The 56288-nt window shown below is 72.0% G+C and carries 52 protein-coding genes, 3 tRNA genes and 1 pseudogene (2 of these 56 running past the window's edge); 36 read left to right on the top strand and 20 right to left on the bottom strand.

Annotated elements, in window-relative coordinates; all coding sequences use genetic code 11:
* A protein-coding gene (locus ACIG87_RS19045) for a stress response protein (protein WP_396851950.1) crosses the window boundary here: on the bottom strand, nt 1–1258 show its 5' portion. The gene continues 140 nt to the left of window position 1, outside the view; only the first 1258 of its 1398 coding nucleotides appear in the window; its start codon is at nt 1256–1258; its stop codon lies off the left edge, out of view.
* Between the two features lie 305 nt (nt 1259–1563).
* Between ACIG87_RS19045 and ACIG87_RS19050 the strand changes: the two genes are divergently transcribed.
* Nucleotides 1564–1695, top strand: a complete 132-nt coding sequence (locus tag ACIG87_RS19050; protein ID WP_396851952.1) for a hypothetical protein — start codon at nt 1564–1566, stop codon at nt 1693–1695.
* 107 nt (nt 1696–1802) lie between these two features.
* Here the strand turns inward: ACIG87_RS19050 and ilvD are convergent, their stop codons facing one another.
* Nucleotides 1803–3650 carry a dihydroxy-acid dehydratase gene (ilvD, locus tag ACIG87_RS19055; RefSeq protein ID WP_396851953.1) on the bottom strand — a complete coding sequence of 616 codons (1848 nt, stop codon included), beginning with the start codon at nt 3648–3650 and terminating at the stop codon, nt 1803–1805.
* Nucleotides 3651–3777: 127 nt separating this feature from the next.
* Here ilvD and ACIG87_RS19060 point away from each other — a divergent pair, with 127 nt between their 5' ends.
* The 5 genes from ACIG87_RS19060 (at nt 3778) to serA (ending at nt 12099) form a co-directional block, all read left to right on the top strand.
* Nucleotides 3778–6171: a putative bifunctional diguanylate cyclase/phosphodiesterase gene (locus ACIG87_RS19060; RefSeq protein WP_396852118.1), complete on the top strand. Its 2394-nt coding sequence runs from the start codon at nt 3778–3780 to the stop codon at nt 6169–6171.
* 239 nt (nt 6172–6410) lie between these two features.
* Nucleotides 6411–8297, top strand: coding sequence for an acetolactate synthase large subunit (locus ACIG87_RS19065; protein ID WP_396851955.1), 1887 nt, complete (start codon nt 6411–6413; stop codon nt 8295–8297).
* A gap of 64 nt (nt 8298–8361) precedes the next feature.
* The gene (ilvN, locus tag ACIG87_RS19070; protein ID WP_396851957.1) at nt 8362–8877 is read left to right on the top strand and encodes an acetolactate synthase small subunit; all 516 of its coding nucleotides are present in this window, start codon (nt 8362–8364) and stop codon (nt 8875–8877) included.
* Between the two features lie 73 nt (nt 8878–8950).
* A complete protein-coding gene (gene ilvC / locus ACIG87_RS19075) occupies nt 8951–9964 on the top strand; it encodes a ketol-acid reductoisomerase (RefSeq protein ID WP_208567277.1) in 1014 nt (337 codons plus the stop codon).
* Between the two features lie 536 nt (nt 9965–10500).
* Nucleotides 10501–12099, top strand: coding sequence for a phosphoglycerate dehydrogenase (serA, locus tag ACIG87_RS19080; protein ID WP_396851959.1), 1599 nt, complete (start codon nt 10501–10503; stop codon nt 12097–12099).
* A 147-nt stretch (nt 12100–12246) separates the two neighbouring features.
* Here the strand turns inward: serA and ACIG87_RS19085 are convergent, their stop codons facing one another.
* Both ACIG87_RS19085 and ACIG87_RS19090 read right to left on the bottom strand, forming a co-directional pair.
* Complete coding sequence (locus ACIG87_RS19085) at nt 12247–12603, bottom strand: hypothetical protein (RefSeq protein ID WP_396851961.1); 357 nt, start codon at nt 12601–12603, stop codon at nt 12247–12249.
* Between the two features lie 355 nt (nt 12604–12958).
* Nucleotides 12959–13834: an FAD:protein FMN transferase gene (locus ACIG87_RS19090; protein WP_396851963.1), complete on the bottom strand. Its 876-nt coding sequence runs from the start codon at nt 13832–13834 to the stop codon at nt 12959–12961.
* 220 nt (nt 13835–14054) lie between these two features.
* On the opposite strand from ACIG87_RS19090, the gene ACIG87_RS19095 reads away from it, so the two are divergent.
* Together ACIG87_RS19095 and ACIG87_RS19100 are read left to right on the top strand one after the other, a co-directional pair.
* The gene (locus ACIG87_RS19095) at nt 14055–15086 is read left to right on the top strand and encodes a 3-isopropylmalate dehydrogenase (RefSeq protein ID WP_396851964.1); all 1032 of its coding nucleotides are present in this window, start codon (nt 14055–14057) and stop codon (nt 15084–15086) included.
* 111 nt (nt 15087–15197) lie between these two features.
* Nucleotides 15198–16295, top strand: a complete 1098-nt coding sequence (locus tag ACIG87_RS19100) for a branched-chain amino acid aminotransferase (protein ID WP_396851965.1) — start codon at nt 15198–15200, stop codon at nt 16293–16295.
* A gap of 575 nt (nt 16296–16870) precedes the next feature.
* On the opposite strand, the gene ACIG87_RS19105 is transcribed toward ACIG87_RS19100, so the two are convergent.
* Both ACIG87_RS19105 and ACIG87_RS19110 read right to left on the bottom strand, forming a co-directional pair.
* Nucleotides 16871–17653, bottom strand: a complete 783-nt coding sequence (locus ACIG87_RS19105; RefSeq protein ID WP_396851967.1) for a tyrosine-protein phosphatase — start codon at nt 17651–17653, stop codon at nt 16871–16873.
* A 20-nt stretch (nt 17654–17673) separates the two neighbouring features.
* Nucleotides 17674–18132 carry a PRC-barrel domain-containing protein gene (locus tag ACIG87_RS19110; RefSeq protein ID WP_396851969.1) on the bottom strand — a complete coding sequence of 153 codons (459 nt, stop codon included), beginning with the start codon at nt 18130–18132 and terminating at the stop codon, nt 17674–17676.
* A gap of 274 nt (nt 18133–18406) precedes the next feature.
* Between ACIG87_RS19110 and cimA the strand changes: the two genes are divergently transcribed.
* Nucleotides 18407–19990 carry a citramalate synthase gene (gene cimA / locus ACIG87_RS19115; protein WP_396851970.1) on the top strand — a complete coding sequence of 528 codons (1584 nt, stop codon included), beginning with the start codon at nt 18407–18409 and terminating at the stop codon, nt 19988–19990.
* A gap of 16 nt (nt 19991–20006) precedes the next feature.
* On the opposite strand, the gene ACIG87_RS19120 is transcribed toward cimA, so the two are convergent.
* Complete coding sequence (locus tag ACIG87_RS19120; RefSeq protein WP_396852120.1) at nt 20007–20984, bottom strand: endonuclease/exonuclease/phosphatase family protein; 978 nt, start codon at nt 20982–20984, stop codon at nt 20007–20009.
* Nucleotides 20985–21341: 357 nt separating this feature from the next.
* Here ACIG87_RS19120 and ACIG87_RS19125 point away from each other — a divergent pair, with 357 nt between their 5' ends.
* From ACIG87_RS19125 to ACIG87_RS19155, 7 genes are all read left to right on the top strand, one after another.
* Entirely contained in the window at nt 21342–21863 is a 522-nt protein-coding gene (locus ACIG87_RS19125; RefSeq protein WP_396851971.1) for a hypothetical protein, read from the top strand.
* A gap of 213 nt (nt 21864–22076) precedes the next feature.
* Complete coding sequence (locus ACIG87_RS19130) at nt 22077–23126, top strand: AAA family ATPase (protein ID WP_396851972.1); 1050 nt, start codon at nt 22077–22079, stop codon at nt 23124–23126.
* Entirely contained in the window at nt 23123–24124 is a 1002-nt protein-coding gene (locus ACIG87_RS19135) for a DUF58 domain-containing protein (protein ID WP_396851973.1), read from the top strand. Before ACIG87_RS19130 ends, ACIG87_RS19135 begins: the two co-directional genes overlap by 4 nt.
* The gene (locus ACIG87_RS19140) at nt 24121–25080 is read left to right on the top strand and encodes a VWA domain-containing protein (protein ID WP_396851974.1); all 960 of its coding nucleotides are present in this window, start codon (nt 24121–24123) and stop codon (nt 25078–25080) included. Before ACIG87_RS19135 ends, ACIG87_RS19140 begins: the two co-directional genes overlap by 4 nt.
* Before the next feature lie 60 nt (nt 25081–25140).
* Nucleotides 25141–26004 (top strand): S1C family serine protease, encoded by an 864-nt coding sequence (locus ACIG87_RS19145; protein ID WP_396851975.1) that lies wholly within the window; start codon nt 25141–25143, stop codon nt 26002–26004.
* Nucleotides 26005–26130: 126 nt separating this feature from the next.
* Complete coding sequence (arfB, locus tag ACIG87_RS19150) at nt 26131–26556, top strand: alternative ribosome rescue aminoacyl-tRNA hydrolase ArfB (RefSeq protein ID WP_396851977.1); 426 nt, start codon at nt 26131–26133, stop codon at nt 26554–26556.
* A 316-nt stretch (nt 26557–26872) separates the two neighbouring features.
* On the top strand, nt 26873–28027 hold the full coding sequence (locus tag ACIG87_RS19155; protein WP_396851979.1) for a cellulose binding domain-containing protein: 1155 nt from the start codon (nt 26873–26875) through the stop codon (nt 28025–28027).
* Between the two features lie 224 nt (nt 28028–28251).
* Here the strand turns inward: ACIG87_RS19155 and ACIG87_RS19160 are convergent, their stop codons facing one another.
* Both ACIG87_RS19160 and ACIG87_RS19165 read right to left on the bottom strand, forming a co-directional pair.
* A complete protein-coding gene (locus tag ACIG87_RS19160; RefSeq protein WP_396851980.1) occupies nt 28252–29139 on the bottom strand; it encodes a 3-methyladenine DNA glycosylase in 888 nt (295 codons plus the stop codon).
* A gap of 33 nt (nt 29140–29172) precedes the next feature.
* Nucleotides 29173–30816 (bottom strand): hypothetical protein, encoded by a 1644-nt coding sequence (locus ACIG87_RS19165; protein WP_396851982.1) that lies wholly within the window; start codon nt 30814–30816, stop codon nt 29173–29175.
* Nucleotides 30817–30972: 156 nt separating this feature from the next.
* On the opposite strand from ACIG87_RS19165, the gene ACIG87_RS19170 reads away from it, so the two are divergent.
* The 4 genes from ACIG87_RS19170 to ACIG87_RS19185 all read left to right on the top strand — a co-directional run bounded on the left by ACIG87_RS19170 (nt 30973) and on the right by ACIG87_RS19185 (nt 32706).
* A complete protein-coding gene (locus ACIG87_RS19170) occupies nt 30973–31776 on the top strand; it encodes a fumarylacetoacetate hydrolase family protein (protein WP_396851984.1) in 804 nt (267 codons plus the stop codon).
* A gap of 105 nt (nt 31777–31881) precedes the next feature.
* Nucleotides 31882–31953: transfer RNA gene (locus ACIG87_RS19175), tRNA-Gln, on the top strand.
* A 138-nt stretch (nt 31954–32091) separates the two neighbouring features.
* Nucleotides 32092–32164: transfer RNA gene (locus ACIG87_RS19180), tRNA-Glu, on the top strand.
* A 466-nt stretch (nt 32165–32630) separates the two neighbouring features.
* Nucleotides 32631–32706, top strand: a tRNA-Glu gene (locus tag ACIG87_RS19185).
* A gap of 291 nt (nt 32707–32997) precedes the next feature.
* On the opposite strand, the gene ACIG87_RS19190 is transcribed toward ACIG87_RS19185, so the two are convergent.
* Complete coding sequence (locus ACIG87_RS19190; protein WP_088646078.1) at nt 32998–33684, bottom strand: IclR family transcriptional regulator; 687 nt, start codon at nt 33682–33684, stop codon at nt 32998–33000.
* A 49-nt stretch (nt 33685–33733) separates the two neighbouring features.
* Between ACIG87_RS19190 and leuC the strand changes: the two genes are divergently transcribed.
* The 3 genes from leuC to ACIG87_RS19205 all read left to right on the top strand — a co-directional run bounded on the left by leuC (nt 33734) and on the right by ACIG87_RS19205 (nt 36659).
* On the top strand, nt 33734–35176 hold the full coding sequence (leuC, locus tag ACIG87_RS19195) for a 3-isopropylmalate dehydratase large subunit (protein ID WP_396851985.1): 1443 nt from the start codon (nt 33734–33736) through the stop codon (nt 35174–35176).
* 15 nt (nt 35177–35191) lie between these two features.
* Complete coding sequence (leuD, locus tag ACIG87_RS19200) at nt 35192–35779, top strand: 3-isopropylmalate dehydratase small subunit (RefSeq protein ID WP_396851986.1); 588 nt, start codon at nt 35192–35194, stop codon at nt 35777–35779.
* A gap of 172 nt (nt 35780–35951) precedes the next feature.
* Nucleotides 35952–36659, top strand: a complete 708-nt coding sequence (locus ACIG87_RS19205; RefSeq protein ID WP_396851988.1) for an HU family DNA-binding protein — start codon at nt 35952–35954, stop codon at nt 36657–36659.
* A 70-nt stretch (nt 36660–36729) separates the two neighbouring features.
* Here ACIG87_RS19205 and ACIG87_RS19210 read toward each other — a convergent pair whose 3' ends face one another.
* From ACIG87_RS19210 to cofC, 4 genes are all read right to left on the bottom strand, one after another.
* Complete coding sequence (locus tag ACIG87_RS19210) at nt 36730–37614, bottom strand: NUDIX domain-containing protein (RefSeq protein ID WP_396851990.1); 885 nt, start codon at nt 37612–37614, stop codon at nt 36730–36732.
* 70 nt (nt 37615–37684) lie between these two features.
* A complete protein-coding gene (locus tag ACIG87_RS19215) occupies nt 37685–39844 on the bottom strand; it encodes an RNA degradosome polyphosphate kinase (protein ID WP_396852121.1) in 2160 nt (719 codons plus the stop codon).
* 225 nt (nt 39845–40069) lie between these two features.
* On the bottom strand, nt 40070–40267 hold the full coding sequence (locus tag ACIG87_RS19220; protein ID WP_396851992.1) for a cold-shock protein: 198 nt from the start codon (nt 40265–40267) through the stop codon (nt 40070–40072).
* A 22-nt stretch (nt 40268–40289) separates the two neighbouring features.
* Entirely contained in the window at nt 40290–40964 is a 675-nt protein-coding gene (cofC, locus tag ACIG87_RS19225; protein WP_396851993.1) for a 2-phospho-L-lactate guanylyltransferase, read from the bottom strand.
* Nucleotides 40965–41092: 128 nt separating this feature from the next.
* On the opposite strand from cofC, the gene ACIG87_RS19230 reads away from it, so the two are divergent.
* The 5 genes from ACIG87_RS19230 to ACIG87_RS19250 all read left to right on the top strand — a co-directional run bounded on the left by ACIG87_RS19230 (nt 41093) and on the right by ACIG87_RS19250 (nt 46248).
* Nucleotides 41093–41818, top strand: coding sequence for a lysophospholipid acyltransferase family protein (locus tag ACIG87_RS19230; protein ID WP_396851994.1), 726 nt, complete (start codon nt 41093–41095; stop codon nt 41816–41818).
* A gap of 120 nt (nt 41819–41938) precedes the next feature.
* Nucleotides 41939–42946, top strand: coding sequence for an NAD(P)H-dependent glycerol-3-phosphate dehydrogenase (locus ACIG87_RS19235; protein ID WP_396851995.1), 1008 nt, complete (start codon nt 41939–41941; stop codon nt 42944–42946).
* Nucleotides 42943–44109, top strand: a complete 1167-nt coding sequence (locus ACIG87_RS19240) for a cystathionine gamma-lyase (RefSeq protein WP_396851997.1) — start codon at nt 42943–42945, stop codon at nt 44107–44109. The genes ACIG87_RS19235 and ACIG87_RS19240 overlap by 4 nt, the downstream gene beginning before the upstream one ends.
* A 137-nt stretch (nt 44110–44246) precedes the next feature.
* Nucleotides 44247–45107: a putative protein N(5)-glutamine methyltransferase gene (locus tag ACIG87_RS19245; RefSeq protein ID WP_396851998.1), complete on the top strand. Its 861-nt coding sequence runs from the start codon at nt 44247–44249 to the stop codon at nt 45105–45107.
* Nucleotides 45108–45195: 88 nt separating this feature from the next.
* Nucleotides 45196–46248: an ROK family protein gene (locus ACIG87_RS19250; protein ID WP_396851999.1), complete on the top strand. Its 1053-nt coding sequence runs from the start codon at nt 45196–45198 to the stop codon at nt 46246–46248.
* Nucleotides 46249–46464: 216 nt separating this feature from the next.
* Here the strand turns inward: ACIG87_RS19250 and ACIG87_RS19255 are convergent, their stop codons facing one another.
* Together ACIG87_RS19255 and ACIG87_RS19260 are read right to left on the bottom strand one after the other, a co-directional pair.
* Entirely contained in the window at nt 46465–46665 is a 201-nt protein-coding gene (locus tag ACIG87_RS19255) for a DUF397 domain-containing protein (RefSeq protein ID WP_396852000.1), read from the bottom strand.
* A 7-nt stretch (nt 46666–46672) separates the two neighbouring features.
* Nucleotides 46673–47518 (bottom strand): helix-turn-helix domain-containing protein, encoded by an 846-nt coding sequence (locus tag ACIG87_RS19260; RefSeq protein ID WP_396852002.1) that lies wholly within the window; start codon nt 47516–47518, stop codon nt 46673–46675.
* A 254-nt stretch (nt 47519–47772) separates the two neighbouring features.
* On the opposite strand from ACIG87_RS19260, the gene ACIG87_RS19265 reads away from it, so the two are divergent.
* The 7 genes and pseudogenes from ACIG87_RS19265 to ACIG87_RS19295 all read left to right on the top strand — a co-directional run bounded on the left by ACIG87_RS19265 (nt 47773) and on the right by ACIG87_RS19295 (nt 53067).
* On the top strand, nt 47773–48006 hold the full coding sequence (locus tag ACIG87_RS19265; protein WP_396852123.1) for a hypothetical protein: 234 nt from the start codon (nt 47773–47775) through the stop codon (nt 48004–48006).
* A gap of 150 nt (nt 48007–48156) precedes the next feature.
* Complete coding sequence (locus ACIG87_RS19270) at nt 48157–49251, top strand: D-alanine--D-alanine ligase family protein (protein WP_396852003.1); 1095 nt, start codon at nt 48157–48159, stop codon at nt 49249–49251.
* A gap of 312 nt (nt 49252–49563) precedes the next feature.
* Nucleotides 49564–50604: a trypsin-like serine peptidase gene (locus ACIG87_RS19275; protein ID WP_396852004.1), complete on the top strand. Its 1041-nt coding sequence runs from the start codon at nt 49564–49566 to the stop codon at nt 50602–50604.
* A 122-nt stretch (nt 50605–50726) separates the two neighbouring features.
* Nucleotides 50727–51239 (top strand): annotated as a pseudogene (locus tag ACIG87_RS19280) (DUF5753 domain-containing protein); the annotation flags it as partial.
* The gene (locus ACIG87_RS19285; protein ID WP_396852005.1) at nt 51232–51423 is read left to right on the top strand and encodes a DUF397 domain-containing protein; all 192 of its coding nucleotides are present in this window, start codon (nt 51232–51234) and stop codon (nt 51421–51423) included. The pseudogene ACIG87_RS19280 and the gene ACIG87_RS19285, both read left to right, overlap by 8 nt.
* Nucleotides 51424–51616: 193 nt before the next feature.
* Nucleotides 51617–52714, top strand: coding sequence for a helix-turn-helix domain-containing protein (locus ACIG87_RS19290; protein WP_396852006.1), 1098 nt, complete (start codon nt 51617–51619; stop codon nt 52712–52714).
* The gene (locus ACIG87_RS19295) at nt 52711–53067 is read left to right on the top strand and encodes a hypothetical protein (protein WP_396852007.1); all 357 of its coding nucleotides are present in this window, start codon (nt 52711–52713) and stop codon (nt 53065–53067) included. Before ACIG87_RS19290 ends, ACIG87_RS19295 begins: the two co-directional genes overlap by 4 nt.
* Before the next feature lie 289 nt (nt 53068–53356).
* Here the strand turns inward: ACIG87_RS19295 and ACIG87_RS19300 are convergent, their stop codons facing one another.
* The 4 genes from ACIG87_RS19300 to ACIG87_RS19315 form a co-directional block, all read right to left on the bottom strand.
* Nucleotides 53357–53548, bottom strand: coding sequence for a hypothetical protein (locus tag ACIG87_RS19300; protein ID WP_396852008.1), 192 nt, complete (start codon nt 53546–53548; stop codon nt 53357–53359).
* Between the two features lie 210 nt (nt 53549–53758).
* Complete coding sequence (locus ACIG87_RS19305; protein ID WP_396852009.1) at nt 53759–54682, bottom strand: RNA polymerase sigma-70 factor; 924 nt, start codon at nt 54680–54682, stop codon at nt 53759–53761.
* Nucleotides 54683–54764: 82 nt separating this feature from the next.
* The gene (locus ACIG87_RS19310) at nt 54765–55238 is read right to left on the bottom strand and encodes a carboxymuconolactone decarboxylase family protein (RefSeq protein ID WP_396852010.1); all 474 of its coding nucleotides are present in this window, start codon (nt 55236–55238) and stop codon (nt 54765–54767) included.
* Between the two features lie 209 nt (nt 55239–55447).
* Nucleotides 55448–56032: a TetR/AcrR family transcriptional regulator gene (locus tag ACIG87_RS19315; RefSeq protein ID WP_396852012.1), complete on the bottom strand. Its 585-nt coding sequence runs from the start codon at nt 56030–56032 to the stop codon at nt 55448–55450.
* A gap of 67 nt (nt 56033–56099) precedes the next feature.
* Here ACIG87_RS19315 and ACIG87_RS19320 point away from each other — a divergent pair, with 67 nt between their 5' ends.
* Nucleotides 56100–56288: the 5' portion of an oxidoreductase gene (locus tag ACIG87_RS19320; RefSeq protein WP_396852013.1), read on the top strand. 714 nt of this gene lie beyond the right edge of the window; 189 of the gene's 903 nt are visible here — the first part of the coding sequence; it begins with the start codon at nt 56100–56102; its stop codon lies off the right edge, out of view.

A 56288-nucleotide genomic window follows, 5' to 3' on the forward strand; every position in this document is an offset into this window, starting at 1 on the left:
TGCGCAGCCGGGGCGGGGCGGGCATCCACGGCTTCAGGTTCTGGATGATCTGTTCGTAGAAGTCGTCGATGGCATTCAGCACGGAGTCGATGAACGCGCCCCGACCGCTGCCGCGCTTGGTGCCCGCCGTGGTGCTCTGGGCGACCCGGAAGGCGCGCAGTTCGCGGGACGGATCGGTGATCAGCGTGGTGGGCTCCTCGCGGACCCGACGCAGGAGATCCGTGGCACCGCCGCCCCGGGCATGCATGGCGAACGCCTCGATCCGTACGGCGTCCGGCGCGTCCTCCAATTGGCGGACCAGCCAGTTCACCCTCGTCGTCGGCCGGCCGGAGCGGGGGGCGTCCACATCGACATGGCAGACGATCTGCCCGGCCCGCAGGTCGGCCATGACCTGAAGCGCTCCGACCGCACCGGGAATCCTGATGCTGCCGGTCAGGGTTCCGGTGCTGACGAGCTGGTTCACCAGCGACTGGGTGCGACCGGCCGGATCGGCGAGATCCCTCCGGCTCAGCGCGGGGGTGACCTCGGTGCCCAACTGTCGGCCGAGACGAAGGCAGGCATAGCGGATCAGCGCGTCGAAGCGACCGGCCACCTCCGCCGCGCCGCTGTCGTTGGCCCGTAGGGTCCCGGCGGATACGCCGTCACGTACCTGCACCCACGCCGGTCCCATGTCGCTGAACTCCAGCGCGCCCGAGCGGGGGTGCTCCAGGTACCTGATCAGCTCACCGAGGACCCACGCCTGATCCGGGTCGGCGACGCCGCGATACTCCTTCTGGATCACCGCCTGGGTCAGGATCTCGGTCCAGGGCAGGTGGTACAGGGCGACCTTGCGTAGCTTCCGGCGATCGACGGTCGTCGGATGCTGACCCGGGACGGGGGCGATCTCGTTGGAGATCGTGATGAGGGCATCGAAGCCCTGCTCCCGAGCGATGTCGAGGTACGCCTCCAACTGCTCGGTCCGCAGCGTGTTGCTGCCGGTCTTCACCTCGACCAGCGCGGTCCACTGCCGTTGCCCTCGAGTGACCCGGATCAGGCCGTCCGGAAAGAGTTGCTGGGTGCCGAGCTTGAAGGGCACCTCGATGAAGGTCTGCACCGTCCCGGCCGGCGCTCCGAGGGACTGGGTCAGGACGCGCCCGAACTCCCGTACCGCGCTCATCACCGCCAGCAGGGCGGAGGTCGCCCGCCGCTCCTGTTCCTCTGCGCCGTTGATGCCTGAGGTGGGGATCAGGCGGGCAGCGAGCCAGGTCTCCTCTGACATGCGATGACTCCTCGTGAAGGCGGTGGTACGAGAAGTTACTCGGCGAACCGGGGAGAAACCGGCGCGACTGTGGGCGCGAACGAACGGAAGAAGCTGCCGAGTCGGGCGTCAGTCGATCCGCCCGGCCGGCTGCGGCTGTCGGACGGAGATGTCGACATCATCACTTTGCTCCTTGACGACACTTCTGTCCGGTAGCCGACTGCGCCCAGCCAGCGAAGCACGATGATGGCTCGACGGGTCGGGGTGGCCTGAGGGGCGCTGCTCTACGCCGGGCCGACCGTCCGAACGCGAGGCCGCCCGACGGCATGCGGAACTCGCTCGGGCGGCAACTCTCGCTGTCCGTTGTTGTGACTACGGCGCTGCACTGGGCCGGCGCGGACCCGGCGGGGGAGCAGGTGGCCGCCGTCGAGGGCGACTACCTGCACTCGCGCAGGTAGTCGGCGGTTGATCCACTCGTCGTTGGCGATGTAGCGGTGTCCCGGTCCGGGGATACCGCTACATCGCCGACATGGAGACGGTCACCTGCCCCGGCCGGCCCCTCCGGTCACTCCGGAACCCGGCGGTACGCGCCGTCGCTGGCCGAGGTGGCCATCGAGGCGTACGCGCGCAGCGCCGCCGACACCGGGCGCTGCCGGTCGACCGGGGTGTACGGCTTGTCCCGCTTCTCCTGCGCCACCCGGCGGGCCTCCAGCACGTCGTCGGGCACGTTCAGCTCGATCGACCGGGCCGGGATGTCGATGACGATCTCGTCGCCGGGCTCGACCAGCGCGATCAGCCCACCCGAGGCGGCCTCGGGGGAGGCGTGCCCGATGGACAGCCCGGAGGTGCCGCCGGAGAACCGGCCGTCGGTGAGCAGCGCACAGGACCGGCCCAGCCCACGCCCCTTGAGGAACGAGGTGGGGTAGAGCATCTCCTGCATGCCGGGGCCGCCCCGGGGGCCCTCGTAGCGGATCACCACGACGTCCCCGGCGACGATCTCCTTGGCGAGGATCGCCGAGACGGCGTCGTCCTGCGACTCGTAGACCTTGGCCGGGCCGCGGAAGGTCAGGCACTCCTCGGGCACCCCGGCGGTCTTCACCACGCAGCCCTCCGGCGCGAGGTTGCCGTGCAGGATGGCCAGCCCGCCGTCGGCGGTGTAGGCGTGCGCGCGGTCCCGCACGCAACCCTCGGCGGCGTCGGTGTCCAGCGACGACCAGCGGTTGGTGGTGGAGAACGGCTCGGTGGTACGCACCCCGCCGGGCGCGGCGTGGAACAGTTCGACCGCCTCCGGCTTCGGCGAGCCGCCCCGGACGTCCCAGTCGGTGAGCCACTGGGCCAGCGAGGGGGAGTGCACGGCGTGCACGTCGCGGTGCAGCAGGCCGGCGCGGTCGAGTTCGCCGAGGATGGCCGGGATGCCACCGGCCCGGTGCACGTCCTCCATGTGGTAGTTCGGCGAGTTCGGGGCGACCTTGGCCAGGCAGGGCACCCGGCGGGAGACGGCGTCGATGTCGGCGACGGTGAAGTCCAGCTCGGCCTCGCGGGCGGCGGCGAGCAGGTGCAGGATCGTGTTGGTCGACCCGCCCATCGCCACGTCGAGGGCGACCGCGTTGTCGAACGCCTTCCGGTTGGCGACGTTGCGGGGCAGCACGGAGGCGTCGTCGTGGTCGTACCAGCGCTTGGCGATCTCCACGACGGTGCGGCCGGCCTCGACGAAGAGTGACCGGCGCGCGGCGTGGGTGGCCAGCGTCGAGCCGTTGCCGGGCAGGGCCAGGCCGATCGCCTCGGTGAGGCAGTTCATCGAGTTGGCGGTGAACATGCCGGAGCAGGAGCCGCAGGTCGGGCAGGCGGAGCGCTCGATCTCGCCGAGCTGGTCGTCGGTGACCGCCTCGTTGGAGGAGGCGATCATCGCGTCGATCAGGTCGATCTTGGAGTGCACCACGCCCTCGATCGCCACCGTCTTGCCGGCCTCCATCGGGCCGCCGGAGACGAAGACGGTCGGGATGTCGAGTCGCAGCGCGGCCAGCAGCATCCCCGGGGTGATCTTGTCGCAGTTGGAGATGCAGACCAGGGCGTCCGCGCAGTGCGCGTTGACCATGTACTCCACCGCGTCGGCGATCAGCTCCCGGCTGGGCAGCGAGTAGAGCATCCCGCCGTGGCCCATGGCGATGCCGTCGTCCACGGCGATGGTGTTGAACTCGCGCCCCACCCCGCCGGCCTCGGCCACCGCGTCCGCGACCAGGCCACCCATGTCCTTGAGGTGGACGTGACCGGGGACGAACTGGGTGAAACTGTTCGCGATGGCGACGATCGGCTTGCCGAAGTCGTCGTCGGTCATCCCGGTGGCCCGCCAGAGGGCCCGGGCGCCGGCCATCGTCCGACCGTGGGTGGAGGTCCTCGACCGCAGCTCAGGCATGGGTACCAGTGTTGCACCGTCCGGCCGGTGGCCCCCACCGCGCACGGCGTGTCCCAACAGTTGCACACCCGGTACCCCGCGGCTGGTGCCGATCCGGCACAGTGAGGTCGTGCGTTTACCCCCGGGCATGGTCGCCGTGGCGGTGCTGAGCGGCCTGCTCGCCGCCGCCGCCACCGCGCTGCTGGCCGACTCGGCGCGGCGGCGTGGCGGACCGCACCGCCAGGCGCACCTGCTGTTCGCCCTGGCCGCCGTGGTCGCGCTGGTCACCCTGGTCGTCGGGTCGGTCGCCCTGTTCGGCGCGACCGAGCACTGGGCCCACCAACGGGGCCGGCGGATGGGCTGGGCGTCGCTGATCTCGATCGGCACCGCGCTGAGCGGGCTGGCGTTCTGCGCCGGCCTGCTCCGGCTGCCCGGCGCGACGGTCGCCCGGGCGGCCGTCGCGCGGCTGCTGCTCGACGGATTGATCGTGGCGACCGCGATCTGGTTCGTCGGCTGGGTGCTCTTCTCCGCACCGACCCGGCTGCTCGGCGCGACGACGCCGACCGCCTGCCCGGCCATCCTGCTCGCCTCGGTGACCGCGGCGCTCACCGCCGGTCTCACCGGGATCGTGGTGGCCCGCGCCGACGGCCCCCGGGCCCGCCTCGCCGTGCTCGGCGTCGGCATCACCGCGACCACCACCGGCGGCCTCGGGGTGGCCGCCGGGGTGTGCCAGGGCGGGCACGGGATGGCGCTTGTCGGCGCCGCGCTGCTCGCCGTCGGCCTGCTCGCCGGGGCGCTCGCGGTGCACCGGGTGGACGCCCCCGGCCAGGTCGACATCGACCTGATCCGGCGCGACGGCAAGTACGCCTTCATCCCGATGTTCGCGATGGCCGGCTCGGCGATGTACCACCTCGTGCAGGGTGGCCGGTTCGACGCGCTGGGCATCGTCGCCGGCAGCCTGGAGGGGTTCGCGCTGGTCGCCCGGCAGTACCTCACCCTCAACGACGTCCGCCGGTACGCCGCCCGGCTGGCCGAACGGGAGGCGCACTTCCGCGAGCTGGCCCACACCGATCCGCTGACCGCCCTGGCCAACCGGCGCGGCCTGCTGCGGGAGATGCAGCGCTGCGCCGACGAGGGCGCCGACTGCGTGCTGCTCGGGCTCGACCTGGACGGCTTCAAGAACGTCAACGACATGCGCGGCCACGACGTCGGTGACATGGTGCTGGCGGAGGTGGGCCGGCGGCTCAGGGGCAACCTGCGCCCCGGTGACCTGGCCGCCCGGCTGGGCGGTGACGAGTTCGCGGTGCTGATGCGGGGTCGCCCCGCCGATGCGGACGTGGTGGCCGAGCGGCTGCTGGGGGTGCTCAGCCGGCCGTACGACCAGGTGGGCGGGGCGGTCTTCCTCTCGGTCAGCATCGGGGTGGCCGGCCAGGGCGGCGAATCGGACGTGGTCGGGCTGCTGCGCCACGCCGACCTGGCCCTGCGGTACGCCAAACAGCGCGGCAAGAACCGGATCGAGCGCTACGACGGCAGCTACGACCAGTTGCTGACCCGGCGTACCCGGCTGGAGCACGAGATGCGCGGCGCGATCGAGCGCAACGAGCTGCGGCTGGCCTTCCAGCCGGTGGCCTCGCTGCCCTCGGTCCGCCCGGTGGGCGCCGAGGCGCTGCTGCGCTGGCACCACCCCGAGCTGGGCAACATCCGGCCGGACGAGTTCATCCCGCTGGCCGAGGAGTGCGGGATGATCGCCAAGCTGGGGGCCTGGGTGCTGCACCAGGCGTGCTGGCAGTTGTCCCGCTGGCTCGCCGACGGCCACGACGTCTGGGTGTCGGTCAACGTCTCCCCGCGTGAGCTGCACGCCCCGGAGTACGTGGTGCAGGTGGCCGAGGCGCTGCGCGCCCACCACGTACCGCCGCAGCGGCTGGTGCTGGAGGTCACCGAGCACGCCGTCGCCACCGACCTGGACGAGTTGATCCGCCGGCTGACCGCGCTGCGGCGGACCGGGGTGCGGATCGCGCTGGACGACTTCGGCGCCGGGTACTCGTCGCTGGGGCAGCTGCGCCGGCTGCCGATCGACATTCTCAAGATCGACCACAGTCTGGTCGCCGAACACGAGCCGGTCCGCCCGGTGGGCCGGGACGGGCCGGCCTTCGCCCCGATGGTCGACATCGTCATGCGGCTGGGCCACCAGCTCGGCATGGAGGTGATCGCCGAGGGGGTCACCACCCCGACGGAGCTGGCCGCGGTGGTCGCCGCCGGCTGCCGGTTCGGCCAGGGCGCGCTCTTCGGCTGGGGGGTGCCGGCCGAGCACCTGGAGGCGATGCTGGAGGCGGCGACCTCACCGGGGGCCCGCCCGGCGTCGGCCCCGCCGGCACCACCGCCCGCGCCGCTGCGGACCACCCCCTCGCCGCTGCTGCCCCGGCTGCGGTCGCACCCACCGGCGTCGCCGCCCACGCCCGCCCCGCGACCCCCGCAGCAGGAATCTGCGCAGGCCGGGCCGGTTGACGAGGCTCCCACCGGAGACGGTGTCCCCCGTTCGTGAACCAACATGTGGGATCAGTTGACTCATCGCGTGAGATGCGTCAGGCTTGGCCCATGTCGTCGAACCGGTCGCTGCGAGTACTTACCTGAGCGCACTCTCCCGCTGTCGAGAGTGCGCTGGCCCCGTGCATCTGCACGAGGGCCGTTTTTGTTGCCGTCGGAACCACCGGGGCGCCCAGCCGCCCTCCGCCGCACCTGTCGTAGCAGCTCCACACACTCCAGCCGAAGGCCTGAACCGCCATGACGAGACCCACGCCAGAGACCCTCGCCCACTCCGCCCGGCGGGCCCGCACGGTCACCGAGCCGGCCCGCGACGCCGACCCCACCACCCCGCCGCGCGCCGCCGCCGCTGCGGCCACCCCGGCGGTACGACCGTCCGGGCCGGCCCCGGTCTCCGGCGCCGGTTCGCTGGTGCGGTCTCTTGAGGCGCTCGGCGTCGACGTCGTCTTCGGCATTCCCGGCGGGGCGATCCTGCCCGCCTACGACCCGCTCTACGACTCGACGGTGCGGCACATCCTGGTCCGCCACGAGCAGGGCGCGGGCCACGCCGCCACCGGGTACGCGCAGGCCACCGGCCGGGTCGGGGTCTGCATCGCCACCTCCGGGCCGGGCGCGACGAACCTGGTCACCCCGATCGCCGACGCCTACATGGACTCGGTCCCGATCGTCGCGATCACCGGGCAGGTGGCCCGGCCGTTGATCGGCACGGACGCCTTCCAGGAGGCGGACATCCAGGGCATCACCCTGCCGATCACCAAGCACAACTTCCTGGTGCAGACGGCCGAGGAGATCCCGCAGGTGCTCGCCGAGGCGTTCCACCTGGCGGCGACCGGGCGTCCCGGGCCGGTGCTGGTGGACATCCCCAAGGACATCCTCCAGGCGGCGACCACCTTCACCTGGCCACCCACCCTGGACCTGCCCGGCTACCGGCCGACCCTGCACCCGCACGGAAAGCAGATCCGGGAGGCGGCCCGGCTGATGGGCGGCGCTCGCCGACCGGTGCTCTACGTCGGCGGCGGGGTGCTCAAGGCCGGCGCGACCGAGGCGCTGCGCCAGCTCGCCGAGCTGACCGGCATCCCGGTGGTGACCACCCTGATGGCGTTGGGCGCGTTCCCCGACTCGCACCGCCAGCACCTGGGCATGCCCGGCATGCACGGCACCGTCGCCGCGGTCTACGGCCTGCAGAAGGCCGACCTGATCGTGGCGCTGGGGGCGCGGTTCGACGACCGGGTGACCGGCCGGCTGGACTCGTTCGCCCCGGACGCGACGGTGGTGCACGCCGACATCGACCCGGCCGAGATCGGCAAGAACCGGCACGCGGACGTCCCGATCGTGGGTGACGCCAAACACGTCATCGACGAGCTGATCGTGGCGGTGACCGGTGAGCAGAAGGCCGGCCACCGCGCCGACCTGGGCGACTGGTGGACCCAGTTGGACGACCTGCGCGAGCGGTACCCGCTGGGCTACGACGAGCCCGCCGACGGCACCCTCTCCCCGCAGTACGTGATCAAGCGGCTGGGTGAGATCGCCGGCCCGGACGCGATCTACGTGGCGGGTGTCGGCCAGCACCAGATGTGGGCCAGCCAGTTCATCTCGTACGAGAAGCCGGGCACCTGGCTGAACTCCGGCGGCCTCGGCACCATGGGCTACGCCGTCCCGGCGGCGATGGGCGCGAAGGTCGGCCGGCCGGACACGGTGGTCTGGGCGGTGGACGGTGACGGCTGCTTCCAGATGACCAACCAGGAGCTGGCCACCTGCGCGCTGGAGGGCATCCCGGTCAAGATCGCCCTGATCAACAACGGCAACCTCGGCATGGTCCGGCAGTGGCAGACGCTGTTCTACGAGGGGCGCTACTCCAACACCGAGCTGGGCACCCACAAGCACCGCATCCCGGATTTCGTCAAGCTGGCCGAGGCGCTCGGCTGCATCGGCCTGCGCTGCGAGAACGCCGACGACGTCGACAAGACGATCGAGGCGGCGATGGCGATCACCGACGCTCCGGTGGTGATCGACTTCGTGGTCGGCAAGGACGCGATGGTCTGGCCGATGGTCCCCGCCGGCACCAGCAACGACGAGATCCTGTTCGCCCGGGGCGTCCGCCCGGCGTTCGACGAGGACGACATCTGATGAGTGCCCGATTTCCCGTGACCGTGCGGTGGCACGGCGCGACCGAGCGAAGCGAGACGGTGGCATGACCCTGCACACCCTGTCCGTGCTGGTGGAGAACAAGCCGGGGGTCCTGGCCCGGGTCTCCGGCCTGTTCTCCCGGCGCGGGTTCAACATCGACAGCCTGGCCGTCGGCGAGACCGAGAACCCCGACGTCTCCCGGATCACCATCGTGGTCAACGCCGACTCGTCGCCGCTGGAGCAGGTCACCAAGCAGCTCAACAAGCTGGTCAACGTACTCAAGATCGTTGAACTGGACCCGCAGGTCTCGGTGGCCCGGGAGCTGCTGCTGGTCAAGGTCCGTGCGGACCGTGCCGCCCGGACACAGGTGTTGGAGACGGTCTCCCTGTTCCGGGCCCGGGTGGTCGACGTCGCGCCGGACACCCTCACCGTCGAGGCCACCGGCACCCCCGACAAACTCGACGCGTTGCTGCGCGACCTGGAGCCGTTCGGGATCAAGGAGATGGTCCAGTCCGGCACGGTGGCGATCGGGCGCGGCTCGCGTTCGATCACCGCCGGCCCCGCGCTACGCGCCGCCTGACCGCGCGCCGCCCGTCTGCCACCGCACACAGTCCACGACGGTCCGACGAGACCGCCGTACGAAAGGGAAGTCAATGAGCGTTGAGGTGTACTACGACGACGATGCCGACCTGGGCCTGATCCAGGGCCGCAAGGTCGCGGTGATCGGGTACGGCAGCCAGGGCCACGCCCACGCGTTGTCGCTGCGCGACTCCGGTGTCGACGTGGTGATCGGCCTGCCGGCGGGCTCCAAGAGCCGGCCGAAGGCCGAGGAGCAGGGCCTGCGGGTGCTCACCCCGGCCGAGGCGTCGGCCGAGGCCGACGTGATCATGATCCTGGCCCCGGACACCGCCCAGCGGACCATCTACGCCGAGTCGATCGCCCCCAACCTCGCCCCCGGCAAGGCGATCTTCTTCGGTCACGGCTTCAACATCCGGTACGGCCTGATCACCCCGCCGGCCGACGTGGACGTGGCGATGGTCGCCCCGAAGGGCCCCGGCCACCTGGTCCGCCGCCAGTACGTCGACGGCAAGGGCGTGCCCTGCCTGGTCGCCGTCGAGCAGGACGCCAGCGGCAACGCCTTCCCGCTCGCCCTGGCGTACGCCAAGGGCATCGGTGGCACCCGGGCCGGCGCGATCAAGACCACCTTCACCGAGGAGACCGAGACCGACCTCTTCGGCGAGCAGGCGGTGCTCTGCGGTGGCGCGGCGGCACTGGTGCAGACCGGTTTCGAGGTGCTCACCGAGGCCGGTTACGCCCCCGAGGTGGCCTACTTCGAGTGCCTGCACGAGCTGAAGCTCATCGTCGACCTGATGTACGAGGGCGGCATCGCCCGGATGCGCTACAGCATCTCCGACACCGCCGAGTACGGCGACCTCTCCCGGGGCCCGCGCGTCGTCGACTCCCGGGTCAAGGAGGAGATGCGCAAGATCCTCGGTGAGATCCAGTCCGGCGAGTTCGCCCGCGAGTGGGTGGCCGAGGACGAGGCCGGCCGGCCGAACTTCGCCAAGTGGCGGGCCGAGGGTGCGGCGCACCCGATCGAGGAGACCGGTCAGAAGCTGCGTTCCATGATGAGCTGGGTGGACCGCCCGCTCACCGAGACCGCCTGACAGACGACGGCCCGACACCCGGGCCGCCACCCGCACTGTCCCGCGGCCCGATGCCCTTCCCGGCATCGGGCCGTGGTTGGTTCGTGCCGGCGTCGCCACTGTCGGTTGGTGCCGGCGTGGTTGGTCCGTGCCGGCCGTGGTTGGTCCGTGCCGGCGTCGGGCCACGGTCGGTTCGTGCTGGCGTCGGGCCGTCGCCCTGAAGGCCGGGCGGGGCGGAGAGCTGCCCGGCCCCGCCGGTCGCCCCGGGGTCAGCTGCGCACGGGGTTCACCTGCCGGGATGAGGTGATCGACGCCTCATCGGGGCTGGTGCGGGCCGCCCGGTGCCATCGGCGCGGATGAACGGGGGATGACCGGCGTGCGACAACGCTGTGTGAGGGCCCTCACCCCCTAGTCCGGGACATGGTGGCCGAGGTGCCCCCTACGATCTGTGAATAGGTGCGTGACCGGCACCTGACGGCCCACGGCACGGATCGGCGCAGGGCGCATCGCAGCGCCCGGTCGCCCCGGCCGACCTAATACGACGTCTACGAGGACCGATGAATCCTGTCGTACTGATCGCCGAAGAACTCGCTCCCGCCGCCATCGAGGTGCTCGCGCACGACTTCGACGTACGCCACGTCGACGGCACCGACCGCCCGGCCCTGCTCTCCGCGCTGGCGGAAGCCGACGCGGTCATCGTGCGCAGTGCCACGCAGATCGACGCCGAGGCGATCTCCGCCGCGCCGCGCCTGAAGGTGGTCGCCCGGGCCGGCGTCGGGCTGGACAACGTCGAGGTCCCGGCCGCCACCGCGCGGGGCGTCATGGTCGTCAACGCCCCCACCTCCAACATCGTCTCCGCCGCCGAGCAGGCCGTCGCGCTGCTGCTCGCCGTCGCGCGGAACACCGCCAGCGCCAGCGCCGCGCTGAAGGCCGGGGAGTGGAAGCGGTCCAAGTACACCGGCGTCGAGTTGCAGGGCAAGACCGTCGGCGTGGTCGGCCTCGGCCGGATCGGCGTGCTGTTCGCGTCCCGCATCGCCGCCTTCGGCACCCGGCTGATCGCGTACGACCCCTACATCCAGCCGGCCCGCGCCGCCCAGCTCGGCGTCCGCCTGGTGGGGCTGGAGGAGCTGCTGCGGGAGGCCGACTTCATCTCCATCCACCTGCCGAAGACCCCGGAGACGGTCGGCCTGATCGGCGAGAAGGAACTGGCGATCGTCAAGCCGGGCGTCCGGATCGTCAACGCCGCCCGGGGCGGGCTGGTCGACGAGCAGGCCCTGGCCGACGCGATCGCCGAGGGTCGGGTCGCCGGTGCCGGCGTCGACGTGTACGCCAAGGAGCCGTGCACCGCGTCGCCGCTGTTCGCCTTCGACAACGTGGTGGCCACCCCGCACCTGGGCGCCTCCACCCACGAGGCGCAGGACAAGGCCGGCCTGGCCGTGGCCAAGAGCGTCAAGCTGGCGTTGCAGGGCGAGTTCGTGCCGGACGCGGTGAACGTGCAGGCCGGCGGCGTCGTCGCCGAGGACGTCCGACCGCTGCTGCCGCTGGCCGAGAAGCTGGGTCGGGCGTTCACCGCCGTGGCCGGTGGGGTGGCCGCCAGCGTCACCGTCGAGGTGCGCGGCGAGATCGTCAACCACGACGTGTCGGTGCTCAAGCTCGCCGCCACCAAGGGGCTGTTCAGCTCGGTGGTCGAGGAGCAGGTCACCTACGTCAACGCGCCGCACCTGGCCGCCGAGCGGGGGGTCGAGGTCGCCCTGGCGACCCAGGCCGAGACGGTGGACCACCCGAACCTGGTCACCGTGCGGGGTGCGCTGCCCGACGGTCGTACGGTCAGCGTCTCCGGCACGGTCGCCCACACCGGCGCCCGGGACGTCCTCAAGCTGACCGAGGTGGACGGTTTCGACGTGGAGATCGGCGCGGAGGGCATCCTGCTCTTCCTGCGCTACGCCGACCGGCCGGGCGTGGTCGGCACCGTCGGCACGCTGCTCGGTGAGGCCGGCATCAACATCGCCGCGATGCAGGTGGCCCGCCGTGAGGCCGGGGGCGAGACCCTGATGACCCTCACCGTCGACCAGGCGCTCGGGGCGGAGCTGCTCACCTCGGCGGCCGACTCGATCGGCGCGACCGCCGCCAGCGCGGCGGACCTGCGCGACGAGTAGTCCCACCAGCACAGCACGCGGAGGGCCCGGCCGTACGGTCGGGCCCTCCGTCGTCCTCGCCCGGCGCTGCCGGACGGCGGTGACTGCCGGGTGCCGGTCAGCGGGCAGCGCCGGATGGCGGTGACTGCCCGGGGAGCCGGGCGTCGGTCAGCGGGCGGTGCGGGACGGCGGTGGATAGACCGAGCCGTCCTGGGGGTCGAAGAGCATCAGGTCGTACTCGCCGGCCAGCCGCTCGATGTCCAGCAGCACCTGGTCCTCGCAGGTCGGGACGAGGTTCAGGGCCACGTGGTCGGCGGCCGCGTGCAGCGGCGAGACCTCCCAGGGGGTGCCCTGATGGGCGGGTCGGTCGGGATAGGAGGCGGTGATGGCCCGGTAGAAGCCGACCACCCGGGGATCCGGATACCGCTCGCCGTGCTGGCCTTCGCGGCACCGTCGCACCGCCGCCCGGACGTCCTCCGGCGTGGCCCCGTCGTGGAGGGCCCACACGCTCAGATCGAAACTCACGGCGGACAGCGTGCCATCATGCGTTCACCCGGGCGACACTGACCCGCCGTGATTCCCGCAGCTAGTTGGAGTGTCCGGAGAACACAGTCCGCTGTGGAGCCTCTTGCGTCGAGTTGCGTCGATTCGCTACCGTACCGGTGCGGTCACCGGAAAGTCGAGGCGTCGGCCCGTCTTCGGGTGACGAGGTCGAACGCCCGGCCGCCGGTCCGCACCCCTCGAATGCGCGAGCCACGCGCACTCGTCGTTGACCGGCCCCCACGGTCGTTGCCGAGACCGTGGGGGCCGATCGCTGGCCCGTCGACCGCGCCACCCCGTGGACCCCCTCCACAGGTCGGCCGACGCGCCTCGGCACCGCTCAGCGGCGCCGGTGGGCGAAGAGAGCCTGATAAGCCGAGTCGGTGCGGAACCACGACAGCCCCACCGGACCGGCCGCGTACAACGCGGTCGCGTAGGCGTCGGCCACCGCCAGATCCGGCCCGACCACGGTCGCGGCGACCAACTGCCTGGCCGGTTCCCCGGTGTGCGGGTCGACCACGTGCCCCTGCCGGCCGGTCACCCCGGAGGTGCCCACCGCGCCGGCCGTCATCTCCAGCACCAGCGGGGCCCGCCGGCCGTCGGTCGGGTGGTGCACCGCCACCCGCCACGGGCCGCCGTGCGCGGCGTGTCCGCGTACCGTCAGGTCGGCGCCGGAGAGCACCGCGTAGTCGGTGATGCCGGCGGCGCGCAGCCGGGCCGCGGCCCGCTCCACCGCCCAGCCGTTGAGCAGGCCGCCGGGGTCGAAGCCGCCGGGGACCGCCCAGGCGTCGAACCAGCCGTCGGTGGCGGCCCGCATGGCCGCGCAGCGGTCGACCAGGTCGGTCAGCGGCGGGTACGACTCGGGGCTGATCTCGCCGCGCCGCAGCCGGGAGACCAGGCTCTCCGGCCGGTTCGGTCCGTAGGTGAGGTCGATGGCCCGCAGTTCGGCGACGGCGTCGCGCAGCGCGTCGCCGACCACCCGCCGGCCCAGGTGCTCGGGGGCGTTGAGCAGGAGCGAATACTCGGCGGTGCCGGTCCGGACGGAGTGCTGCACGGCGATCCGGCCGCCGGGTGTGTCGCCGGGCCGGTCGAGGCGGTGGCTCTGGGTGCCCAGGCGCAGGTCGGGGCGGCGTCGGGAGAACGACGCCTGGTCCACCCAGCGGTTGCGCGGTTGCTCGTCCAGTCGGCCTGGCCCCTGCTGCTGCTCGGTCCGCATCACACTGCTCCTTCGCCGACGGTGCCGCATCGTCGCGGCCGGTCCGTCCCGGGCTCCACCACCCGTCCTGCAACGACCCTAGGCAGTGGAGATGACCGCACCATGAATGCCGCCTGGGAGCCTGCTGAGCATTTCGCCGTCCCAGATCATGGAAGGCCTGTACCGGGAGCCGGGACAGCGACGTACCGTGCACGACAGCGGACGAGGTGAGGAGCGGTAGGTGGCACGGATCGCGGTGGTGGCCGGGGACGGGATCGGACCCGAGGTGGTCGCGCAGGCGCTCAAGGTCCTCGACGCCGTGCTCCCCGGGGTCGAGACCACGGAGTACGACCTCGGCGCGGCGCGGTACCACCGTACCGGTGAGGTGCTGCCCGACTCCGTGCTGACCGAGCTGGCCGGCCACGACGCCATCCTGCTCGGCGCGGTCGGCGACCCCACCGTGCCGCCCGGCGTGCTGGAGCGCGGCCTGCTGCTGAAGCTCCGCTTCGCCTTCGACCAGTACGTCAACCTGCGCCCGTCCCGGCTCTGGCCGGGGGTGGCCGGCCCGCTGGTCAACGTCAAGCCGGGCGAGGTCGACCTGGTCGTCGTCCGGGAGGGCACCGAGGGTCTCTACGCGGGGGCCGGCGGCAGCCTGCACCGGGACACCCCGGCCGAGGTGGCCACGGAGGAGAGCCTGAACACCCGGCACGGGGTGGAACGGGTCATCCGGGACGCCTTCGCCCGCGCCGGTCGCCGGGAGCGCCGCAAGGTCACCCTGGTGCACAAGACCAACGTGCTCACCCACGCCGGCTCGTTGTGGGCGCGCGCGTTCGCGGCCGTCGCCGCCGAGCACCCCGACGTCACCACCGAGTACCAGCACGTCGACGCCGCCGCCATGTTCCTGGTCACCCAGCCCCAGCGGTACGACGTGGTGGTCACCGACAACCTCTTCGGTGACATCCTCACCGACATCGCCGCCGCGGTCACCGGGGGAATCGGGCTGGCGGCCAGCGGCTGCATCAACCCCACCGGGGCGTACCCGTCGATGTTCGAGCCGGTGCACGGCTCGGCGCCGGACATCGCCGGCAAGGGGATCGCCGACCCGGTGGCTGCCGTGCTCTCCGCCGCGCTCCTGCTCGACCAGCTCGGCCACGCCGACGCCGCCGCCCGGGTGACCGGAGCGGTCGCCGCCGAGCTGGCCGCCCGGAAGTCGGGCGTACCGATGCGCACCGACGAGGTGGGGGACCGGCTCGCCGCGCACGCGGTGGCCTGACCCCACCCCGGGGGCGGAGCTATCCACTGAACGACCGTTCGGGGTAGGTTTCTGGTTATCAGCTCGGTGCGTGGTTCCCGCGCGCCGTCGACTCGCCGGGAGGTCAGCGCGATGAGCGGTGGTGACATGCTCGATTTCGAGATCCGTCCGAATCCCGCACCGGTACCCGCCGCCGAGCGGGCCGCCCTGCTGGCCGACCCGGGCTTCGGCCGGGTCTTCACCGACCACATGGTGACCATCCGGTACGCCGACGGCAAGGGTTGGTACGACCCCCGGATCGAGGCCCGTGCGCCGATCCCGATGGACCCGGCGAGCGCCGTCCTGCACTACGCACAGGAGATCTTCGAGGGGCTGAAGGCGTACCGGACGGCCGACGGATCGGTCACCATGTTCCGGCCGGAGGCCAACGCGGCCCGGTTCATCGCCTCCGCCCGGCGGCTGGCCATGCCGGAGCTGCCGGCGGAGCTGTTCGTCGAGTCGCTGCGCAGGCTGGTCGAGATCGATCGGGACTGGATTCCCGAGGGTGCCGACGCCAGCCTCTACCTGCGGCCGTTCATGTTCGCCAGCGAGGTCTTCCTCGGGGTCCGTCCGGCCAACGAGTACCTCTACTGCGTCATCGCCTCGCCGTCCGGTGCCTACTTCGCCGGTGGGGTGAAGCCGGTCACGGTCTGGGTCTCCCCGGACTACACCCGGGCGGCCCCCGGCGGCACCGGTGCGGCCAAGTGCGGCGGCAACTACGCCGCGTCGCTCTCCGCCCAGGCGGAGGCGATCGAGGCCGAGTGCGACCAGGTGGTCTTCCTGGACGCGGTGGAACGCCGCTACGTCGAGGAACTGGGCGGCATGAACGTCTTCTTCGTCTACGACGACAACACCGTGGTCACCCCGCCGCTGACCGGCACGATCCTGCCCGGCATCACCCGGGATGCGCTGCTCGCCCTGGCCGCTGCCTCCGGGCATCAGGTGGTGGAACGCCCGATCAGCTTCGCCGACTGGCAGGCCGATGCGGAGAGCGGCCGGCTGCGCGAGGTCTTCGCCTGCGGCACCGCCGCGGTGATCACCCCGGTCGCCCGGGTCCGTTTCCCCGGCGGCGAGTTCGTGATCGGCGGCGGCGAACCGGGTCGATCCACCACGGCGCTGCGGGAACAACTGGTGGCGATCCAGCGCGGTGAGGCGCCCGACCCGCACGGCTGGGTACAGCGCGTCCTCTGAATCACCGCCCGGTTCCGCCGTTCCGCCGTTCCGGCAGGTCGCGTAGTTCGTGCTCGCTGATTCGTTCCCGACCGGCGGCGGGGTTCACGCCGAGTTTCGCCGTTCAAGCTTCCGGTGTTCCGGTGTTCCGGTGTTCCGGTGTTTCCGGCATCCGTGCCGCCGTTGGCTCGTGTCGTCGCTCCTGGTCCGGCGTTGTCGCGGCACCGCGGCCGGGGTGGTTCGGTCCCGGCCGCGGTGGTTCGGCCGCTGCTCAGGTAGTCACGTCTGCATCCTTTAGAGCTGATGACGTAAACGAGTCACTCGTAGTCCGCCATTGACGCTGGGGAGCCGGGAGCCGGGAGCCGGGAGCCGGGAGCCGGGAGCCGGAGCCGGAGCCGGAGCCGAGGGAACGGGGGAGCGGGGGGCCGGGGGAGCGGGGGGCCGGGGGAGCGGGGGGCCGGGGGAGCGGGGAGCCCGCAGTATGCGGCTCGGGCGGGCAGCGGGTCCTCGTCGTCGTCGTCGGCACCTGTGAGTCGTTGACGTCATCAGCTCCATAGGACGCACCTGGGTATCTGGTGGCCTCCCCCTGCGGCGTGCTACTCCAGCAGGTGGTCGCGGAGGGCGGTGAGTTGGGCGTCGGTGACGCCGGCGTGCCGCAGGTAGTCCTCGACCGAACCGTGTCGCTGGCGGAGTTCGTCGAGGAAGAGCGACATCGCCTCGGCGGGGGAGCCCAGGAACGGCGCGGGGGGCTGCTGGGCGTCCGGCACGGTCTCTGCCAACCAGGCACTGAACCGTTGGGACGCCTCGGTGCTCAGCGCGTAGTCCTCGGCGATCTGGTCGTCGCTGACGCCGAGCACCGACAGGGTCAGCGCGCAGACGATGCCGGTGCGATCCTTGCCCGCGACGCAGTGCACCAGCACGGGCGCGTTGGCGCTGTCGGCGATCAGGCCGACCGCCTCGGCCAGTCCGGCGGTGCCGGTCTCGGCGAGGTCGGCGTACCGGTCGGCGAGGTAGCGGGCCAGGCTGGAGTCCGGCTCGTACGTCTGTTGCGCCCAGTCGGCGTGCTCGGGGTGGACGTGCCGGTAGGAGAGGCCGTCCAGGTCGGGCACCCGGCCGTCCCGGTCCACCTCGAACGGGCGGCGCAGGTCGATCACGGTACGGATGCCCAGGGCGCCGAACGCCTCCCGGTCGGTGCCGTCGATCCGGTGCGGGGAGTCCGACCGGTAGAGCCGGCCCCAGCAGACGGCACGACCGTCGTGGCCGGGGTAACCGCCGACGTCGCGGAAGTTGAACATCGCGGAGAACGGGATACGGCGGCTGTCTTCGATGGGGTTCACCCGGACACGGTAACGGTCGGCGGGGCGTGTGTGCGCCCCCACCGACCGTGCCGTTCGATCGACTACCGTGCGGTTCCCGGGGGCAGGTTGCCGTAGGTGTCGTCGTAGTAGCCGCCCAGCTTGTCCCGGTAGGCCGAGTCGCTGTGGCTGTTCTCGTCGTACTCGGGAGCGGCCTTGATCTGGTCCCTGGTGCGGTCGACGTGGACCTTCCGGTCGTCGTGGTCGACCTGGTTGACGGTGCCGGCCGGGAGCATCACCTTCTTGCCGAAGATCCACGGCCCGGTGTCGACGACCAGGTAGCTGCCGCCGACCTCGTGGCTCGCCTCGTCGATCTTGCCGATGCCGCCGTCGGTGGCCTCGACCTTGTAGCCGACCAGGTCGGCGTCGGCGACTCCGGCCTCGTCACGGTAGGTCCACGGGCTGAACGCACCGGCGGGGGCACCACCGGGGATCGCTCCCTGGCCGTCGTCGACCATCGGGGCGGTGGTGCCGTGCGTGGTGTGCGGATCGAGCCTGTCCATGGGAACTCCTGCCTCGACTGTCGCAGTCGTTATCGGAGAAAAGTGCTTCGTGTCCGCATCTGGGGTACCCGGCTGGCGTGCCGCGCACACCCCGTCCCGACATGTGGATTCTTCCTCCCAAAACCGGAGTGGGGTGGCAGAGTGGCGACCGTGACCAGCTCCGCCCGCATTATTGGCAGCTAGCGCGCCGGCCTCCCCTCTGCCGAGCGCGCAGACCTCCCGCATCCGCGGGGGGTCTTTTTGTTGCCCCGAAGGTCCGAAGAAGGGACTCGCGATGACGTTCCAGGTCTACGACACCACGCTGCGCGACGGCGCCCAGCGCGAGGGGCTCAGCTACTCGGTGATCGACAAGCTCGCGGTGGCCCGGCTGCTCGACGAGTTCGGTGTCGGCTTCATCGAAGGCGGATGGCCGGGCGCCGTGCCGAAGGACACCGAGTTCTTCCGCCGGGCGGCTACCGAGCTGAACCTGCGGCACGCCCTGCTCGTCGCCTTCGGCGCCACCCGTAAGGCCGGGGTGGCCGTCGCCGACGACCCGCAGGTGCGCGCGCTGCTCGACGCGCAGACCCCGGCCGTCGCCCTGGTGGCCAAGGCCGACATCCGGCACGTCGAACGCGCGCTGCGCACCACCGGCGCGGAGAACCTGGCGATGGTCCACGACACGGTCACCCATCTCGTCGCCGAGGGGCGGCGGGTCTTCGTCGACGGCGAGCACTTCTTCGACGGATACCGGCACGACCCCGGGTACACCGCCTCGGTGGTCCAGGCCGCGCTCGCCGCGGGGGCCGAACGGTTCGTGCTCTGCGACACCAACGGCGGGATGCTGCCGTCCCAGGTGACCGCCGCGATCACCGACCTGACCGCGCGGACCGGGATCGCCCCGGAGCTGTTCGGCATGCACGCCCAGAACGACACCGCCTGTGCGGTGGCCAACACGATCGCGGCTGTCGAGGCAGGGGTCCGGCACGTCCAGGGCACCGCCAACGGGTACGGCGAACGCCCCGGCAACGCCGATCTGTTCGCCGTGGTCGCCAACCTCCAGCTCAAGCTCGGGCTGCCCGTCCTTCCCGACGGCTGCCTGGAACAGATGGTGCGGGTCTCGCACGCCATCGCCGAGATCGCCAACATCGCCCCCGACACCCACCAGGCGTACGCCGGGGCCGCCGCCTTCGCCCACAAGGCGGGGCTGCACGCGAGCGCGATCAAGGTCGACCCGTTGCTCTACAACCACGTGGACCCGTCGGTGGTGGGCAACGACATGCGGATCCTGGTGACCGAGATGGCCGGCCGGGCCAGCATCGAGCTGAAGAGCCGTGAGCTGGGCCTGGACCTGGCCGACCATCCGGACGCCGTGTCGAAGGTGACCGCCCGGGTCAAGGAGCTGGAGGCGGGTGGCTGGTCGTTCGAGGCCGCCGACGCGTCGTTCGAGCTGCTGGTCCGCTCCGAACTGCCGGACGCCGCCCCGGTGCGGCCGTTCGCGCTCGAGTCGTACCGGGTGCTGGTCGAGCACCGGGAGGACGGCGCGGTGGTCTCCGAGGCCACCATCAAGATCCGGGTACGCGGTGAGCGGGTGATCGCCACCGCCGAGGGCAACGGGCCGGTCAACGCCCTCGACGAGGCGCTGCGGGTCGGGCTGTCCCGGCACTACCCGGAGCTGCGCCACTTCGAGCTGGCCGACTACAAGGTGCGCATCCTGGAGGGCACCCACGGCACCGGCGCGGTGACCCGGGTGCTGGTGGAGACCGCCGACGGCACCGGCCGTGACTGGACCACCGTGGGCGTGCACCCCAACGTGGTCGAAGCCTCCTGGCACGCCCTCGTCGACGCCCTCACCTACGGCCTCGACCACGCACCGGTCTGATCTGCCGCCCTTGGCTTCAGGGGGTGGGGAGGCGTAGGGCGGCCAGCACGGCGCGGTGGTCGGTGGCGGGTATCTGGTGGACGGTGACCGCGTGGACGGCGATCCGGCGGTCGACCAGGACGTGGTCGATGGTCACCGGTGGAATCGGATCGCCGTCGTACGGGCCCCACGTGCCCAGCAGCCCTGCCCCGACAGCGTCGGCGGCGTCCACGTATCCGCTGGCCAGCAGGGCGCGCAACGGGGAATGGTCGAGGGTGGCGTTGAAGTCCCCGGCGAGGATGCCGAGCTGACCGTCCGGGGTGGCGCGCGGCTGGGCCGCCAGGTCGGTGCGCCACTCGCCGACCACCTCGACCGACCACGGTGCCGCCGGGTGGGCCGACTCCACCCGTAGCGGAGGTGCGCCGGGTACCGCCACCGTTGCGTACGCCTGGGTGAACGCGAACCCGGCGTTGCGCCGGAAGCCGCCGCCGGAGAGTGGGAAACGGGCGTAGAGCCCGGAGCCGGTGGTGCCCACCTCGGGGTTGAGCTGGTGGTGGGGGAGCAGGTCGGCGAGGCCGGCCCGGTCGAGGGCGTCCTGCGCCGCCGGGGTGAACTCCTGCACGGTGAGCACGTCCACCTCGTGTCGGCGGACCAGCGCGACCAGGGTGGCCGCGTCGGCACTTCCCTTGAGCAGGTTGGCGGTGAGTAGCCGCAGCTCAGGCCCCCCGGCCGCCGGCTGTCCGGCGGGCAGCGCACGGGGTGCCACCGCCCCGACCAGGGCCAGTGCCGCGACCGTCGCGGCCACCGCCGGCCACCGGCGTCGCAGGGCGAGGGTCAGGGTCAGCGCCAGCAGGCTCCACCCCGCCACGTACGGGGTGAAGGCGAGCGCCTGCACCAGCGGGCCCCGGTCCATCCCCGCGAGGCGGACCACCGCCCAGGCGAGGCCGGGTGCCACCGCCAGCCAGCAGATCAGGGTGGCGGCGGGGCGTCGGCCGATGGACGACGGCACCGAGATCAAGAGCACGGCGGCCAGCCTAGTGGCCGATGCCGTTCCGCAGTGACTCCGAGCCGATTCATGAATGGGTGAGAGTTCATCTTTCGCAATTGTCAACATCATTTCCGTGATGGTGAAACGGGTTGGTCCGCTATTGACGCTCCGCTTTCCCTGGTGCTACGTTCCTCCTCGTTGAGGTGCCGCAACAGAGCGTAGTAATACCAGCTCAGGACGGTTGGAAGTGCTGCTCTTTCAACATTTCTGCTCGGGTGGGAGTTCTTCTGCCCGCGTCATTTCCGGCCCGTCCGCACCAGACCCATCCGGCTCGCCGAACGGTGGGCCGGCCGTATCGCCACGGTCACAAAAGGGAGACCTGTCATGGCCACATTCTTCAGGCGTAAGGCGGCGGCGGTGACGCTCGGCGTCCTGGCGCTCACCCTGGCCGGCGGCGGGATCGCCGTCGCGCAGCCGGCAACCAAAGCCCCGGCCGAGGTAGCTCAGCCGGGGGCGGAGCGGGCCGGTGCCACCGGGCAACCGCCCGTGACGGCGGCCGAAGCCCAGCAGGCCCGTACGGCGCTGAAGGCCTCACTCGCCCCGCCGGCCTCGGGTTCGGTCGCCTGGGCGGTCGTCACCAGCGGTGGCACCCTGCTCCAGCACTCCGGCAACGTCGTCTCGGCCACCAAGTACGGCGCCGGGCAGTACCAGGTGCTGCTCGACTACAGCGTGGTCGGGAAGGCGTTCCAGGCGACCATCGGCACCAACGACCAGTTCAACGTGCCGCCGCCCGGCGAGATCTCGGTCGCGCCCCGCAACCAGACCCCCAACGGGGTGTTCATCCAGACCTACACCTCCGGCGGGTTCGCCGCCGACAAGCCGTTCCACCTGTTCGTCGCCAACTGACGCGCCCATCGACGGTGCCGGCCCCCAGCCCGGGGGCCGGCACCGTCCGCTGTGGAACACGCGCGTGCGGCGTCACCGACGCGACAGGTGGCTCCTGCCGCCCCGCGCCGTTGCCGCCTCCCCGGGCGGGTCGTCCCGATCCGGGTGGGAAAGGGCCCGCCAGGGGCTCAATTTCCGACGTTTGCCTGCCCGCCGCCCCGGGAAGCAAGCACCGTGACGGACATCTCGGACACCCTGGCCAGCCTGCCCAGCCCGGTCGAAGCCGACGCGGCGGGCGCCGAGTTGGAACAGACCCTCTTCGAGGTCAGACGCGTGATCGTCGGGCAGGATCGGCTCGTCGAACGCCTTCTCACCGCGCTGATCGCCGACGGCCACTGCCTCCTGGAGGGGGTGCCCGGCGTGGCCAAGACGTTGGCCGCGCAGACCCTCGCCACCGTCGTCGGCGGCACTTTCACCCGCATCCAGTTCACCCCTGACCTGGTCCCCTCCGACATCGTCGGCACCCGGATCTACCGGGCCTCCACGGAGAACTTCGACGTCGAACTGGGCCCGATCATGGCCAACCTGGTGCTCGCCGACGAGATCAACCGGGCCCCTGCCAAGGTGCAGTCCGCGCTGCTGGAGGCGATGGCCGAGCGGCAGGTCACCATCGGGGGCCGGAGCTGGCCGGTGCCGGAGCCGTTCCTGGTGCTGGCCACCCAGAACCCGATCGAGTCCGAGGGGGTGTACCAGCTCCCCGAGGCGCAGCGCGACCGCTTCCTCATGAAGATCGTGGTCGGCTACCCGAGCGACGCCGACGAGTTGGCCATCCTCTACCGGATGAGCAGTGACCGGCCCCACCCGCGCCGGGTGCTCGACCCGGTCCGGCTCCGTGAGTACCAGCGCCGGGCCGCACACGTCTTCGTGCACCACGCGCTCGCCGAGTACGTGGTGCGGCTGATCCTGGCCACCCGCGACCCGGGCCGCTTCGGGCTGCCGGAGATCGCCCCGATGCTGGCGTACGGGGCGAGCCCCCGGGCCACCCTCGGCCTGGTCGCCGCCGCCCGCGCCCAGGCGCTGCTGCGGGGCCGCGAGTACGTGCTCCCCGAGGACGTCCGCGAACTCGCGGTCGACGTGCTCGCCCACCGGCTGGTGCTCTCCTTCGACGCGGTCGCCGACGGGGTCTCCGCCGAGGCGGTGGTGCACCGGCTGGTCCAGGCGGTACCGCCGCCGGTGCTCGCCACCGGCCACCCCGAGTACACGCCCGACCTGGCGGCGGCGTGAGACCCCCGAGCACACCGGCGCACGCCGAGCCGGCGCTGGCCGACCTCGCCCCCGAACAGCGGCTGCGCCGCCTCGAACTGACCATCACCCGTCGGCTCGACGGGCTGCTCCAGGGGCAGCTACGGGGCCTGCTGCCCGGCCCCGGCAGCGAACTCGCCGGCAGCCGCGAGTACCGCCCCGGCGAGGACGAGGTGCGTCGGATGGACTGGGCGGTCACCGCCCGCACCACCGTGCCGCACGTACGCGAGGTCGACGCCGACCGGGAGCTGACCACCTGGCTGTTGGTCGACGCCAGCCCCAGCATGGAGTACGGCACCGCCGAGCTGGACAAACGAGAACTCTCGGTGGCCGCCGTCGCCGCGGTCGGCTTCCTCACCGCCGGCACCGGCAACCGGCTCGGCGCGCAGGTGCTCAGCACCGGCGGGCTGCGCCGGTTTCCGGCCCGCAGCGGGCGTACCCACCTGCTGAGCCTGCTCCGTGCGCTGCTGCACGCCCCCCGGGCGGGCGTCGAACCGACAGCCACCCCCCAGGCAGACCCCGACCTGGCGGGGGCCCTCACGGCGGTGCAACGGGTCGCCGTCCGGCGGGGGCTGGTCGTGGTGGTCTCCGACTTCCTCGACGGGCTCCCCGACGACCACGACGCCCCGGCGCCCTGGGAGCCGGCGCTGCGCCGCCTCGCCGCCCGGCACCAGGTGCTCGCGGTCGAGGTCACCGATCCGCGGGAGCTGGAGCTGCCCGACGTCGGTCTGATCACCCTGGTCGACCCGGAGACCGGTCGACGGCGCGAGGTCTGGACCGGTGACCCGGCGCTGCGCCGCCGGTACGCCAGTGCCGCCGCCGCCGAACGCGCCCAGGTGGCCCGGGTGCTGCGCCGTAGCGGGGCCGGCCACCTGGTGTTGCGTACCGACCGGGACTGGACCGCCGACATCGTGCGGCACGTGCACGTCCAGCGGCGGCTGGCGGCGGCACCCGCCGCCAACCGGGGAGGTGTCGCGTGAACTGGCAGTCACCCATCCGGCTCCTGCTGCTGCTCGGGGTGGCCGCGCTGGCCGTCGGCTACCTGCTGATGCAGCGGCGACGCAGCCGGTACGCGGTCCGCTTCACCAACCTGCGGCTGCTCGACCGGGTCGCCCCGCAGCGCCCCGCCTGGCGGCGGCACGTGCCGGCCGGTCTCTTCCTGGCCATGCTGGCGCTGCTGGTGGTCGGCTTCGCCCGGCCCACCGCCGAGGTGCGGGTGCCCCGCGAACGGGCCACCGTGATGGTCGCCGTCGACGTCTCCACGTCGATGCTCGCCACCGACGTCGAACCGGACCGGCTGACCGCGGCCAAGGAAGCCGCCCGGATCTTCGTCGACGGACTGCCCGACGAGTTCAACGTGGGGCTGGTGGCCTTCGCGGGCAGCGCGGCGGTGCTGGTGCCGCCGAGCACCGACCGGGGTGCCCTGCACGACGGGATCGACCGGCTCGCCGAGGGGATCACCGGGGTGCAGGGCACCGCCATCGGCGAGGCGATCAGCGCCTCCCTCGGGGCGGTGAAGAGCCTCGACGAGAACGCGGCCAAGCAACCGCCGCCGGCCCGGGTCATCCTGCTCTCCGACGGGGCGAACACCTCCGGCGCCGACCCGATGGAGGCGGCCTCGGCGGCCGTCGCGGCGAAGGTGCCGGTGCACACCATCTCGTTCGGCACCCCGGGCGGTTTCGTCGACCGGGGCGGTCGGCCGATCCAGGTGCCGGTCGACGGGCAGACCCTCCGGGCGGTCGCCGACGAGACCGGGGGCGGTTTCCACGAGGCGGGCAGCAGCGCCGAGCTGCGCGACGTGTACGAGGACATCGGTTCCTCGGTCGGCTACCGCAAGGAGCGTCAGGACGTCTCCGCCCGGTTCATCGGGCTCGGGCTGGTGTTCGCCATGGGTGCCGCGGCCGGGTCGATGCGCTGGTTCTCCCGCCTGCCCTGAGCGGGTCGGCGCCGACCCACCTGCCCTGATCCGTCGGAGCACACAGTGAGGAGCGGACGTATGGCAGTACAGACCGGACTGGGTGAGCCCCGGGGCCCCTGGTTCCTCTCACCCGACCTGGGGTCGGACGGCCGGCCCCGGTGGGACGTACCGGGGTCGGGGGAGGACCCGTCCCGGTGGCGCAGGCGCGGCCGGTGGTGGACCGCCGCGGCGGTGGTCGTCCTCTCCACCGTCTCCGGCGCGGCGGCGGGCGGCTGGGTGGCCGGCCACGACGGGGCGGGCTCGACGGCGGCCTCGGCCGCCCCGGTCCCGGCGGAGTTGGTCACCGCCGCGCAGAAGACCGTCCCCGGGGTGGTGTCCGTGCTGGTCGGCGGGGGCGCTGCCGGGCAGTCGGCGAGCGGTTCCGGCTTCGCCATAGACAACGAGCAGCACATCGTCACCAACGACCACATCCTGGCCAAGGGGGGCGGTGGCGCGGTGACCGTGGAGATGCCGGACGGCCGCCGCTACGCCGCCGAGGTGGTGGGCCGGGAACCCGGCAGCGACCTGGCGGTGCTGAAGGTGCCGTCGGCCGCCGGGTTGGCCCCGTTGCCGCTGGCCAAGCCCCGGTCCACCCGGGTCGGCGAGCCGGTGCTCGCGGTCGGCTCGCCGCTCGGCCTGGCCGGCACGGTGACCGCGGGGATCGTCAGCGCTCTGAACCGGCAGGTACGGCTGGGCACCAGCCGGCGCAGCGCGGTGCAGACCGACGCGTCGATCAACCCGGGCAACTCGGGTGGCCCCCTGGTCAACGCCCGGGGTGAGGTGGTCGGGGTGAACACGGCGATCGCCACCATCGACGGCAGCGGGTCGATCGGCATCGGCTTCGCGATCCCCATCGACCAGGTGCAGCAGACCGCCGACACCATCATCGGCAAGGGCGGCTGAACCCCGCCGGCGCGCGCCCTGTCGCCCTGCACTCTGCCGGCGCGCGCCCTGTCGCCTCGCGCTCTGCCGCTCCGCACCCCGGCGACCGCGACCCGCGGCCTCACCCGGGGGCGATAGCCTCGCCACGTGGACGATGGACTGCGGGTGACCGATCGGTGGACCGTGCCCGCCGCCGAGCTGCGGGAACGGTTCTCCCGCTCGTCCGGGCCCGGCGGGCAGGGGGTCAACACCACCGACTCCCGGGTGGAGCTGATCTTCGACGTCGCCGGCACCACCAGTCTGCCCCCGGTGCTGCGGGATCGGGTGCTGGAGCGGCTCGCCGGCCGACTGGTCGACGGGGTGCTCACCATCGCCGCCAGTGAACACCGCGCGCAGCTGGCCAACCGGGAGGCGGCCCGGGACCGGCTGGCCGCGCTGCTGCGGGACGCCGTCGCCCCACCACCGGCACCCCGTCGCCCCACCCGGCCCTCGCGGGGCGCCAAGGAACGCCGCCTCGCCGACAAGAAGCGCCAGTCGCAGCGTAAGCGGGACCGCCGGACCGACGGGGACTGAGCAGTACGCCCTGCCTGGCATCCGGCTGCGCCGGGCGGGGCGCACGATCGGCCGACCGGCGGCCCCGGATGCCGCTCCGGCCCGGCCGGGTATCGGGTGGCTCATGATCCTCTACGTCTCACGTGCACCCGGCACGGCGTTTCCTGTCGCTCACCCGTAGACGATCATGAGTGTCCCCGGGTCTGCCGGGATGTCGAAGCGCTTCGCCAGGATGCGGGAGGGCGTTGAGTGTGGGCCCGTGATCTGTTGGGATGTCCGTGGGAGCAACCGGGCCGTCACCGACCGCACGTCGTCACGTGACAGGAGTCCCCTCACCATGCTCCGAAGGCCGTTCCTCTCCGCCCTGCTCGCCGCGTTCGCGGCCGTTCCCCTCACCCTGCTCGTCGGGCTGGTCGCCGCCCCGCCGGCCCGGCCCGCTGCCGCCACCCCGGTACGGGTCATGCCGCTCGGCGACTCGATCACCGGCTCGCCCGGCTGCTGGCGGTCCATCCTCTGGAACCGTCTCCAGTCCACCGGCCACACCGACATCGACTTCGTCGGCACCCTCGGCCCGCAGGGCTGCGCCCAGGCGTACGACGGGGACAACGAGGGCCACGGCGGGTACCTGGTGACGAACGTCGCCAACCAGAACCTGCTGCCCGGCTGGCTCGCCGCGACCCGCCCCGACATCGTGCTGATGCACTTCGGCACCAACGACGTGTGGAGCAACATCGCGCCGGCCACCATCCTCGCCGCGTACTCGAAGCTGGTGGACCAGATGCGGGCCAGCAACCCGGCGATGCGGGTGATCGTCGCGAAGATCATCCCGATGGCGCCACCCACCTGCGCCGAGTGCGGCCAGCGGACGGTGGCCCTGAACGCCGCGATCGACGGCTGGGCGGCGGGGAAGACCACCGCCGCGTCCCCGATCGTGGTGGTCGACCAGTGGACCGGGTTCAGCACCACGACCGACACCTACGACGGGGTGCACCCCAACGCGGCCGGCGACCAGAAGATGTCCGACCGGTGGTATCCGGCGTTGGTGGCCGCCCTCGGCGGGGTCACCCCGACGGTCAGCCCCACCCCGACGGTCAGCCCCACCACCTCGCCGAGCCCGACCGTGAGCCCCACGGTCAGCCCCACCGGGTCGCCCACGGTCGACCCGCCGACCACGTCACCGCCGGCCGGGGTCGCCTGCACCGCCAGCTACCGGATCACCAACCAGTGGCAGGGCGGCTTTCAGGGTGAGGTGACCGTGCGCAGCACCGGCACCGCGCGGACCACCGGCTGGCGGGTCGCCTTCACCCTGCCCGGCGGGCAGCAGATCACCCAGGCGTGGAACGCCGAGCTGGCCCAGACCGGAAGCGCGGTCACCGCGCGGAACGTGAGCTGGAACGGCGCGCTGGCCCCGGCGGCCGAGGCCGTCTTCGGGTTCCTCGGCAGCAGCACCGGCACCGCCACCGCACCGACGGCGACCTGCATCGCCAGCTGACCGGGTCCACCGGCCCCTAGCAGGCCGCCCCGTCGACCAGCCTCAGCGCGGATGGCGGGGCGGCCTTCGTCGGTGCAGCGGAAGCACGGGGTATCCACCTGCCCCGACAGGCGTACTCGGTACGGGTGCCCCGGCTGTCCCGGCAGTTGGGGCACCGGTCGGGTGGGCGGCACCGTCACACGGTGTTCGGGTCGACCGGCTCCGGCGTACGCACTGCCGGTCGGTCAGGTGCGGGCAGCCTCGGCGGTCCGGTCCAGCGCGGTCACCAGGCGGTGGCGGAGCACAGCGGCCTGCTGGGCGAAGTCGCGTTGCGCCGCCGCGTACTCGGCCCGACCCTCGGGGGTCTCCACCCGGACCGGGGGATAGCCGAGCGCGGCCAGGTCGTACGGGCTGGCCCGCATGTCCAGCGTCCGGATCTGCCGGGCCAGCGCGAAACAGTCCGCGACCAGTTCCGAGGCGACCAGCGGGGAAAGCTTGTACGCCCACTTGTAGAGATCCATGTTGGCGTGCAGGCAGCCCGGTTGCTCCAACGCGTGCTGGGTCTCCCGGGTCGGCTGGAGCAGGTTCAGCGGCCGGGCCGGCGCGGTGAAGAACCGGAACGCGTCGAAGTGGCTGCACCGCACGCCCCGCTCCCGTACCACCTCGGCGGTGCGGTCCGGACTGAGCCGCAGTGGCCAGGCGTTGTGCCGGACCTCCTCCTGGGTCTGCCGGTAGACCATCGCCCACTCGTGCATCCCGAAACAGCCCAGGTGCGCCGGCCGGCCGGCGGTCGCCGCCAGCAGCTCCCGGATCCAGGCGATCGACTCGGCGCGTCGGTCGCGTACCCGGTCGGTGTCGAGAGTGGCCCCGGCGGGGTCGGCGCGGTAGTCCCGGCCGAACTCGGCCGGGTCCGCGTCGCGCAGCAGCACCCCGGCGCCCGGGTGCCAACGGCGCAGCTGGGCCGGGCGGTACGAGTAGTAGGTGAAGAGGAAGTCCTCCACCGGGTGCCGGCCGCCGGTGCGGCGACGGGCCAGGTGCGGGTCCAGCCAGGCGGCCACCCGCGCCTCGTGTTCGGCCCGCCGGGCCCGCCAGTCGGCCGCGTCGAGGGCGGCGGGAGCGAGGGCGGCGGTCACGCACTTCAGGGTACGACCGCCGCCCGCTCCCGGTCAGGGCACGTCCACCCGCACCCCGGCGGAGAACACCCCGCTGCGCAGCTCCAACTGCTTCGGCTTCTGCATGCCGTGCACGGTGAAGACCAGCGGCAGCACCACCCGGCTGCCCGCCGAGACCGGCTCGGCGAAGACGTCCCGCCCCAGGTTCGCCAGCCGGGTGGCGTCCTCGTCGGTGCTCACCCAGGTCCCGCCCGGCAGGTACGCCCGTTGGAGCTGGCCGTGCCAGCTCTGCTGCTCCGGGGTGACGTTGCGCACCCCGACCGTGGCCTGACACTCCTGGCTCGCCGCCTTCGCGGTGCCGCAGGTCACCCGGTAGACGGTGAACTCGAACGCCTCCTCCCGCAGCGGGGTGCCGACGGTCCCGGTCATGCTGGTGCCCGTCCACGCCCCGGCGGTCGGCTGCTTGGTGGTGTCGATCGCGGAGACCTCCCGGGTGGCCGTCCAGGCGGCGGCGAAGACCACCCCGGCCAGCACCGCCGCGGCCACCCCCACCACCAGCCACACCGACGGGCTGCGTCGTCGCCCGAGCTGTCCCGGTGTGGCGGGTCGTGGATACACCGTCCCGCCGCTCGGGGCAGCCGGGCCACCGGCGTACGGCGGGTTGCCGGCCGTCGCCGGGGCGGTGCCGGTCGGCTCGACGCCGCTGGCCCGTCGCCGGGACCGCGACCACCACCAGAGCCCACCGGCCAGCAGCACCAGCAGCACCACGGCCGCACCCAGCAGGATCGGTGGTTGCCGCCAGGTCGGCGTCGCGGGCACCGCCGCCTCCGGGGTCAGCGCGCCGCGCCAGGTGGCGGTCCCGCAGTCGTACGGCTGGCTGCCGTCGCTGGTGTACGCGCAGGCCGGCGCGGTCAGCGCCTGGCCCGGCGCGGTGGCGGCCAGGGCGGTGTCCAGGGTCCGGGTCGCCCCGGCCGGTACGACGAGCCGCCAGGTGACCTCCCCGCCGCCGGTGGACCCACCCGGTCGGGTGGCCAGCCCGCCCGCGCTGACCGCGGTGGTCGACGTGCCGGCGGGCAGTTCCTGCCGGACCATGGTCTGCACCGTCGAGGTGCCGGTGTTGCGCACCAGGATCCGGTAGCCCGGCACCGGTGTCGCGGCGGGTGCCACGGCGACGGTGAGCTGCGGGGCCGGCCGGGGTGCACCCGGGTTGCCGGCGGTGGTCATCCCGGGGGCGGGCGCCGACGGGGTGACCGGGACGACCGCGCCGCTGGCCGCCACCCCGGGCGCGGCCGGCGCGGCCCGCGCCCCCCGAGGCTGCGCCGCCGCTGCGGCTGGTGTTCCTGCGGCGGGTGTCGCTGCCGCTGGTGTTCCGGCCACTGGTGCTGCTGCGGCTGGTGCTGCTGCTGGCACGGTGGCTACCGGTGGCGCTTTCCCTCGGGCCTTCGCCGCTGCCGTGGCCGTCCTGGCCGGGCCCGCTGCGGTGGCTGTCCTGGCCGGTTCGGCCGCTGTGGCCGCTCGGGCCGGGTCGGCCGCCGTGGCCGCTCGGGCCGGGTCGGCCGCTGTGGCCGAGGCGGCCGGGGTGGCCGCCGTCGCCCTGGTGGCGGGGCCCGTGCTGGGCAGCGCCGGTACGGCGGCGAGAATGCCCAGGCAGTTCACGAAAACCGCGAGGGCCCTGTGGTGTCGTCTCGATGCAGGCATACCAACGAACCTCCGGAGCCGACGGTATGAGCGCGGACCCTCCGGGCGGGTACGAAGCGCCGAACTCCGCCCGGAGTGCCGACCAATGCCCTAAGCTGCGCCGACGGTCTTCCGGGGGCCGACGGGTGGCGTCGAGGTGCGGGATAGATTGGCCGGGTGCGTATCGCTCGTTTCGCTCATGCCAAGGGAATGTCGTTCGGGGTCGTCGAGGGCGAGTCGGAGGCCGGGCCGCAGGGCCTGACCATCGCCGAGATCGAGGGCCACCCGTTCGGGCAGATCCAGTTGTCCGGTGCCCGCTGGGCACTCCCCGACGTCCGGTTGCTCTCGCCGATCCTGCCCAGCAAGGTGGTCTGTGTCGGGCGTAACTACGCCGAGCACGCCGCCGAGCACGGCAGCGAGGTGCCGAAGGAGCCGTTGCTCTTCCTCAAGCCGTCCACCTCGGTGATCGGCCCCCGGGACGCGATCCGGCTGCCGATCTTCTCCCGGCAGGTGGAGCACGAGGCCGAGTTGGCCGTGGTGATCGGGGCACCCGGTGCCCGCCGGGTCGACCGCGCCACCGCCGCCAAGGCCATCTTCGGCTACACCTGTGCCAACGACGTCACCGCGCGGGATCTCCAGCGTTCCGACGGGCAGTGGACCCGGGCCAAGGGCTTCGACTCGTTCTGCCCCATCGGCCCCTGGATCACCACCGATCTCGACGTCACCGACCTCGAGGTCCGCTGCGAGGTGGGGCGGAACCCGGACGAGATGGAGGTGCGTCAGCTCGGCCGGACCAAGGACATGGTCTTCGACGTGCCGGCGCTGGTGTCGTACATCTCGCACGTGATGACGCTGCTCCCCGGGGACGTGGTGCTGACCGGCACCCCGGCCGGGGTTAGTCCGCTCACCGACGGGGATACGGTCACCGTACGGATCGAGGGGATCGGCGAACTCACCAACTCGGTGGTGCCGGTCGGCTGACCGTACGACATCCCGTTTCCGCAGCTCAGAGGCGGTTTGAGGGATTGGATTTGGCCTGTTGGCGCAGGGAGGGTAAAGTTCCTTCCCGGCGCCACAAGGGGCCAATGGGGTATGGGGTAATTGGCAGCCCAACTGATTCTGGTTCAGTTAGTCTAGGTTCGAGTCCTGGTACCCCAGCGCAACCGCGGATTCATCCGAATCCCGGACGCTGGATTCTGACGGAGACCCGCTCCGTCCCCTCACCGGGGCGAAGTTGATCTCTGGCAGAGTGCAGCTTCCCCGCCCGGTAGGGCAGGGAAGCACAAGCTATGTTCTGGCCCCGTCGTCTAGTGGCCCAGGACGCCGCCCTCTCAAGGCGGTAGCGCCGGTTCGAATCCGGTCGGGGCTACAACGCTGACAGCCCGTCCCACTTCGGTTGGGGCGGGCTTCTTCGCATGCCCACCCGCCGTCCCCTCAGCCTCGGCACCCCATCCCTGCGGCCCACCCGCGCGGCCCTGGCACGCCGTCCCTGCGGCCTTGCGTGCGGTCTCCGTGGCCCATCCCTGCGGCCTTGGCGCGCGGCCGTCGCCCGTGCCGGGCCCAGCCCCGGGCCAGGTCGGCGGTGAGGGCAGTCCCCGGTCCGTCCCCCGGCCCCGCCCCGCATCCCTGCCGCCCGGGAGTGCCATCTCCGGGCCCCGCGCTTGTGGCGATGTTTCGGTTGTCCCGGCCCTCGGATACTGCTGCTCCGCCGACATGCCGTCGCGCCCGCGACGGGCACACCCGCAGGGGCCGACCCCCGTCTTGGGTGCCGGATCCCGGTGCCGTTAGACTACTGCCGCACCGCCCCACGGGGTGGTGAAGCAGAAAAAGTGCCTGGCCCCGTCGTCTAGTGGCCCAGGACGCCGCCCTCTCAAGGCGGTAGCGCCGGTTCGAATCCGGTCGGGGCTACCACAACGATCGGCCCGTCTCGCCCCCGCGAGCCGGGCCGATCGCCATTCCCCACCACCCCGGCCCCGCGCCCGTCCACACCGACGCGCCCTGCCCCGTCATCACGCGTGCGCCCCTCGTCCCGCTGACGCACCCCCACCCAGCCCTCTCGTCCCCAGCCCCCAGCCCCTAGCCCCGTTGATCAAGAGGTTCGCGTCACATCCGAAGATCGAAATGACGCAAACCTCTTGATCAACGGGGGCGGGTGACGGGGGCGGGCGACGGGGGTGGGGACCGGGGGACCGGGGGTGGGGGTTAGAGGCCGGAGAGGCGTTGGCCGGCGCGGACGACGGCCATGGCGTGGCGTTCGCCGGGGCGGCGGCCGAGGCGCTCTATCGGGCCGGAGATGCTGATCGAGGCGATCACCCGACCGGTGCGGTCCCGGATCGGGGCGGAGACGCTCGCCACGCCGGCCTCCCGTTCGGCGACGCTCTGTGCCCAGCCGCGTCGGCGTACCTCGGCGAGGGTGCGGCCGGTGAACTTGGACCGGGGCAGCAGTGGCATGACCGCCTCGGGCGGCTCCCAGGCGAGCAGGATCTGCGCGGCGGAGCCGGCCGTCATGGGCAGCACCGAGCCGACCGGCACGGTGTCCCGCAGGCCGCTGGCCCGTTCGGCGGCGGCCACGCAGACCCGCTCGTCAGCCCGGCGCAGGTAGAGTTGGGCGCTCTCCCCGGTGGCGTCGCGCAGGGCGGCCAGCAGTGGCTCGGCGGCCGTCAGCAGGACGTCCGGGGCGGCGTTGGCCAGCTCACCGAGCCGAGGCCCGGGGCGCCATCGCCCCTGGGTGTCCCGGACCAGCATCCGGTGGATCTCCAGGGCCTGGGCCAACCGGTGTGCGGTGGCTCGGGGCAGCTTGGTGCGTTCAACGAGTTCGGCCAGGCTGGCACCGTCGACGCAGGCGGCCAGGATGACCACCGCCTTGTCGAGGACGCCGACACCGCTCATACTGTGTCCCACAAGCCGAAACTTACCTCCCAGAATTTAGGATGTCCAGATGGTGGGAGTCACTCAACCGAGGACCCTGGCCGAGAAGGTCTGGGACGCACACGTCGTACGGACCGCTCAGGGCGAGCCGGACCTGCTCTACATCGACCTGCACCTGCTGCACGAGGTGACCAGCCCGCAGGCGTTCGACGGGCTGCGGCTGGCCGGCCGAGGGGTCCGTCGTCCCGACCTCACGCTCGCCACCGAGGATCACAACACCCCGACCGGGTACGACGATCCCTCGTTCCGGCTGCGCCGTGGTGACCTGCTGACGATCGCCGACCCGACGTCGCGTACCCAGATCGAGACGTTGCGCCGCAACTGCGCCGAGTTCGGCCTGCGGCTGCACCCCCTGGGCGACGAGAACCAGGGCATCGTGCACGTGATCGGCCCCCAGTTGGGCGTCACCCAGCCCGGCATGACGATCGTCTGTGGCGACTCGCACACCGCCACCCACGGCGCGTTCGGTGCGCTGGCCTTCGGCATCGGCACCAGTGAGGTCGAACACGTCCTGGCCACCCAGACCCTGCCGCAGGCCCGGCCGAAGACCATGGCGGTCAACGTCACCGGTCGGCTCGGTCCCGGCGTCACCGCCAAGGACCTGGTCCTCGCGCTGATCGCCCAGGTGGGTACGGGCGGTGGGCGCGGCCACATCGTGGAGTACCGGGGCGAGGCGATCCGGGCGCTGTCCATGGAGGGCCGGATGACGGTGGCGAACATGTCCATCGAGTGGGGCGCCAAGGCGGGCCTGATCGCGCCGGACGAGACGACCTTCGCGTACCTCAAGGGCCGGCCGCACGCGCCGGCCGGGGCCGACTGGGACGCGGCGCTGGCCTACTGGCGGACGCTGCCCACCGACGACGACGCCACCTTCGACGCCGAGGTGACCCTGGACGCCGACCGGATCACCCCGTTCGTCACCTGGGGTACCAACCCCGGCCAGGGTGCGCCTCTCGGCGCGGCCGTGCCGGACCCGGAGGACTTCGACACCGACGCCGAGCGGACCGCCGCCCGTCGGGCCCTGGAGTACATGGACCTCACCCCCGGCACCCCGCTGCGGGACCTCGCCGTCGACGTGGTCTTCGTCGGTTCCTGCACCAACGGCCGGCTGGAGGACCTGCGCGCCGCCGCCGACGTGCTGCGCGGCCATCGGGTCGCCGAGGGGGTACGGATGCTGGTGGTGCCCGGCTCCGCCGCCGTACGGGAGGCCGCCGAGGCGGAGGGGCTGGACAAGGTCTTCGCCGACGCCGGCGCGGAGTGGCGGTTCGCCGGCTGCTCGATGTGCCTCGGCATGAACCCGGACACCCTCAAGCCGGGCGAGCGTTCGGCCTCGACCTCCAACCGCAACTTCGAGGGCCGGCAGGGCCGGGGCGGGCGTACCCACCTGGTGTCGCCGCCGGTCGCCGCCGCGACCGCCGTGACCGGCCGGCTCACCGCCCCCGCCGATCTGTAGAAGGGCAGCCGAGAGATGGACAAGTTCACCACTCACACCGGCACCGCCGTGCCGTTGCGTCGATCCAATGTGGACACGGATCAGATCATCCCGGCCGTGTACCTCAAGCGGGTGACCCGAACGGGTTTCGCCGACGGTCTGTTCAGCGCGTGGCGGGAGGACCCGGCATTCGTATTCAACGATCCCGCTTATTCCGGGGCTTCGATCCTCGTGGCCGGGCCGGAGTTCGGCACCGGGTCGTCCCGGGAGCACGCCGTCTGGGCGCTGCGCGACTGGGGTTTCCAGGCGGTGATCTCGCCCCGGTTCGGTGACATCTTCCGGGGCAACGCGCTCAAGGAAGGGCTCCTCCCGGTCGAGCTGGAACTGGGTGCGGTCGAGCAGATCTGGGACCGGGTGGAGGCCGATCCGACCACGCCGGTCACCGTCGACCTGACCGCCCGTGAGGTCCGGGTCGGGGGGGCCACCTGGTCGTTCCCGCTGGACGACCACAGCCGCTGGCGGCTGATGGAGGGCCTGGACGACATTGGACTCACCCTCCGGCACCTCGCCGACATCGAGGCGTACGAGGCCGGTCGGCCGTCGTTCACGCCCGCCGTGGCCTAGCCGTACGCCCGACCGCAGCACGATTTTCGCCCCCACCGGTTCATCCGGTGGGGGCGAATCCGTTACGACACAAGGGCTTTTTTCTACCGAATGTTTGTGTCCAGGCAGCACAGGGCATACGGTGCGCGCAGAATGGCTCGCGTCGAGTCAGTTGCACAATTGGGAGGAAGTCGTGAACAAGGCCGAGCTCATCGAGGCGCTCGCCGCTCGCCTGGGGGACCGCAAGTCGGCGACGGCGGCGCTTGACGCGGTCCTCGCCGAGGTCCAGGCGGCGGTCACCAAGGGCGACAAAGTGGCGATCACCGGATTCGGATCGTTCGAGAAGCGTGTCCGGGCGGCGCGAACAGCGCGCAACCCGCGTACCGGTGAGGCGGTGAAGGTCAAGAAGACATCCGTCCCGGCCTTCAAGCCGGGCGCCGGTTTCAAGGAGATGGTGGCCACCGGCAAGGTGCCGAAGACCGCCGCTCCGGCGAAGAAGACCACCACGGCGGCTGCCAAGGCCACCGGCACGAAGGCCACCGGCACCAAGGCGACCGGCACCAAGGCGACCGGCACCAAGGCCACCGCCGCCAAGAAGACGACCGGGGCCAGGGCCACCGGCGCCAAGGCGACCGGTACCAGGGCGACCGCTGCCAAGAAGACCACGACGACCACGGCGAAGAAGACCGCGGCGGCGAAGGCAACCAAGGCCACCAAGACCGCCACCGCGGCCAAGGCGACCACCAGGAAGGCCGCTCCGGCGAAGAAGACCGCCACGGCGACCAAGTCGACCACCGCACGGAGTGCGGCGGCCAAGAAGACCACCGCAGCCAAGAGCACGGCGGCCAAGAGCACCACCGCGAAGAAGGCTCCGGCCAAGAAGGCCGCCGCCAAGCGTTGATTCTCCGGTACGACGGAAACGGGCGTCCGCCACAACGGTGGACGCCCGTTTCCGCTTGTCGTGCGGTTGTTCAGAGGCGGTCGGCGGAGAGCAGGCGGTCGGCGGCGAAGGCGAGCAACCAGCCCCCGCCCTTGGCGGTGGTGAAGTCGTCCTGCCGCCCGGTCAGCCGGGCCAGCGCGCCCGGGATCACCTTGCCCTGGCTGCACACCCCGACCGGTTCCCCGGCGGCGGCCAGCGCGGTCAGCCGGCCGGCGGCGGCCAGCGCGCACTCGTCGACCTGCTGGCCCGGCTGCGGCTCGTCGAAGTCCCCGCACACCTCGACCGGCAGGTCCAGTAGGGCGGCCACCGGGTCCAGGGTCTGCACGCAGCGGCGGGGCGAGGCCGACAGCAGCCGGACCGGCCGGACCAGGGCGACCAGGGGGGCCAGCGTTCGCGCCTGCGCGACCCCCTCGGCGTCCAACGGCCGGCCGGTGTCCGGCCCGGACCAGGTGGCCCGCTTACCGGCGTGCGCGTGCCGGACCAGCGCCATGGTGCCGGTCACCGCCGGCAGCGCGGCGAACGCGGTCAGCACCTCCGCGTCGTGCGGGTAGCTGACCCGCCGGATCGCCGCGTCGACGTCGAGCCAGCACACGTCGTCCACCTCGGTGTCCGGCTGGAAACCGCCGGTCGCCACGGCCCGCATCGACCAGTAGTCGACCACCTTCGGCCGGCCCTCGCTGCGGTACCGCACGGTGGGCAGCCGGACCTGCGGCACCGCCCGTACGTCGGACTCCTCGGCCACCTCACGAACGGCGGCCAGCAGCGGATGCTCGCCGTGTTCCAGCTTGCCCTTGGGTAGCGACCAGTCGCCGTAGCGGGGCCGGTGCACCAGGCACACCTCGACACCGCCGTCGCCGGCCGGCCGCCAGGCCACCCCACCTGCCGCCCGGATACCGGTCGGCTCCTCGTCCACCATCTGGCCACCCTACGTCCGGAGAATCCCGCCGTGCCGGTCGCTCCTCCGCCTCGCCGGCGGCAGCCCGCGATCAGCCGGCGGAGCTGCCCACCCGGCGCAGCATCAGCTCCTGAAGGTCGTGCAGGGGCTCCTCGGCGGTGCCGGTACGGCGGGTCCAACTGCCGTCCCCGGCCAGCTCGAACGCGTCCACGTCCGGGCTCATCGCGGTGGTCATCACCTGGTCCAGTTCGGCCCGCGCCACCGGATCGCTGACCTGGACCAGCGCCTCCACCCGGCGGTCGAGGTTGCGGTGCATCAGGTCGGCCGAACCCATCCAGAACTCGGCGTCGCCGTTGTTGCCGAACCGGAAGATCCGCGAGTGCTCCAGGAACCGGCCGAGGATCGAGCGGACCCGGATGTTCTCCGACAGCCCCGGCACCCCCGGCCGCAGCGTGCACATGCCCCGGATCAGCAGGTCCACGTGTACGCCGGCCCGCGACGCCCGGTAGAGCGCGTCGGTGATCTCCTCGTCGACCAGCGAGTTCACCTTGAACTGCACCAGCCCCGGCATACCCAGCCGGACGTGCGCGATCTCCCGCTCGACCCGCTCGATCAGGCCGCTGCGGATGCCCTGCGGAGCGACCAGCAGCCGCCGGAACGCGGTCTGCCGGCTGTAACCGGTGAGCACGTTGAACAGGTCGGTCAGGTCGGCGCCGATCTCCGGGTCGGCGGTGAGCACGCCGAAGTCCTCGTACAGTCGGGCGGTCTTGGGGTGGTAGTTGCCGGTGCCGATGTGGCAGTACCGGCGGATCTGGTTGCCCTCCTGGCGGACGACCAGGGCCGTCTTGCAGTGCGTCTTCAACCCGACCAGGCCGTAGACGACGTGGCAGCCGGCCCGTTCCAGGGTGCGCGCCCAACCGATGTTCGCCACCTCGTCGAAGCGGGCCTTCAGCTCCACCAGCACCACCACCTGCTTGCCGGCCGCGGCGGCGTCGACCAGCGCGTCGACGATCGGGGAGTCCCCGCTGGTGCGGTAGAGGGTCTGCTTGATGGCCAGCACGTTCGGGTCGGCGGCGGCCTGCTCGACGAAGCGTTGCACGCTGGTGGCGAACGAGTGGTACGGGTGGTGCACCAGCACGTCGCCGTCGCGCAGGGTGGCGAAGACGCTGCGCGGCACCTCGCCCTCGGCCAGCCGGGGATGGGTGGCCGGCACGAACGGCTTGTCCTTCAGGTCGGGGCGGTCGGCCTCGCCGTAGAGCTGCCAGAGCGCCGACAGGTCCAGCAGGCCGCGTACCCGCAGCACGTCGTGACCGTCCATGTCCAGCTCGCGGACGAGCAGCTCCAGCATGTGGTCGGAGATCGAGGCGGCCACCTCCAGCCGTACCGGGGGGCCGAAGCGCCGCCGGGCCAGCTCCCGTTCCAGGGCCTGGAGCAGATCCTCGTCGCGGTCCTCGTCGACCTCCACCTCGGCGTTGCGGGTGACCCGGAACAGGTGGCACTCGACCACCTGCATGCCGGAGAAGAGCTGCCCCAGGTGCACCGAGATGAGCTCCTCGACGGGCAGCATCCGCAGCCCCGGCTGGTCCCGGCGCACCCGGACGAAACGGGGCACGTTGTTGGGTACCTTCACCCGGGCGAACAGCTCCGAGCCGCCGTCCGGATCCCGAACCGCCACGGCCAGGTTCAGCGACCGCCCGGAGATGTACGGGAACGGGTGCGCCGGGTCCACCGCGAGCGGGGTGAGCACCGGGAAGATGTGTTCCCGGAAGTAGGTGCGCAGTCGCTCCCGCTCCGGATCGTCCAGCTCCGCCCAGCGCAGAATCCGGATGTCCTCCCGGGCCAGCTTCGGCAGCAACTCGTCGACGAAGCAGGCGGCCTGCCGGGCGACCAGGCCGGCGGCGCACTCGGTGATCCGCTCCAGCTGGGTACGCAGCGGCAGCCGGTCCCCGCCGCGTACCGGCAGCCCGGCGGAGAGCCGGCGCTTGAGCCCGGCCACCCGCACCATGTAGAACTCGTCGAGGTTGCTGGCGAAGATGGCCAGGAACTTGGCCCGTTCCAGCAGGGGGGTGCGGGGGTCCTCGGCCAGTGCCAGCACCCGACCGTTGAAGTCGAGCCAGGACAGCTCCCGGTTGAGGAAACGATCCGCCGGCAGCGGCTCGTCGGCGGGCGTGCTGTCGGCCGCAGCCGACCCCCCGGCGGCGGGCGCGTCGTCGGCGGCGGGCCGCTCGCCGGTGTCGAGCACCTCGTCCAGGCCGGCGGAGGCCCCGGCGGCGCTGGCACCGGGGGAGTCGGGTGCCGTGGCGGCGACGTCCTCGGGGGCGCGGCGGGCGCGGGAACCGCCCCGACGGCGGGTGCCGTTGCGGGAGCCGGTCGGGTCGGTGGCGGAGGACGGGCTGGTGGGGTGCTCGCGAGGGGTGCTCACCCGCTCATAATCACCCGATCCGGGTTAACGCAAAATGAACTTGGGCTGGGTTGTTCAGGCCATGGTCGGCAACGTCACCCGGACGACCCCGCCGTCCGGATCTGTTTCGACCTTCAACCGCTGGCCGAGGCGGAGCAGGCGCAGCCCGGAGGCGTCGAAGGCGGGTGCCGGGAAAGCCAGCTCGGTGCCGTCGTCGAGGAGCAGCACGCCGGTGCGGGTCTGCGCGTCGAAGGTCGCCACGGTGCCCTGCATGCCAGCACCGTACACCGGTGGTTCAGCCGGGGTGGCCGGCCGGGCCAGGTCCCGCCGCGACGACGCCGGTCAGCGCGCCGGTGGCCGGGCCGAGGCCGAGCCGGGCCGCGTCGGCCAGGTCGGCGGCGGTGTCCACGTCGCGCCGCAGGCTCGGCCAGGCACCGGTCAGCGGCACCGCCCCGGAGGCCAGGTGCGCCGCGGCGGAGCCGACCCCGAACCGGGGGTCCAGGGGCAACCCCGGGGGCGTGGCGAGCAGCGTGGTGCCGGTGCCGGGGGCGTCGGCCACGAACCGGCGTACCCCCGCCGGGCCGGTGGCGACCGCGTGCAGCGCGGCGGCCAGCTCGGCCGGGCGCAGCGCGGGCAGGTCGGCGGTGAGCGCGGCCACCCAGGTCCGGGTGTCACCGTCGGTAACCGCCACCTCGACACCGTGCCGCAGGGCGGCGTTCAACCCGGCGTCCGGGCGGTCCGGCACCACCCGGGCCCCCGCCGCGCCGACCGTCGCCGTCACCACCGGATCGGCGGTGACCACCAGGACCTCGGCGACCGCCGGGCAGGCCAGCGCCGCACCGACCGTGTCGGCCGCCAGCGCCAGCGCCAGCTCCTCATGCGGTACGACGGGCAGCGCGCCCCGCAGCCGGCTCTTCGCCGCGCGGAGCCGCTTCACCGGCACCACCACCACCCACCTCGCCTGGCCCACGTCGACAATCCTGCCAGCGCCGACGGCGGTACCCTCACTGGCCGTACCCGGGACGAGCAGGCATGATTTCCGCTGCGGGCACGCAACGGTGGGGATGCGGCACGCGGGTGGGGCGACGAGGAGGCACGGTGACACGGCGCAGGCTGGGTTTCTGGCGACGGTTCGCCGTGTCGCTGGTCAAGCCCGTGATGCTCGCCTGGACCCGGCGCACCTGGCACGGGGCCGAGGAGTTGCGCCGCGCGGGGGGCATCATCATCGTCCCCAACCACATCTCGCACACCGACCCGCTGGTCTGCGCGCACTTCATCCACGACGCCGGCCGGTGGCCGCAGTTCCTCGGCAAGGCCAGCGTGTTCCGGATCCCGGTGGTCGGCTACATCCTGCGCCGCTGCCGGCAGATCCCGGTGGAACGCGAGACCGCCACCGCGGTCAACTCGCTGGACCGGCTGGTCGCCGCGTTGGACGCGGGCGGCGCGGTGGTCATCTATCCGGAGGGCACCATCACCCGGGAGCCGCAGCTGTGGCCGATGAAGGGCAAGACCGGGGCGGCCCGGCTGGCGCTGGCCACCGGCGCACCTGTGGTCCCGGTGGCGATGTGGGGGCCGGAGCGACTCTTCGACCCGCGTACCGGCCGGGTCGGCTTGCGGCCCCGGACCCCGGTGACGGTGGTGGCCGGCCCGCCGGTCGACCTGAGCCGGTGGGCGGGTGCGACCCCCGACCGGGTGGTGCTGGAGGAGATGACCGATCAGATCATGTTGACCCTGCGTGACCTGCTCGCCGGCATCCGGGGCGGTACACCGCCGCCGCTGTGGGAACGTCCCGTCCGTCCGCGTACTCCCGAGGGGACCGAATGAGCGAGTGGATCGATCGGCGCGACGCAGGGGCGGCAGGGGCATGAGCGAGCAGAGCGGGCGGATCGGTCGGCTCGGTGCGCCGACGCCGCACGGCGTCGGCGACGGTAGGGGGGCGACGGCATGAGCGGTCACGTGGCGGTGCTGGGGGCGGGTTCCTGGGGGACGGCGTTCGCCAAGATCCTCGCCGACGCCGGTCGGGAGGTGACGATCCTGGCCCGGCGGGAGCCGGTTGCCGAGGCCATCCGCACCCACCGGCGCAACCCCGACTACCTACCGGAGCTGCGGCTGCCCGACCGGGTCACCGCGACCGGCGACGCGGCCAAGGCGATCTCCGGCGCCGAACTGGTGGTGCTGTCGGTGCCGTCGCAGACGCTGCGCGGCAACCTCGCCGAGTGGGCCGGGTACCTCGCCCCGGACGCCACGCTCGTCTCCCTGATGAAGGGGATCGAGCTGGGCACCACCCGGCGGATGAGCGAGGTGATCGTGGAGACCGCCCGGGTCACCCCGGATCGGGTGGTGGTGGTCTCCGGCCCCAACCTGGCTCCCGAGATCGCCGTCGAGCAGCCGGCCGCGACGGTGGTCGCCGGCACCGACGCCCGCCGCGCCGAACTGGTGCAGCAGTCGATCCGCACCCCGTACTTCCGGCCGTACACCAACGACGACGTGATCGGCTGTGAGCTGGGCGGGGCGGTCAAGAACGTGATCGCCCTGTCGTACGGGATCGCCACCGCGATGGGCTTCGGCGACAACACCCGGGCCATGCTGATGACCCGGGGGCTGGCCGAGACCGCCCGGCTGGGGGTGGCGCTCGGCGCCGACCCGATCACCTTCGCCGGCCTGGCCGGGATGGGTGACCTGGTGGCCTCCTGCTCGTCGCCGTTGGCCCGCAACCGCACCTTCGGTGAGCACCTGGGCCGGGGGGAGACCCTGGAACAGGCGCAGGCGGCCACCCGGCAGACCGCCGAGGGCGTGAAGAGTTGCCTGGCGATCCGGGACCTGGCCCGCGCGCACGGGGTGGAGATGCCGATCACCGAGCAGATCGAGCGGATCTGCCACGAGGGGATGGACCCGAGGCTGGCGGTGGACGCGCTGATGAGCCGTACCGCCAAGCCGGAGTCGTACGAGTGAGCGGCGGGCCGGTCCACCCCGCCGACCCGACGGCGGCGCACTGGCACGACGGCACCCGGTGCGTGCACGCCGGGCTGCCCGAACCGACGCCGGGCCAGCCGTTCCTGCCCGGCCCGGTCTTCGCCGCGCCGTACCACCTCGACCCGTGGCAGGGGCCGGCCGCGACACCGAACGGCTACGGCCGCCCCGACAATCCGACCCGGCGGCTGCTGGAGGCGGCCATCGGTGAGTTGGAGGGGGGCGAGTGCCGGGTCTTCGCCTCCGGTCAGGCGGCCATCACCGGGCTGCTGCTGGCCGTGCTGCGGCCCGGCGACACCGTGCTGCTCCCCGCCGACGGCTACTTCCCGGTCCGGGCGTTCGCCACCGCCACCCTGGCGGGGATGGGGGTACGGGTCGGCTTCGTACCCACCGCCGGGCCGTACCCGTCGTTCGACGGGGTGCGGCTGGTGCTGCTGGAGACCCCGGCGAACCCCGGCCTGGACGTGGCCGACATCGCGGTGCTCGCCGGGGCGGCGCACGCGGCCGGTGCGCTGGTGGCGGTGGACAACACCACCGCCACCCCGCTCGGGCAGCGCCCGCTGGACCTCGGCGCGGACGTGGTGGTCGCCTCCGGCACCAAGGCGTTGACCGGTCACTCGGATCTGCTGCTCGGCTACGTGGCGGCCCGGTCGGCGGAGCTGCTGGAGACGGTGACCGGCTGGCGGACCACCACCGGCGCGGTGCCCGGGGCGTTCGACGCCTGGCTGGCGCACCGCTCGCTGGCCACCCTGGACCTGCGGCTGGCCCGTCAGTCCGCCAACGCGGCGGCGGTCGTCGAGCTGCTCGCCGACCGGGACGACGTGACCGGGCTGCGCTGGCCGGGGCGGCCCGACGATCCGGCGTACCCGGTGGCGTCGAGGCAGCTGCGGCGGATGCCGGGGGTGCTCTCGTTCGACCTCGGCGACGCCGACCGGGTGGCCCGGTTCGTGGCCGCGTCCCGGCTGGTCGCCGCCGCGACCTCGTTCGGTGGCCTGCACACCAGCGCCGACCGGCGGGCGCAGTGGGGCGACGACACCGCCCCCGGGTTCGTCCGGCTCTCCTGCGGGGTGGAGGACACCGTGGACCTGGTCGCCGACCTCGCCGCCGCACTGGACACCGCGGGGACGGCCGGTCCGCTATCGTGATCCCCGGCCCGCACGGGCCCCGACCGGAGGAGGTGAGTCCGATCCACCAGACATCAGGACCGGCGCTCCCCGTCGAGTCCCCGTCGCTGCGGTAGCGACGGTGGGAGCGCCGACGTGCGCTCCCGGAAGGCATCACCATGGCACCTGATCCGTTCCAGCACGACCATGCCGCTCTCGTCGCCCGGCTGCGTGCCGCCGGCTGCGTCTACGCCGAGGACGAGGCGGATCTGCTCACCGCCGCGGCCGGCTCGCCGCAGGCCCTGGCCGCCCTCACCGACCGTCGGGTCGCCGGTGAGCCGTTGGAGCATCTGCTCGGCTGGGCCGAGTTCTGCGGCCGTCGGGTCGCCGTGGACCCGGGGGTGTTCGTCCCCCGGGCCCGTACCGCGCTGCTGGTGGAGGCCGCCGCGTCGGTCGCCGGGCCGGCTCCGGCGCTGGTCGACCTCTGCTGCGGTTCGGGCGCGATCAGCGTCGCGCTGGTCGACCGGCTCGCCCCGCGCTGGCTCGCCGCCGTCGACGTCGACCCGGCGGCCGTGGACTGTGCCCGCCGCAACCTGGCCGGCCGGGACGTCACCGTCGTGCAGGGCGACCTGTACGACCCGCTGCCGCCCGACTGGCGGGGCCGGCTGGACGTGGTGGTCGCCAACGCCCCGTACGTGCCGACCCCGGCGGTGGCGCTGCTGCCGGCGGAGGCCCGGCTGCACGAGGCGTCGGTGGCGTTGGACGGCGGCACCGACGGGCTGACCGTGCTGCGCCGGGTGGCCGCCGGGGCGGTCGACTGGCTGCGGCCCGGCGGCCACCTGGTGGTGGAGGTCAGCGCCGGGCAGGCCGAGGCGTTGTGCACCGCGATGACCGGGCTGGGTCTGCTGCCGACCGTGCTGCGCGCCGAGGAGTGGGACGCCACCGGCGTCCTCGCCCGCCGGCCGGATCGTGTCGGCCCGGAGTCCGGTCGGTCGGGTCGTGTCGGCCCGGAGTCCGGTCGGTCGGGTCGGTCGGGCTGACCCGGCCGCCGGGCTCCGCCTCCGGTGGGACGTGGCGGGCATCGGGAACGGGAACTAACCTCGCATCAGGCTCGGGCGGAGGTGTCGGATGGGTGGCGTGGGCGTGCCGGTGGTGGTCGGCCTCGACAACGGTGGCACCAGCAACAACGCCACGGTGCTCAGCCTGGACGGCCAGTTCCTGGTGGACGGGCTGGTGGAGATCCCCAGCGAGGTGACCGCCGGGCCGCAGGCGGCGATCGAGGCGTTGGCCCGTGCGTTCGACGGGGTGCTGGTGCATGCCGGCGTGCACCGCGAGCAGGTCCGGGCGGTCGGGTTGGACACCCCCGGTCCGGCCAGCGCCACCGGGGTCATCTCGTCGCGGGGCTCGACGAACTTCGCCCAGCCGGCCTGGCACGGCTTCGACGTGCGGGGTGCATTGGAACGGCGGCTCGGGCTGCCGGTGATCTACCACAACGACGGCAACGCCGCCGCGCTCTACGCCCACCACGTCCACTTCGGAGCGGACGCGGCGACCCGGTCCTCGGTGGCGGCGATCGTCGGCACCGGCCTCGGCGGCGGGGTGGTGGTCGACGGCCGGGTGGTCACCGGGGCGGCCGGGATGGCCGGGGAGTTCGGCCACGTGCACATCCCGTTGACCGGGTTGCTCGCCCCCGGGCAGCCCGAACCGCAGTGTGCCTGCGGCTTCGTCGGCGACGCGGAGAGCGTCGCCTCGCTGACCGCGATCGGGCGCAACCTGTTGCCCTACTGGCTGTCCCGGTATCCCGGTCACCCGCTGGCCCAGGAGCCGCCCGAACGCGCCGCCAAGCTGGTCCGGGGGTACGCCGAGCGGGGGGACGCGCTGGCCCGGGAGGTCTTCGCCCAGCAGGCGGCGGCGCTCGGCCGGTTGTTCACCATCGCGGCGAACTTCACCGACCCGCACGCGTACTTCGTCGGCGGTGGGGTGGTGGAGGCGGCGCCGGAGTTCCGGGACTGGTTTCTCGCCACCGTCCGCGCGCACACCGTGCTCCGCGAGGAGCAGGCCGCGTTGGCCGCCTTCGCCCTGGTGCCGGACCGGGACATGGCCGGTGCGCGCGGGGTGGCCATCGCCGCGTCGGAGGCGGTCCGGCCCACCTCCACCACACCCGCAGTCCTGCTCGACTGATCCGGTCCGGCCCGGTCTGCGTCCCGGTCCGGGGTCTGCATCCGGTCCGTGGGCGGTGCCCCGGTCCGCGTCCGGGTTGTGGTCCGCGTCCGGGAGGTGTTCAGGCTGTATTCAGGGACGCCACGTCGGGTCCGGGTCGCGTCGGGTCGCGTACCCCGGACCCGACGTGGCGGTGCCGGCCGCGTCCGCACCGCGTCGTCGCGGTGCGGATACGGGTCAGCGGCGCGGCGGGGCGGTGGCGAAAGCGGCCCAGGCGGCGGGTGGGAAGAGCAGCACCGGGCCGGTCGGGTCCTTGGAGTCGCGGATCGCGACCTGGCCCGGAAGTGGCGCCAGCTCGACGCAGGCCCCCTCGTCCCCGCTGCGGCTGCTCTTGCGCCAGGCTGCCCTGGCCAGGGCCGCGCTGATCGTCGGTGTCATCGGTCTCCTACCGTCCCTTCATCAGTTGCAGGAGCTGGTCGCGGCTGTCCGCCGGGCTGAGCGCCACGGTCCGCAGGTGCTCCATGATCTTGGTGCAGGTGCGCAGGTCACCGGGTCGGTCCAGAACCATCTGACCGGCGACCGTCTCCACCGAGGCGATCAGTGGATCCTCCGGGTCGGCGAACTCCAGGATGTGCAGCGAGCCCCGGGTGCCCCGGTGGTAACCGGCGGAGAGCGGGATCACCTGGACGGTGATGTTCGGCAGCTCCGACGTCTTGAGCAGGTGGCGTAGCTGCGCCTCCATCACCGTGCGGTCACCCACCGGGCGCAGCAGCGCGCCCTCGTCGATGATCGCGTCGAAGATCGGCGGGTCGGCGGCGGTGATCCGCTGTTGTCGGTCCAGGCGGACCTTGACCCGCTGCTCGACCTGGTCGTCGGTGAGGGTGTGCGGTCCACCCCGCATCACGCCCCGGACGTAGTCGGCGGTCTGGAGCAGGCCCGGCACGATCGACGGTTCGAAGTTGGCGATTCCAGTGGCCTCGGCCTCCAGTGCGATGAAGTCGATGGTGCGTTTGTCCAGCAGGTGTGAGTAGGGCACCCACCAGCCGGGCTTGCGGGTGTCCTTGGCCAGCTGGACCGCCGCGGCGATCTCGTCGGGCTTGACCCCGTAGAGGCTGAGCAGCGCGCGGACGGTGGCCGGGTTGACCAGGGTCTGCGCGTTCTCGTAGCGGCTGAGCGTGCTGCGGGTGCTGTTGATCTCGTCGGCGGCGGCCTCCAGAGTGAGGCCGGCCGCCTCTCGGTGGGTGCGCAGGGCGATGCCCAGGCGGCGAGCCCGAGCGGTCTTCGGTGCCATACGTCGATGGTGACATATGTCTTTGGGAACTCGTGCATGAGAGAACGTCGATGAGAGTTGCATTCACGCGTGTATACCTGTCACTCTGTGACGTAGTCCTCACCAACGGTTGTCGTGGCGACGGCGATGGTGAGTGACCGGAGGGGATGGGGCGCGTGGCGATCGGGTTTACTCCCCCGTATCCGATCGCCACGTGCCACCGTCGCCGTCCCGCCTGGAAAGGACTTCGGATCGTGAGAGGCCTGGTGACGGCGATGACGCGGTTCCTGGTGGTGCTCAGCGACGTCCGGCCGGTGGATACCGAGCTGCGCGACGAGCGATCCTGTCCCGAGCGTCGCCGCCAGGTCGTCGGTGCCAACAGCAGGGAGGCTGCCGACCGGATCGCCGGGGCGTTCATGGCGCTGGGCATGGTCCGGGCCGGGCGACAGCGGGTGAAGGTGATCGCCGTCGGGAGGCGGCGGCGCGTCCGGCCCGCCGATCCGAGCTGACCGTCACGTACCGTATCGGGGTGGATGACCGTTTGCGAGGGTCGCTCGGGTCCTGCCGGGTATCGCCTTCGGCGTGTCGCCACCCACAGTAAGGTCAATCAGGTGAGCGCAACTGACGGCTCCGCAGTCGCGTACCGAGAGGTGACCCGAGTGACCACCCCAGGCAAGACCCGTGTGGCAATCGTCTTCGGCGGACGCAGCCCCGAGCACGGCATCTCCTGCGTCAGCGCCGGCAGCGTGCTCGGCGCGCTCGACCCCGACGAGTACGAGGTGGTGCCGGTCGGCATCACCCGGCAGGGCCAGTGGGTGCTGACCAGTGGTGATCCGGGTGAGCTGTCGATCCAGGCGCGCAAGCTGCCGGAGATCACCGGTGGGTCCGGTGCCGAGGTGGTGTTCCGCGCCGATCCGACCGCCGGTGGTCTGCTGGTGCTCGACCCGACCGAGGGCCCCCGGGCGCTCGCCGACGTCGACGTGGTCTTCCCGGTGCTGCACGGCGCGTACGGCGAGGACGGCACCATCCAGGGCATGCTGGAGATGGCCGACATCCCCTACGTCGGCGCGAACGTCTTCGCCTCCGCCGCCGCGATGGACAAGGAGTTCACCAAGAAGCTCTGCGCCGTCGAGGGCATCCCGGTCGGGCCGTACGCGGTGCTGCGCAACGGCATGACCCTCAGCGAGGCCGACAAGCAACGGCTGGGGCTGCCGGTCTTCGTCAAGCCGTCCCGGGCCGGCTCGTCGTTCGGGATCAGCAAGGTCGACGACTGGGCGAAGCTCGACGACGCCGTCGCCGCCGCCCGCGAGATCGACACGAAGGTCCTCGTCGAGGCGGCGGTCGTCGGCCGGGAGGTCGAGTGCGGCGTGCTGGAGGGGGAGGCCGGCGGCGCACCCGAGGCGTCGGTGCTGGCCGAGGTCCGGATGGTCGGCGACCGCGACTGGTACGACTTCGAGGCCAAGTACCTCTTCGCCGACGAGGTCTGCGAGTACGACGTCCCGGCCGGACTGCCCGACCGGGTCACCCGCCAGGTCCAGGAGTACGCCACCCGCGCCTTCACCGCGCTCGACTGCGCCGGCCTGGCCCGGGTCGACTTCTTCGTCACCCCCGACCTGGACGTCTATCTCAACGAGCTCAACACGATGCCCGGGTTCACCCCGACGTCGATGTTCCCCCGGATGTGGGCGGCCAGCGGCCTGGAGTACCCGAAGCTGGTCAGTCGGCTGATCCGCACCGCCCTGCACCGCCGCTGACGTCCTCCGCGCTGACCTTCTCCGCGCTGACCTCCGTCGTCATCGGTAGATCAACCCCTTCCGGAGTCGGCGTTCGGCGTATTCCGGGGGTCGGTCGGGGCTGTGGTCAATTGCCGAGAAACGGCAATCTGTGTGCCTTTGCCGTGCCTTCTGTGTCGCCTGTCGTACCGCGGTCAGAACTAATTCCCGGGCATATCCCAGGTACGAAATAAGCAGCGCGTGGGTACGGCGGTGCGGTCGGTGACGCGGATTCATGTTATCCACTCGTTACGCATTGTGATCAATCGCAATACGTCAATAGGCTGCCGGAGCTTGGATGGCTGCAAGAGGCAAAGGGAGGTCCTCTTGAGATCCGCTCTGCGTTGGTCTGTGAGTGCCGGTACGGCGCTTGTGCTGACCCTGACCGGTGCGCCGGTCGCCGAGGCGAAGTCGACCACAATCGACCAGAAAGGAAACATCACCGCGGTTGCTCGTACCCTGGACGGCCGGGCGATCACCAACGAGAAAATCGCCAAGGAGGTCACCGACTTCTGGACTCCGGCGCGAATGGCATCCGCCGTCGACCTGGACTTTCCGAAGTCGGCGCATGCCGCTGGGTCGCCGAGCCGGGCACCGATTCCCACCGGACCGGCCGGTGCGGTCGCGCCCATGGCGCCGAGCATCGCCGGCGTCGACCGTGCCGGGACGCTGCTGAACGAGGCGGTGACCGTCGGCAAGGTCTACTTCACGGTTCCCGGCGGGGGCACCGCCTCCTGCTCGGCCAGCACCGTGGCCAGCACCAAGCGGCGGCTGGTGGTGACTGCGGGCCACTGCGTACACCAGGGTGCTGGTGGTCAGTGGTACAGCAACTGGCAGTTCGTCCCCCGGTACCGCAACGGTGTTCAGCCGTTCGGTGCCTTTGTGGCCTACAGCCTCTCGACCCGTGGCGCGTGGGCCAGTTCCTCCAGCTACGCCGAGGACATGGGTATCGCGGTGATGTCGAATGGCGGCATCTACGGGGCGAAGGTCGTCGACACGGTCGGTGGAAACGGACTGCGCTGGAACTGGGGCTACACCGTCGCGGTCACCGCCCTCGGCTATCCGTCCAATCTCGGCGGCGGTGAGAGCCAGTACTTCTGCCAGGGTACGACCTGGGACGCCGGCGGCCAGCAGATCCGGATGAGCTGCAACATGACCTACGGGTCGAGCGGCGGCCCCTGGCTGCAGGAATGCAACGACTCGATCGGTGCCGGATACATCAACAGCACCGTCAGCCACGGCGACAATCCCGGCAACGGGCAATTCGACGGCCCGTACTACGACGACGACATCAAGAGCCTGTACGACTACGCGGAAGCGGGCTCCCCGGCGTAAATTCGCCCTCCCCACCAGAGCCCTGGCCACCGGCCAGGGCTCTGGTCTGGGCTTGTTGTCCCCGGGAATGCGTGACCTGCGCCGGGGAATTACGCGCGAGTTTCCCCGACCTTCCGCAGCCCGTCCCGGGCCTGCTTCAGACCCCGGAGTACGTCGCTGAGGTCGCGCGAACCAGGCCGGGTATCACGGATGAGGACGTGGCGAAACTCGTCGAACTCCGACAGGAACGTCAACGCCTGCTCGTCAGGAAACGGCCGACCGCTCCCGACTTCGAGGCGATCATCGAGGAAGCCGCGCTGCGCAAGCGGGTGCCCGGCATGGCTGGGCAGTTGGACAAGCTGCTGGAGGCCAACCAAGCCCCGAACGTCACGGTCAGGGTTCTTCCGCTCGACAGTGGGCTGAGCAGGGCGGCCATCGCGGGAAGCTTCGTCATCCTTGATTTCCCCACCAAGGGTGCCCGATCCGCCGAGCCGACGACGGTCTACAACGAGGGATTGTCCGGAGCCCTCTACCTCGATCGCGTCGAAGAGGTCAGGGCTTACGCCAACGTGTGGAGCACGCTCACAGGCCAGGCGCTGAGTGTGGAGGAATCATGCGAACTCATGCGGGAGATCAAGGAGCAGCACCATGACTGAACTCGTCGGCGCGACCTGGCGCAAGAGTAGCCGTAGCAGTGACCAGGGGAACTGTGTGGAGGTCGCCGGCAACCTGCCTGCGGTCGTGGGTGTGCGGGACAGCAAGGACATCGCCGGCCCCGTGCTGGTGTTCTCCCCGCAGGCGTGGCGGAACTTCCTCACTACCATCTACCGGTCCCACTGACCGGCCCGTCCGAACAGCCCCACCCACCCTGCGGTGCCGCCCTGCCTCCGCAGCCCGGATGCGCTTGATCCACACCGTGCCACCGATGTGGCGGCCTCCCGTTCCTCGGATGCCGCCACATCGGTGGTCGTGTTGTCGTGCGAGCTTGATGTCGCCATGTGCAGAGGTCAGGCGATGTTCTAGAATCGAACACGTGAGCGTAGGGGAGCGCATTGCCGCAGCGCGGACGGAGTCCGGGCTCACTCAGGCTCAGTTGGCCGCTGCGGTCGGCATGGCTCGAAGCGCGTTGGCAAAGATCGAAACCGGGCTGCGCGGGGTCTCCGCGGTGGAGTTGGTTGCCATCGCGCGGGAACTGCGACGTCGGGTGGAGTGGTTTGTCGACCCGGGTCCGCCGTCCATCGTCTCCTACCGCGCATCACGGTCGGGTCTGGCGACCCAGGCCATCGACGAAGCGTTGGATCGGATTGCCAGGGACGTCGAATTCGTCGTAGGCGAGGTACCCGAACTCGTCAACGGTCAGCCCGACCAGCAGCCGACGCCCGCGTCCATGCCCGCAGCGGAGGATCTTGCCGCTACGGCCCGTTCTCTACTCAAGCTCGGAGCCGACGAACCCGTGCTTGAGCTGTCCCGTTTGGTTGCCGTCATCGGGTTGCTGCCTTTTGCGTTGCCGTTGGGAGACGGGGCTGATGCAGGCACCGTGCTGCTCCGAGCCGGCGGAGTGTGCGTCATCAACGGCGATCTCCGGGTTGGTCGCCGCCGGCTCGCGCTTGCACACGAACTGGGCCACTACCTGATTGCCGACCCATACACCACGGACTGGCGCGTCGCTGCAACGGAGGCCGACGCTCTGGAGGCCCGCCTCGACCGCTTCGCGCGTGCCCTGCTCCTCCCTGCTCGTGATCTCCATGACCGGTGGGCGGAATGGTCCGCCAGCGAGGATGAGACGTTGCGGGACGCAGCCGTCCGTGCTGGTAGCCACTACCAGGTGGACATGGCTACTCTCGCGCGGCGGCTGGACGAACTCGGGATCGTCGACAGTCAACAGGCCAACAGGATTCGTGGGGTGGGAACAAAGAAGGCCGACATCGTCGAGAAGAACCTCGTCGTTCCCCGTGAGATGGAGCCGATTGCCCTTCCCCGCCCTTACGAGCAGGCTGTCCTTCGGCTGTACCGGAACGAGACGGTTACGGTTGACCGTGCACTCGGATTGCTGTTGGGCACCTTTGACGAAGATGCGCTACCCGACCGCCCTGCGGTACCAGACGCCGAGATCTGGACCGTCACCTCGTGACGAGCGAACCTTGCGTGTACGTCTTGGATACGGGACCGCTGAGCCACTTCTCCCGCAGCCAGTGGCTCGGTGTGCTCAAGGCTGTCCTCAGAGACGTTCGAGTCGTGATTCCCGACGTGGTCGAGGTCGAGCTGCGTAGCGGTAGTGTGCAGAATGCGTACCTCCAGGCGGTGCTGGACGCCGACTGGATCGAGGTCGTTCCCCTGGATGCTCCTGAGCAGTTGGCCGCGTTCGCCTACTACGAGCAAAGACTGGTCGGCACCGACGGTCGCAACATTGGAGAATGCGGTGTGCTCGCGCTCGCCGAGACTACGGCTCATGCCATAGCCGTTGTCGATGACCGCTGGCGGTGAACGCTGCCAAAGGTCGCAAGGTAGAAGTTCGGCGAACGCTGGGGCTGTTGTGTGAGGCGATTCGCCAAGGCCTTCTCACCGTACCTCTGGTGTCGGCACTCGCCGACGACCTTCTACGGGACTCCTACCGGCTGCCATTCGGTCCGGGAGGTTTCGCCAGGTGGGCAGATGAGCAGGGGCTGACCTGACCCGCCGCACCCGGCAGCTCGAATACCGCCGCGTCGCCCAAGCGCCGTCCCGCACCGACCGGACAGCCGGAACGTTGCTGGGTTCGGCATCCTCAGGGGCGTCATGTCTCACCGAGGTCGGTGCAGTGGACGATCGTCGCGTCGTTCGGCGGCACCGCGTGACGGGCCTCCTCCTGCCGTACCCGATCGATGATCTCGGTGGGGCCGCGGGCCGTCAGGGTGGCGACGACCTCGGGCCAGTCGGCGAGCCGGAACCGGTCCACGATGCGGCTGGCCCCGTTGCTGAGCAGCACCGCGCCGGCCAGCTCGGGAGCGGGGCAGCAGCCGGTGAGCGCCTCGGCGGCGGCCTGCGGATCGTCCTTGGCCAGCCAGAAGCCGCCCGGTCGGTTCCGGTGGGCACGCAGGTCGCGCAGGAGCCGGTGGTATTCGTCGCCACCCTCGACCGCCGCCCTGATCGCGGGTTCGTAGGACCTCGCGGGTGCCGTTGTGCGTCGCTCTCGAGGTCAGTCCTGTTGCCGACGGGCCCGCTTCGCCGCACGACTGATGGCCCAGGCATCGGCGACCGGCCCGATGTGGCGGATCTTGTCGGGATTGATGACCGTCCGGATGGTCTGGATCTGCCCGTCGCGCACGTCGAGGGCCAGGACCTGGAGCACCCTGCCGTCCCGGTCGCGGAAGATCGCGCCGGGCTGGCCGTTGACCTCGTGCGGCGCGACCGACACGTCGATCCGGATCAGCAGGGGCAGGACCGTGCCCAGCACCCGGGCCACGTTCTCCGCGCCCATGACGGCCCTGGCCAGCTGTGGGGCCTTGCCGCCGCCGTCGCCGACCAGCTGCACGTCGGCGGCCAGTAGATGGCGCAGTTCGTCGACGTTGCCGTCGGTCAGCGCGTCGAAGAACCGGCTCGCCAGCTTCTGCCGTTCCTGGCGGTCCGCCTCGAACCGCGGCGCTCCGGCCGCCATGTGCCGGCGTGCCCGCACCAGCAGTTGCCGGCATGCCGACTCCGATCGTCCGATCGCGCTGGCGATCTCGTCGAACCCGAAGGCGAACACGTCCCGCAGCACGAACACCGCCCGCTCCAGCGGGCTGAGCCGCTCCAGCAGCAGCAACGCCGCCATCGACACCGAGTCGGCCAGCTCCACCGACCGTGCCGGGTCCTGGTACGGGTCGCTCAGCAGCGGCTCGGGAAACCACGGGCCCACGTACTCCTCCCGCCGTCTCCGCGCGGAGCGCAGCACATCGATCGAGAGCCGGGTCACCGTGGTCGACAGGAAAGCCCTGGTCGACGTGGGCCGGGTCGCCGAGCCGGCAAAGCGCAGCCAGGTCTCCTGCACCGCGTCCTCGGCCTCACCCACACTGCCCAGGATTCGATAGGCGATCGAGAACAGCAGCGGTCGCAGTTCCTCGAACTCCTCGACCTCGCTCACGCGGAACCCCCTCCCACCCGATCATGCGTGCCAGCGGGCTCGGGGCCCGCAGCCGGGCCCCGAGCCGGTGGCTGTCGTGCGGTCAGTGGAACTGTCCGGGCTGGTAGGCGCCGGCCGGCTGCTGGGTGATGACGTTCATCCGGTTCGCCATGTTCATGAACGAGACCAGGACCACCAGGGCGGTGAGCTGCTCCTCGTCGTAGTGCTTGGCGGCCTGCGCCCACACCTCGTCGCTGACCCCACCGGCCGCGTCCGCGACCCGGGTGCCCTCCTCCGCCAGCGCCAACGCGGCCCGCTCGGCCCCGGTGAAGACCGTGGCCTCCCGCCACGCCACGACCAGGTTCAGCCGCACCGAGGTCTCGCCGGCCGCGGCGGCCTCCTTGGTGTGCATGTCGACGCAGAAGGCGCAGCCGTTGATCTGACTCACGCGAAGCGCCACCAACTCCTGCGTGGTGGTCGGCAGCGATGACTCCTTCAGCGCCCTGCCCGCCGACATCATGTGCTTGAGGGCCTTGCCGGCGGTCGGTTCGGCGAGGAAGTTCAGTCGCGCGTCCATGATGTGCTCCTCTACGGTCGTCCATGGCTACACCCCCTGAGACGGGGCGGCCCGGCTCCCAGTGACACACCTGAACGTGACCCGCGTCTCCCGGCTCGGCGGTGGACGGCGAGTCATGACCAGGTCACCGGCGGGCAGCCTGCGACGTGACGGCCCGCAGTGGCGGGCGTTCATGGCCGCCGTGGGTCGGGGTTCTCCGTCGTCGCGCGCTATCGGCGGCGGGATCCCCGGATGAACTGGTCGACGGCGGTCTCGGTGATCCCGTCGAGCAGCTCCGGTTCCAGCAGGTTGCCGTTGACCAGCGTGGCGATGCCCTGCAACGTGGCGAACAGCACGATGCCGGCGCGATCCGGGGCACCGGGCTCCAGCATGCCCTGGGCCTGCCCCTCGGCGATCAGGCCGTGCATCAGTCCGAACGGACCGGCGGCGGCCTCGACCAGATGGCCGGCCCCCTCGCGGTGCTTGCCGGTGAACATCAGCTCCAGCAGGGCGGCGTCCTCGGTGGCGAACCTCAGGTAGGCCGCCGCCATGGCGTGCAGGCGCGGCCCGAAGTCGTTGCCGGCGGCGGCGAGCGCCGCGCGCAGCTCCGCGTCCAGCCGGGCGAACCCGGCCTCGGCCAGCGCGTCCAGCAGCGCCTGACGGTCGGCGAAGTGCCGGCGCGGCGCGGCGTGGCTGACGCCGGCCTCCCGGGCCAGCTCACGCAGCGAGAGCTGGCCCGCGCCGTGCTGGCGCAGGCTGCGCTCGGCGGCAGCCAGCAGCGTCGGCCGGAGGTTTCCATGGTGGTACGCGGGCACGAGGGTCATCGTAGCCGAAAAAATGTCGCCGTTGACGACATTGTTGCCACCGCATACATTGTTTCCCATGACAACATTCACGACCGCGCAGATCCCCGCCATGACCGGCCGTACCGTCGTCGTCACCGGCGCGAACAGCGGCATCGGCCGCACCACCGCCCGCGCGCTCGCGGCGAAGGGTGCCCGCGTCGTGCTCGCCGTCCGTGACCCCGCCAAGGGCGTCGCCGCCGCCGCGAGCATGACCGGCGACGTCGTC

Origin of the sequence: Micromonospora sp. NPDC051925, assembly GCF_044548625.1 — a bacterium.
Classification (GTDB): Bacteria; Actinomycetota; Actinomycetes; order Mycobacteriales; family Micromonosporaceae; genus Micromonospora.

What these genes read in the sequence shown, in the direction of transcription:
- ACIG87_RS19100 (WP_396851965.1), top strand. Translation starts at nt 15,198, where the DNA reads ATGAGCGGTGGTGACATGCTCGATTTCGAGATCCGTCCGAATCCCGCA.
- ilvN (WP_396851957.1), top strand. Translation starts at nt 8,362, where the DNA reads ATGACCCTGCACACCCTGTCCGTGCTGGTGGAGAACAAGCCGGGGGTC.
- ACIG87_RS19210 (WP_396851990.1), bottom strand. Translation starts at nt 37,614, where the DNA reads ATGGTGGACGAGGAGCCGACCGGTATCCGGGCGGCAGGTGGGGTGGCC.
- ACIG87_RS19125 (WP_396851971.1), top strand. Translation starts at nt 21,342, where the DNA reads ATGGCCACATTCTTCAGGCGTAAGGCGGCGGCGGTGACGCTCGGCGTC.
- leuC (WP_396851985.1), top strand. Translation starts at nt 33,734, where the DNA reads ATGGTGGGAGTCACTCAACCGAGGACCCTGGCCGAGAAGGTCTGGGAC.
- ACIG87_RS19255 (WP_396852000.1), bottom strand. Translation starts at nt 46,665, where the DNA reads ATGACACCGACGATCAGCGCGGCCCTGGCCAGGGCAGCCTGGCGCAAG.
- ACIG87_RS19310 (WP_396852010.1), bottom strand. Translation starts at nt 55,238, where the DNA reads ATGGACGCGCGACTGAACTTCCTCGCCGAACCGACCGCCGGCAAGGCC.
- ACIG87_RS19090 (WP_396851963.1), bottom strand. Translation starts at nt 13,834, where the DNA reads ATGCGGACCGAGCAGCAGCAGGGGCCAGGCCGACTGGACGAGCAACCG.
- ilvD (WP_396851953.1), bottom strand. Translation starts at nt 3,650, where the DNA reads ATGCCTGAGCTGCGGTCGAGGACCTCCACCCACGGTCGGACGATGGCC.
- serA (WP_396851959.1), top strand. Translation starts at nt 10,501, where the DNA reads ATGAATCCTGTCGTACTGATCGCCGAAGAACTCGCTCCCGCCGCCATC.
- ACIG87_RS19190 (WP_088646078.1), bottom strand. Translation starts at nt 33,684, where the DNA reads ATGAGCGGTGTCGGCGTCCTCGACAAGGCGGTGGTCATCCTGGCCGCC.
- ACIG87_RS19285 (WP_396852005.1), top strand. Translation starts at nt 51,232, where the DNA reads ATGACTGAACTCGTCGGCGCGACCTGGCGCAAGAGTAGCCGTAGCAGT.
- ACIG87_RS19145 (WP_396851975.1), top strand. Translation starts at nt 25,141, where the DNA reads ATGGCAGTACAGACCGGACTGGGTGAGCCCCGGGGCCCCTGGTTCCTC.
- ACIG87_RS19165 (WP_396851982.1), bottom strand. Translation starts at nt 30,816, where the DNA reads ATGCCTGCATCGAGACGACACCACAGGGCCCTCGCGGTTTTCGTGAAC.
- ACIG87_RS19250 (WP_396851999.1), top strand. Translation starts at nt 45,196, where the DNA reads ATGGGTGGCGTGGGCGTGCCGGTGGTGGTCGGCCTCGACAACGGTGGC.
- ACIG87_RS19060 (WP_396852118.1), top strand. Translation starts at nt 3,778, where the DNA reads ATGGTCGCCGTGGCGGTGCTGAGCGGCCTGCTCGCCGCCGCCGCCACC.
- ACIG87_RS19110 (WP_396851969.1), bottom strand. Translation starts at nt 18,132, where the DNA reads ATGGACAGGCTCGATCCGCACACCACGCACGGCACCACCGCCCCGATG.
- ACIG87_RS19050 (WP_396851952.1), top strand. Translation starts at nt 1,564, where the DNA reads ATGCGGAACTCGCTCGGGCGGCAACTCTCGCTGTCCGTTGTTGTGACT.
- ACIG87_RS19220 (WP_396851992.1), bottom strand. Translation starts at nt 40,267, where the DNA reads ATGCAGGGCACCGTGGCGACCTTCGACGCGCAGACCCGCACCGGCGTG.
- leuD (WP_396851986.1), top strand. Translation starts at nt 35,192, where the DNA reads ATGGACAAGTTCACCACTCACACCGGCACCGCCGTGCCGTTGCGTCGA.
- ACIG87_RS19235 (WP_396851995.1), top strand. Translation starts at nt 41,939, where the DNA reads ATGAGCGGTCACGTGGCGGTGCTGGGGGCGGGTTCCTGGGGGACGGCG.
- ilvC (WP_208567277.1), top strand. Translation starts at nt 8,951, where the DNA reads ATGAGCGTTGAGGTGTACTACGACGACGATGCCGACCTGGGCCTGATC.
- ACIG87_RS19245 (WP_396851998.1), top strand. Translation starts at nt 44,247, where the DNA reads ATGGCACCTGATCCGTTCCAGCACGACCATGCCGCTCTCGTCGCCCGG.
- ACIG87_RS19260 (WP_396852002.1), bottom strand. Translation starts at nt 47,518, where the DNA reads ATGGCACCGAAGACCGCTCGGGCTCGCCGCCTGGGCATCGCCCTGCGC.
- ACIG87_RS19155 (WP_396851979.1), top strand. Translation starts at nt 26,873, where the DNA reads ATGCTCCGAAGGCCGTTCCTCTCCGCCCTGCTCGCCGCGTTCGCGGCC.
- ACIG87_RS19265 (WP_396852123.1), top strand. Translation starts at nt 47,773, where the DNA reads ATGACGCGGTTCCTGGTGGTGCTCAGCGACGTCCGGCCGGTGGATACC.
- ACIG87_RS19065 (WP_396851955.1), top strand. Translation starts at nt 6,411, where the DNA reads ATGACGAGACCCACGCCAGAGACCCTCGCCCACTCCGCCCGGCGGGCC.
- cimA (WP_396851970.1), top strand. Translation starts at nt 18,407, where the DNA reads ATGACGTTCCAGGTCTACGACACCACGCTGCGCGACGGCGCCCAGCGC.